The 57,671-nt window shown below is 45.5% G+C and carries 36 protein-coding genes (1 of these 36 running past the window's edge); 11 read left to right on the top strand and 25 right to left on the bottom strand.

The window, feature by feature from the left end:
- Positions 1–1,083, top strand: the 3' portion of a protein-coding gene (locus tag QUB37_RS09875) for a serine/threonine-protein kinase (RefSeq protein ID WP_333161399.1). The gene continues 213 nt to the left of window position 1, outside the view; only the last 1,083 of its 1,296 coding nucleotides appear in the window; its start codon lies off the left edge, out of view; the stop codon is at positions 1,081–1,083.
- Here the strand turns inward: QUB37_RS09875 and QUB37_RS09870 are convergent.
- The 3 genes from QUB37_RS09870 to cynS form a co-directional block, all read right to left on the bottom strand.
- Positions 1,075–1,746 carry a type IV pilin-like G/H family protein gene (locus QUB37_RS09870; protein ID WP_333161397.1) on the bottom strand — a complete coding sequence of 224 codons (672 nt, stop codon included), beginning with the start codon at positions 1,744–1,746 and terminating at the stop codon, positions 1,075–1,077. The two genes, QUB37_RS09875 and QUB37_RS09870, sit on opposite strands and share 9 nt — an antisense overlap.
- The gene (gene clpX / locus QUB37_RS09865; RefSeq protein WP_333105768.1) at positions 1,719–3,101 is read right to left on the bottom strand and encodes an ATP-dependent protease ATP-binding subunit ClpX; all 1,383 of its coding nucleotides are present in this window, start codon (positions 3,099–3,101) and stop codon (positions 1,719–1,721) included. Before clpX ends, QUB37_RS09870 begins: the two co-directional genes overlap by 28 nt.
- A 227-nt stretch (positions 3,102–3,328) precedes the next feature.
- Positions 3,329–3,772, bottom strand: coding sequence for a cyanase (gene cynS, locus QUB37_RS09860; RefSeq protein ID WP_333161395.1), 444 nt, complete (start codon positions 3,770–3,772; stop codon positions 3,329–3,331).
- A 446-nt stretch (positions 3,773–4,218) separates the two neighbouring features.
- Between cynS and QUB37_RS09855 the strand changes: the two genes are divergently transcribed.
- Together QUB37_RS09855 and QUB37_RS09850 are read left to right on the top strand one after the other, a co-directional pair.
- A complete protein-coding gene (locus QUB37_RS09855; RefSeq protein ID WP_333161394.1) occupies positions 4,219–4,563 on the top strand; it encodes a slr1659 superfamily regulator in 345 nt (114 codons plus the stop codon).
- Between the two features lie 147 nt (positions 4,564–4,710).
- The gene (locus QUB37_RS09850) at positions 4,711–6,849 is read left to right on the top strand and encodes an ATP-binding protein (protein ID WP_333161391.1); all 2,139 of its coding nucleotides are present in this window, start codon (positions 4,711–4,713) and stop codon (positions 6,847–6,849) included.
- Between the two features lie 591 nt (positions 6,850–7,440).
- Here QUB37_RS09850 and QUB37_RS09845 read toward each other — a convergent pair.
- Positions 7,441–7,698 carry a hypothetical protein gene (locus QUB37_RS09845; protein WP_333161390.1) on the bottom strand — a complete coding sequence of 86 codons (258 nt, stop codon included), beginning with the start codon at positions 7,696–7,698 and terminating at the stop codon, positions 7,441–7,443.
- A gap of 102 nt (positions 7,699–7,800) precedes the next feature.
- Between QUB37_RS09845 and QUB37_RS09840 the strand changes: the two genes are divergently transcribed.
- Positions 7,801–10,386, top strand: a complete 2,586-nt coding sequence (locus QUB37_RS09840) for a PAS domain S-box protein (RefSeq protein WP_333161388.1) — start codon at positions 7,801–7,803, stop codon at positions 10,384–10,386.
- 93 nt (positions 10,387–10,479) lie between these two features.
- Here the strand turns inward: QUB37_RS09840 and QUB37_RS09835 are convergent, their stop codons facing one another.
- The 12 genes from QUB37_RS09835 to QUB37_RS09780 form a co-directional block, all read right to left on the bottom strand.
- A complete protein-coding gene (locus tag QUB37_RS09835; RefSeq protein WP_333161385.1) occupies positions 10,480–10,941 on the bottom strand; it encodes a VOC family protein in 462 nt (153 codons plus the stop codon).
- A gap of 497 nt (positions 10,942–11,438) precedes the next feature.
- On the bottom strand, positions 11,439–11,924 hold the full coding sequence (locus QUB37_RS09830) for a glutathione peroxidase (protein ID WP_333161383.1): 486 nt from the start codon (positions 11,922–11,924) through the stop codon (positions 11,439–11,441).
- A 290-nt stretch (positions 11,925–12,214) separates the two neighbouring features.
- Positions 12,215–13,108, bottom strand: a complete 894-nt coding sequence (locus QUB37_RS09825) for a DUF2382 domain-containing protein (RefSeq protein WP_333161381.1) — start codon at positions 13,106–13,108, stop codon at positions 12,215–12,217.
- Between the two features lie 220 nt (positions 13,109–13,328).
- Complete coding sequence (locus QUB37_RS09820) at positions 13,329–14,192, bottom strand: DUF2382 domain-containing protein (protein ID WP_333161379.1); 864 nt, start codon at positions 14,190–14,192, stop codon at positions 13,329–13,331.
- A 396-nt stretch (positions 14,193–14,588) separates the two neighbouring features.
- Positions 14,589–15,104, bottom strand: a complete 516-nt coding sequence (locus QUB37_RS09815) for a DUF1499 domain-containing protein (protein ID WP_333161377.1) — start codon at positions 15,102–15,104, stop codon at positions 14,589–14,591.
- 68 nt (positions 15,105–15,172) lie between these two features.
- Entirely contained in the window at positions 15,173–16,831 is a 1,659-nt protein-coding gene (locus QUB37_RS09810; protein ID WP_333161375.1) for an adenylate/guanylate cyclase domain-containing protein, read from the bottom strand.
- The gene (locus QUB37_RS09805; RefSeq protein ID WP_333161373.1) at positions 16,806–19,376 is read right to left on the bottom strand and encodes a response regulator; all 2,571 of its coding nucleotides are present in this window, start codon (positions 19,374–19,376) and stop codon (positions 16,806–16,808) included. Before QUB37_RS09805 ends, QUB37_RS09810 begins: the two co-directional genes overlap by 26 nt.
- Entirely contained in the window at positions 19,373–19,765 is a 393-nt protein-coding gene (locus QUB37_RS09800; RefSeq protein ID WP_333161371.1) for a response regulator, read from the bottom strand. The genes QUB37_RS09805 and QUB37_RS09800 overlap by 4 nt, the downstream gene beginning before the upstream one ends.
- Before the next feature lie 209 nt (positions 19,766–19,974).
- Entirely contained in the window at positions 19,975–21,399 is a 1,425-nt protein-coding gene (locus QUB37_RS09795) for a response regulator (RefSeq protein ID WP_333161369.1), read from the bottom strand.
- Between the two features lie 7 nt (positions 21,400–21,406).
- Entirely contained in the window at positions 21,407–25,351 is a 3,945-nt protein-coding gene (locus tag QUB37_RS09790; RefSeq protein WP_333161367.1) for a PAS domain S-box protein, read from the bottom strand.
- 450 nt (positions 25,352–25,801) lie between these two features.
- Positions 25,802–28,570, bottom strand: coding sequence for a family 10 glycosylhydrolase (locus QUB37_RS09785; protein WP_333161365.1), 2,769 nt, complete (start codon positions 28,568–28,570; stop codon positions 25,802–25,804).
- Positions 28,571–28,965: 395 nt separating this feature from the next.
- Complete coding sequence (locus QUB37_RS09780) at positions 28,966–31,704, bottom strand: DEAD/DEAH box helicase (RefSeq protein ID WP_333161363.1); 2,739 nt, start codon at positions 31,702–31,704, stop codon at positions 28,966–28,968.
- A 229-nt stretch (positions 31,705–31,933) separates the two neighbouring features.
- On the opposite strand from QUB37_RS09780, the gene QUB37_RS09775 reads away from it, so the two are divergent.
- Positions 31,934–33,067, top strand: coding sequence for a succinylglutamate desuccinylase/aspartoacylase family protein (locus QUB37_RS09775; RefSeq protein WP_333161536.1), 1,134 nt, complete (start codon positions 31,934–31,936; stop codon positions 33,065–33,067).
- A 69-nt stretch (positions 33,068–33,136) separates the two neighbouring features.
- On the opposite strand, the gene QUB37_RS09770 is transcribed toward QUB37_RS09775, so the two are convergent.
- From QUB37_RS09770 to QUB37_RS09760, 3 genes are all read right to left on the bottom strand, one after another.
- Entirely contained in the window at positions 33,137–33,319 is a 183-nt protein-coding gene (locus QUB37_RS09770; protein WP_333161360.1) for a hypothetical protein, read from the bottom strand.
- Positions 33,320–33,474: 155 nt separating this feature from the next.
- Positions 33,475–35,574, bottom strand: a complete 2,100-nt coding sequence (locus QUB37_RS09765) for a phosphodiester glycosidase family protein (RefSeq protein WP_333161358.1) — start codon at positions 35,572–35,574, stop codon at positions 33,475–33,477.
- Between the two features lie 147 nt (positions 35,575–35,721).
- Positions 35,722–41,214 carry an AAA family ATPase gene (locus tag QUB37_RS09760; protein WP_333161356.1) on the bottom strand — a complete coding sequence of 1,831 codons (5,493 nt, stop codon included), beginning with the start codon at positions 41,212–41,214 and terminating at the stop codon, positions 35,722–35,724.
- A 1,164-nt stretch (positions 41,215–42,378) separates the two neighbouring features.
- Between QUB37_RS09760 and QUB37_RS09755 the strand changes: the two genes are divergently transcribed.
- Positions 42,379–47,193, top strand: coding sequence for a glutamate synthase-related protein (locus QUB37_RS09755; protein ID WP_333161354.1), 4,815 nt, complete (start codon positions 42,379–42,381; stop codon positions 47,191–47,193).
- Between the two features lie 82 nt (positions 47,194–47,275).
- Here QUB37_RS09755 and QUB37_RS09750 read toward each other — a convergent pair whose 3' ends face one another.
- Positions 47,276–48,013, bottom strand: a complete 738-nt coding sequence (locus QUB37_RS09750) for an IS1 family transposase (protein WP_333161534.1) — start codon at positions 48,011–48,013, stop codon at positions 47,276–47,278.
- A gap of 415 nt (positions 48,014–48,428) precedes the next feature.
- On the opposite strand from QUB37_RS09750, the gene QUB37_RS09745 reads away from it, so the two are divergent.
- Positions 48,429–49,733, top strand: coding sequence for an Nramp family divalent metal transporter (locus QUB37_RS09745; RefSeq protein WP_333161352.1), 1,305 nt, complete (start codon positions 48,429–48,431; stop codon positions 49,731–49,733).
- Between the two features lie 88 nt (positions 49,734–49,821).
- Here QUB37_RS09745 and ctpB read toward each other — a convergent pair whose 3' ends face one another.
- Positions 49,822–51,141 carry a carboxyl-terminal processing protease CtpB gene (ctpB, locus tag QUB37_RS09740; protein ID WP_333161350.1) on the bottom strand — a complete coding sequence of 440 codons (1,320 nt, stop codon included), beginning with the start codon at positions 51,139–51,141 and terminating at the stop codon, positions 49,822–49,824.
- A gap of 196 nt (positions 51,142–51,337) precedes the next feature.
- Here ctpB and QUB37_RS09735 point away from each other — a divergent pair, with 196 nt between their 5' ends.
- Entirely contained in the window at positions 51,338–52,183 is an 846-nt protein-coding gene (locus QUB37_RS09735) for a hypothetical protein (protein ID WP_333161348.1), read from the top strand.
- A gap of 196 nt (positions 52,184–52,379) precedes the next feature.
- Here QUB37_RS09735 and QUB37_RS09730 read toward each other — a convergent pair whose 3' ends face one another.
- A complete protein-coding gene (locus tag QUB37_RS09730) occupies positions 52,380–52,949 on the bottom strand; it encodes a pseudouridine synthase (protein ID WP_333161346.1) in 570 nt (189 codons plus the stop codon).
- Between the two features lie 212 nt (positions 52,950–53,161).
- On the opposite strand from QUB37_RS09730, the gene wecB reads away from it, so the two are divergent.
- A complete protein-coding gene (wecB, locus tag QUB37_RS09725) occupies positions 53,162–54,274 on the top strand; it encodes a non-hydrolyzing UDP-N-acetylglucosamine 2-epimerase (protein WP_333161344.1) in 1,113 nt (370 codons plus the stop codon).
- A 109-nt stretch (positions 54,275–54,383) separates the two neighbouring features.
- On the opposite strand, the gene QUB37_RS09720 is transcribed toward wecB, so the two are convergent.
- The 3 genes from QUB37_RS09720 to QUB37_RS09710 all read right to left on the bottom strand — a co-directional run bounded on the left by QUB37_RS09720 (position 54,384) and on the right by QUB37_RS09710 (position 57,024).
- On the bottom strand, positions 54,384–55,715 hold the full coding sequence (locus QUB37_RS09720) for a TPM domain-containing protein (RefSeq protein ID WP_333161342.1): 1,332 nt from the start codon (positions 55,713–55,715) through the stop codon (positions 54,384–54,386).
- Between the two features lie 281 nt (positions 55,716–55,996).
- Entirely contained in the window at positions 55,997–56,518 is a 522-nt protein-coding gene (locus QUB37_RS09715) for a hypothetical protein (protein ID WP_333161340.1), read from the bottom strand.
- 8 nt (positions 56,519–56,526) lie between these two features.
- The gene (locus tag QUB37_RS09710; protein ID WP_333161338.1) at positions 56,527–57,024 is read right to left on the bottom strand and encodes a TIGR00725 family protein; all 498 of its coding nucleotides are present in this window, start codon (positions 57,022–57,024) and stop codon (positions 56,527–56,529) included.
- Between the two features lie 143 nt (positions 57,025–57,167).
- On the opposite strand from QUB37_RS09710, the gene QUB37_RS09705 reads away from it, so the two are divergent.
- Positions 57,168–57,404 carry a hypothetical protein gene (locus QUB37_RS09705; protein ID WP_333161337.1) on the top strand — a complete coding sequence of 79 codons (237 nt, stop codon included), beginning with the start codon at positions 57,168–57,170 and terminating at the stop codon, positions 57,402–57,404.
- The gene (locus QUB37_RS09700) at positions 57,389–57,652 is read left to right on the top strand and encodes a type II toxin-antitoxin system PemK/MazF family toxin (protein WP_333161335.1); all 264 of its coding nucleotides are present in this window, start codon (positions 57,389–57,391) and stop codon (positions 57,650–57,652) included. Before QUB37_RS09705 ends, QUB37_RS09700 begins: the two co-directional genes overlap by 16 nt.
- The last annotated feature ends 19 nt before the right edge of the window (positions 57,653–57,671 follow it).

Here is a 57,671-nt window from a genome sequence, read left to right as displayed (position 1 = left end):
CATCCCAGCATTCCCCGCTATTTAGATTCTTTCCAAACCGCGTCGGGTTTCTGCATGGTGCAAGAATACAAAAATGCCCCTTCCTTGGCAAATCCGGCGCACTGGAATCCAGAACAAATCAAGCAAATTGCTATCTCTGTTTTAGAAATACTTAAATACCTGCAAAACCGCGTTCCACCAGTCATCCACAGAGATCTAAAACCAGAAAATATCTTAGTAAATGACCGGATGAATGTCAGTCTTGTCGATTTTGGATTTGCGAGAATCGGAGGTGGAGAAGTTGCCGCCAGCAGCGTTGTCAAAGGCACGCTAGGCTTTATGCCGCCAGAACAAATGTTCAACCGTCAGCTAACAGTTGCATCGGATTTATATAGTCTGGGTGCCACCCTGATTTGCTTGCTACTCAAGATAAATTCTACCGAAGTTGGCAGCTTGATGGATGATACCGGGCGCATTAATTTTAAAAGTCGTTTCCCGCAGCTAACTCCCGAATTTCTTGACTGGCTGCAAAAAATGGTAGAACCTAATTTTAAACACCGCTACGCCGACGCTGATGTCGCCCTCAATGCCTTAATTCCGCTGGATGTACTTCGCCAAAATAAAAAGTCAAGATTTGTACTTATCCGAGTCGGGTTCCTGACAGCAAGTGCGGCAATTATTTCCTCATTTTTCATGAAACCTGTTGAACCTCAGAAATTCGTTAAACCTGAGAGAGTAGCACGTCAACAGATATTAAATCCCCGTACTCACGTGGCGCTGACAACACAGATACAATCTAATCAATCGACGCCAGAATCTAGTCAATCGACAGATATTATTTCCCTGAAAAATCGAAAGCAAGTTTATTTTAGTGTAAATTTGGTTCGCTTGCCAAGAGGAGAATATGAAAGTGTTTGTAAGGTACTCGACTCTGAAGGAAAATTGGTGGCCCAGGGTCAATCTATTTTAAACACATCAGAGGATAGATTGAATACTTGGTGCTGGTACAAATTTAAGGATGGTGACGAACCGGGGGATTGGAAGTTTGAATTTTATTTAGAGGGTCAAAGAATCGTGCAGAAGAGTTTAAAGGTATTACCTTGAGATGAGAGTTGTACCTGCTGGACACATAATTTGATTGTTGTAAAAAGTTGGCAGAGTAGAAGGTAATGAAATACCGCGAACAGTTTCACAGATGCCAGCAATTGTAGTCGCATACTCCCTAGTATCTTCTTTGAATGCAAATACTACTCCTATGTAACTTTTGTCGTCAGTATTTTTAGGTTCGGCGATCGCAATTGTACTCTCAAATTTGGCTAGTTCGAGCTGGTTGAGGAAGCTTTGCACGGGGCCCATTGATGACACAAGTTTGTAATTATATTTATTTTCAGTTTTCCCAATGTTTTTAAATAGTTCAGGAGAATCGTTAAATTTCTCATTCTCTGCATAGTATGCTTGCTGATATTTATTGACAGCAGCAAGACCTGGTTCTGGTTTTGAAAATCTACTATAGCTTATATTTACGAATAAACCGCTTAAATCAAAATCGTAAGCAGCTAGTAGGCTAAACAAAACGCTGCTATAAATCAAAGTTCGCACCAGGAAACTGGATGCAGGAAGTCTGGAAATTTCGCTTCTATTAGCTAAATAGGGTGGCAATTTTTTAGCTGTCATGGCTACTTTAGTTATGATAATTGTTTGTAGGGTGGGCAGCGGGTGGGCAGTACCCACCCTACCAATTATGCAGTTTCGTGCTGTTTGTGCCATGCGGGATGCCACAGCAATTCAGCAGTCGATCGCTTCTCGACCATTTCAGGAGTAATCATACAATTAGCCACATCCTTACGAGAAGGCAACTCGTACATGACATCGAGCATTAACTCTTCTAAAATGCTGCGGAGAGCTCTGGCGCCAGTTTTGCGACGATAGGCCTCCTGGGCGATCGCCCGTAGCGCTTCCGGCTGGAATTCCAATTCCACGCTGTCCATCTTCAACAGCTTTTGATACTGCTTCACCAGCGCATTCCGGGGCTCAGTCAATATCTGCATCAAAGCTGCTTCATCCAGCGGCGAAATCACCGTCACCACCGGAATCCGCCCCACAAACTCAGGAATCAAACCAAACTTAACTAAATCGTCCGGCTGTACCTGCTGCAAAATATCAGCGGCCCGCTTATCCTTCGCCGGCAAAGTTGAATTGCTGTCGCTTTCTGTGGGCTGAATAAAGCCCAAGGATTTTTTACCCAAACGCTGTTCAACTATTTTTTCCAAACCGACAAAAGCACCGCCGCAAATAAATAGAATTTTGCTAGTGTCAACTTGAATAAAATCTTGGTAAGGATGTTTGCGGCCGCCTTGCGGGGGCACGTTAACCACTGTTCCTTCCAACATTTTTAGCAGCGCTTGCTGCACTCCTTCTCCCGATACATCCCTGGTGATCGAAGTGTTTTCGCTTTTGCGAGCAATCTTGTCAATTTCATCAATATAAATAATGCCCCGCTGCGCCGCTTCAACATCAAAATCGGACATTTGCAACAGCCGCAGTAAGATATTTTCTACATCGTCGCCGACATATCCAGCTTCTGTCAGTGTCGTCGCATCGGCTACCGCAAAAGGGACTTCGAGCATTTGCGCCAAACTTTGCGCTAACAAAGTTTTGCCACAACCTGTGGGCCCGACTAGCAGGATGTTGGATTTTTGCAGTTCTACATCGCTGTCAGGGGAAGACTTGTCGCTATCTTTAGCTTGGTCAACGCTCAAGCGCTTGTAGTGGTTATAAACTGCTACAGAAAGGACTTTTTTTGCTGAATGCTGGCCGATGACGTGGTTGTCTAAATGCTGCTTAATTTCTGTTGGTTTCGGAATTTGAGCTAAAACAATTTTCGATTTATTCGATCGACCCGGACGCCGCGTTCCTTGTCCCTGAGACTCTCGCACCTCTGATTGGGGAATCTGTTGACCAATTGTTTTACTGGAGTCAAAAAACTCCTCCTCTAAAATTTCATTGCACAGTTCCACGCATTCATCGCAAATGTATACGCCGGGCCCAGCTATTAACTTGCGGACGTACTCTTGCGACTTGCCGCAAAAGGAGCATCTGAGATGAGAGTCATATTTTGACATATTTGCCTCTTAATTTACGGTTGCGGTTGCTTGTTTCGACTGGGGAAGTTGCCGCAGGAGTGACCTTAGCTTTGCCCTAGAAGGGTTTCCCGATCGGACACCCAAGCCAGTCAAGCTTCGCGATCTCTATTTCTAAGTTAACACTTTTGAGGCTTTAGTCATTAGTCATGAGTCATTCGAGCAAATTTAAATTTTTCATTTTCACTTGAAAATAAAGTGACCCGGGCTTACCATTTTTTGTATTCCAAAAATTTTCCAGACATAATTATTTTCACTCGATCGCCTTTTGGGTCTGCTTCTTTCTCGACATCCAAAGTAAAGTCGATCGCGCTCATAATCCCGTCACCAAATTTTTCGTGAATCACCGCTTTGAGTGGCATCCCGTAAACCTGCATAATTTCATAGAAACGATAAATCAGCGGGTCAACCGGAACCGAGTCCTCCAAAGAACCTTTTAACGGAGGTTCACAGAGAACCGCACCCGTCTCGCTATCTAGTCCCAAAGCCGAGACAATTTTTTCGGCTTCATCTTCAGATGCGGTTGCTTGACGGTAAATAACCGCCGCAATCCAAACTTCGTCGCGTCCCAAAACTTTTTCCAAATCTGCAAAACTAATTCCCTTAGCTTTTTTAGCCGCCAAAAGTTTTTCTGTAATTCCTGAAATTGCCATTAAATATTCTCCCCTTCACTTCTGTGTCAGATGTGAAATATTTCTCACATTTTGGGGATTTTGTCAATACCAAATTGAGAAAGAAAATCGAATTGATAGCTCGGAACTTCAGCAAAAGTTGGTCTCCTTAACCCCCACAACTCATACAATTTGAGATTTGAGATTTGAGATGTTAGATAGGCAATGACTTATGGCTACCAGGGTTGAGAGCTAATCAACAGTTGCATTCTTTTTGCCAACTGGTATCACAACCGCTAAATCCTAAAATAACTCATAACTGCCCTGGGGCAATGGTACAGTTGGCAGTATATGTAATAAAAGTTACACACGCAAAGGCATTGGGCATTCGGCAAACGGCTGAATTTTGATCGTGCTAGCCTGAAGCTCAATCCTCGCTCACGCAGCAACAGCCCCTTTACCACTCAAAACCGGCAACTGACAAAAGTATGGAGATTCAGACCAAAGATTACACGATCCAGTACGATCGCACTACGCAAACAGTCACCTGTAGCGGATCATTCCGACTCAGCCAGGTGGAAGAATACGCACCGATCGTCGATCTGCTCAACGAAGTGGCTGACTCCTGCCCAAACACGGTGACTCTAGACTTGCGAAAGCTAGAATTTTTAAATAGTTCTGGAATTAATATTGTCTCAAAATTTGTGATCAAAGTGCGCCAGCAAAAAAATATTCAAATCGCCATCAAAGGTTCTAAACAGATCCCCTGGCAGATAAAATCCCTGAAAAACTTGCAGCGGCTGATGCCTTCCTTGCACTTAGAATTGGAATAGTATCGAAAAAGGTAAACAGGAATCCCCGGCTAAGTCCGAGAACCAGGATGAGGGTGGCTGAAGTTAATCGGAATAAGTCATAGTTAAACTAGCACAAAACCCTAAAAAACTTCAGAACCGACTAAAAATTACCAATTTTCTATTGCTATGCAGGAAGAACCATCGACAGAACAGCTACTTTTCGACGTTCAGCGGCTGAGTGCGGAACTTGAAAACTTGAAGCGCGAAAAGGTTGACCTAGAACTTTTGCTGGAGACTACCACCGAACATTCAGATACGATGGAAGCTCACTTACTGAGCAAAGCTCAGTTGGCGCTGCGTTCAAGCGAAGAGCAGTTTCGGGCGATCGCCGCGGCAACTCCCGTGCCGATATTAGTTTCTCGCCTCTGTGACGGCTTAATTCTGTATGCGAACGCTCAATTGGCTTCTCTCCTGAGCATACCCCTAGAAAAATTGATCGGCTGCAGCACTCCAGACTTTTACTTCAACCCCGCCGATCGCCCAAAGGTACTTGAGGCACTTGCTAAAGAGGGATACCTGCAAAACTACGAACTCCAATGCAAAAAATCAGACGGCACCGCTTTCTGGGCGATGATCTCGGTTCAGTCGCTGATGTTTAACGGCCAGCAGACGGCATTGTGCGCCTTGTACGACCTCACCCAGCGCAAGGAAGCAGAACAAACCCTCCAAGAGAGCGAAAAGCGGCTCCGCCGCCAGAGTTTGGCTTTGTTGCAGCTAGGTCGCCAGAGGACTCTCAACAGCGGTGCGCTGAATGTGGGAATTCGCGAAATTACCGAGGCTGCAGCCCGGACTTTGGATGTGGAAAAAGTCAGCGTCTGGCTTTACAACCATGGAAGATTTGGAACTCGCTACCCCAGCGAGCCCCAGCTAAACTTTACGGAGAGAGTGCTCGCCCACAACCAAACAGAGGCACTCGATACAGAGACCGCTGCCCCAGAGCAACACGAGGAGGTGAATCATTCTAAGTTTAAAATCCCCAACCTCAAATTAGTTTGTCTCGATGTGTACGATCGCACCCAGGAGAATCATTTGAGCCGGGAGTCCATATCGGCAAGCGATTTAAATTTGTCAATTTTAGATGTTGAAGGCGACGCACCGGGCGAAAATTTGCGATCGGACAATGGTTTAGAACCGACGACAAAGACTCAAAACTCTCTACAAACAAATTTGTCCCACTCATCTTCGCTAGCTGAACATTCCGCTGTGCTGCCAAATGTCAGCAAGCCGAATTCATCCATATTAAATGTAGCAATTAGGCTCGGTGGGCAGATCGTGGGCATCCTCTCTCTCGAACATATGGGCGTACCTCGCCAGTGGGCTCTGGAGGAGCGCACCTTCGCTGATTCTTTGGCAAATTTGGTAGCGCTGGCGATCGAAGGATTTGAGCGCCAGCGGGCTCAGGAAGCCCTTTCCAAAGCCAAAGCGCAGCTAGAAATGACCGTCGATCAGCGCACCGCTCAACTCACCGCCGCCAATAAACTGCTCCGCATCGAAATTGCCGAGCGCAAAAGAGCCGAAATAGCCTTGCAAGAAGCCTTACACAAAGCTGAAGCAGCTTCGAGAGCTAAAAGCACTTTTTTAGCCAATATGAGCCACGAGCTGCGGACGCCGCTCAACGCGATTATCGGTTACAGCGAAATGCTACAAGAAGAAGCACGGGAATCGGGACTCGAAGAGATCATTCCCGATACCCAAAAAATTTATAACGCCGGCAAACACTTGCTGACTTTAATAAACGATATTCTAGACCTTTCTAAGATAGAAGCCGGTCGGATGGAGCTTTATTTAGAAAAATTTGACCTCAGTAATTTAATAGAAGAAGTTGTTGCAACTTTGCACCCTTTGGTCGAAAAAAATCACAATCAATTGCAGGTTTCTTGCTCTGAAAATTTGGGAGTGATGTATGCAGATTTGACTAAAGTCCGGCAAATTCTGTTCAATTTGCTCTCGAATGCCCTGAAGTTTACCGAAAGTGGAACCGTTCTGTTAAGCGCGACTCGCGAACCAGCAGGCGACAGCGATTGGGTTTATTTGCAGGTATCTGATACGGGGATTGGAATGTCGGCCGAACAGCAGCAGGGTTTGTTTCAACCTTTTATTCAAGGGGACGCTTCGACTACTCGCAAGTACGGTGGCACCGGTTTAGGATTGGCCATTAGCCGCTTGTTTTGCCAGATGATGGGCGGCGATATCACTGTTGAGAGTGAGTTGGATGTTGGCTCTACTTTTACTGTTCATTTAAAGACAAAAGTTGAGATTAGTTAGAAGTAAGTTGAGCAACTAGCAATGTAGGGTTTTTAAGGGATTTAACGGGTGGGGGTTTTGCCAGGAATTGTGTACCGGATTTAACGGATTTAACGGATGGTAAAAGATGGAATAATTCCCAGATTACCCATTCCCCAATTACCAATTACCTATTACCAATTACCCATTCCCTTTTTTATTGTGACACCGATCGCGATCAACCTCTGTTGTCGATCACACAGTAACATTTTTTTTCAGCCTAGAATACCTATATTATTCCAAGATTGTCCTGCAGGCACGATCGGGCGCCTCGCTGCATTCACAAGTCCCACCTCAACCTAATTAAGGCGGTGGGGGGTTGCTTCCAGAAAGGCAATTTGGTAAAAGTAATGCTATGGTCGCGAAGCAGTAGAAGGGAAAATTTAACAGGAAATCAGGAAGTTTCAAAAGTCTCTGGACGCAGAAACACAATTCTGCTTTTTGCCTTCATACTGCTTCTACGGGCGAGATAGCACTGCTGCTGAAAGCAATGCACAATTTCTCAGAATCAAAGGAGTGCATCTACATGATTAAACCTTGCAGTCAACCGCTAAAAATAAACCCTTTTACTTGTTATCGCGATCCGGCTACAGGCAGGTGGACTACTGTAGTTACAAGTGTTCCAAACACTTGCGAAACAGACTCTAGTTTAAAAGCAGAAGCCGAAGGCGAAAACGAAGGTAAAGCAGAAAGGATCGTTTCTGCTTCGCCTGCTGTCTCGGTGTCGAAAAAAGTCCTTTCTTTCTCCGTGCCTCCGTTTAAACACCGTGCCCAAAAATCTGCTGTTAGTGTCAGCAGGTAGCTATCGCAGGGGTCTAATCTAGTTTCCACGGTTAGTCCCCGGCGCTCGTCAAACCAAACAAAACAAACTTATCCATAGCCTAAACTGCCAAAAAGCGATATACTGGCAGCAAACTTTCTCCTTCAATATCCGTGAAGTATTTGCTCGATCGCTGCCTCCACTTTGTATGGACAGACCGACCAATTCGCCAGCGGGGAACAATCATCGTTGCTATCCCCATTATTTTTCTGTTTGCTTCGCTGCTAGCAATTGCAGGCCTCCGCGATAGTACCCTACAGATAAGAAAGCGAGCAGATACTAATAAGGCAATACTTCAGGAAACTAACCGCTTGTTAACCCTCGTGGTGGATGCGGAAACGGGCCTTCGGGGTTACGGGTTGACAAAGCGCCGCGAATTTCTATCACCCTACTTAGAAGCCAAGAAGAGTTTGCCTGCGCTGCTGGCTAAACTCAAGGTTATGGTTCAAGAAAACAAACAGCAAGCTCAGCGATTTGCAGCTATAGAAAAAAGTACCGAACAGCATATAAATTTCTTGCAAAACACTTTGAATAAGCTCGATAGTTCGGCAACAAGCGTGCAGTCGCCGGAAATAATTGAGGTGTTCACTCAAGGCAAATTGAGGAGGGATAACCTTCGGGCAAAAATTAATGTGTTTGCTAATGCCGGCGAAGCCTACCAGAAAGCTGTTGATCGGAAAATACAGGAGTTGATAGATTTCATTAATTTCGTGCAATTTGCTGGTTTGCTTTTCGGGTGTTTGGGCGCAGGGGTTTCCTGGTATTTATTTGATAGTTTAGAGAAGGAATTGAGCAAGCGGGAAGCTGGCTTGGAAGAAAGTAAAAGTCGCATTCAAGCTGTGGTAGACAATGCGGCTGACGGTATTATTACTTTGGACGCACAGGGAAATATTGAGTCTTTTAATAGGGCAGCAGAAAAGATTTTTGGCGAGAAAGCCGATCGAATAATTGGCTCGAACCTGCGACGGCTGATAGCTCTACCGCAGCCGTACAGCAGCGCGGGGGATTATTCGATCGAATATTTTGTGTTAAATCCCAATGCTAAGCTGAAGGCTTACCAGCAAGAAACAGTTGGAGTTCGCAACGACGGAACTAAGTTTCCGATGGAGTTGGCTATCAGCGAAATGCGTCTGGCAAATCAACACTTGTTTATTGCGATTTGCCGCGATGCCAGAGGACGGAAACAAGCCGAGGAAACTCTGCGAAAGCAAGCGCAAATGCTGGATTTGGCGAACGATACGATCGCCGTACTAGACTTGAACGGGGCGATTTCTTATTGGAATTTGGGGGCGAAGTGGCTCTACGGGTGGCGGAAGTCGCAAGCAATCGGAAAAAATATTCACGAGCTTTTACAAACAGAATGGGCCCAACCTTTGGAGGCAATTCAAAAAGTGTTTTTCGAGAAAGGTTATTGGCAAGGGGAACTGGTACGCACCAAGGCAGATGGCACAAAAATAACGGTGGCAAGCCGATGGACTTTGCAGTACGACGATCAAGATCAACCGGTGGCTATTTTGGAAATTAGCAATGATATTAGCGATCGCAAGCGATCAGAAATTGCTTTAGCCCAAAGCGCGCAGCGGTTTCGCGCTACTTTTGAGCAGGCGGCCGTCGGCATGGCCCAAGTGACTGTGGAAGGCAAGTTTCTGTTAGTTAATCAAAAACTTTGCGAAATTTTGGGCTACAGCCGCCAAGAATTGGTGGAAAAAAGATTTCAGGAGATTACTTTGCCCGAGGATTTGGAAAGCGAACTGAAATATTTGCGCCAATTGTTAGCAGGAGAAGTTGAAAATTACTGTATGGAAAAGCGCTACATCCGCAAAGACGGAGAGTTGGTGTGGGCAAACTTGACGGTTTCGCTGCTGCGAGAACAAGATGGCAGTCAATTTCTGATGGGTGTGGTAGAAGATATTAGGGAACGCAAACAAGCTGAGGAATCGCTGCGGTTGCACACTCAAGAATTGACTTGGACGGCGCAGATGTTGGCTCAAACGACGAATGTTTTGAGAAAGCGGAATCAAGAATTAGACCAGTTTGCTTATGTAGTTTCTCACGATTTGAAAGCGCCACTCAGGGCGATCGCAAATCTCAGCAGTTGGATAGAAGAAGACCTCAGCGAGTCGATGACAGAGGATACTCTGCACCAAATGAACCTGCTGCGCGGCAGAGTTCACAGGATGGAAGGTTTGATTGAGGGACTGCTGCAATATTCCCGCGTCGGACGGATTCAAGTGCCTTCGGAAATGGTAAAAGTTGAGAATTTATTAGCAGAAATTATTGATTCGTTGGCGCCCCCGTCTGGATTTGAGGTGAAAGTTGAACCGGGAATGCCAACTTTTGTGACAGAAAAATTGCCGCTACAGCAGGTTTTTTCTAATTTAATTAGTAACGCAATTAAGCACAACCGAGCTGAATCGGGTCATGTAACAATATCGGTTAAAGAGTTAGATGATTTTTACGAGTTTTCTGTAGAGGATGACGGGCCGGGGATTGCTCCTCAATATCACGATAAAGTTTTTGTAATTTTTCAGACCTTGGAAGCTCGCGATAAAGTTGAAAATACTGGGATTGGTTTGTCGCTGGTGAAAAAAATTGTTGAAGGTCAAGAGGGCACTATTTCCCTAGAATCTGCTGAAGGTGAGGGAGCAACTTTTCGGTTTACTTGGCCGAAGCAACCTATTAGCCAAGACGGAAAATAAAACAACTTTAAAGGTAGGATGTTTACGGCTCACCGCGCTCCAAAGAGTAAATGTAGGGTACACCCAAACTACCAAGAACCCGATAGCGACTGTTTAAACTGCATCACAACGGATTTCGATGATAAATCCATCAGGATCGTAAAAGTAAATGCCGCGTCCTGTAGCGCGAGTGACGGGGCCGCTATCGATCGCAATTTGATTTGACTGTAGCACTTCCAGAGCGCGATCGAATAAATCCGGCTCGATGTCAAAGGCTAAGTGATTGGCGCGAGTAAAAGCTTTCTCCGGGTCTGGGTTTGGCGGTTCCAACTCGGGCTGCCAAAATAAGTCAATCACAGTGCCGTCAGGGGTAACGAAATTAGCGACTTTACCAGCGGCTACCATTTCTGTTAAAGTTGCGGGAATTTCTGCACCTGTTAGTTCGTGCAGACCGAGAATTGTACCGTAGAAGTGGCGGGAAGCTTTCATGTCACGCACGTTTAAAGCGATATGGTGAACGCGGCGCAAATTCCCCGGCGCGAGGGCAATTTTGACGTTGTTTTCCGTAGTTTGCATGATAGTCAATTGCGAATGTTAAAATTGAAAGCCCTTTAATTTATTCAGATCGTCTGCTGTAAAATAAACATTTTAACTTGGTAGTCAAGACTGGAACCCTCCGATTTCTATTAGGTTAGGACTGAAGTCCTCACTACAAAGACTTTAATTCTGGTTGTGCGATCGCACATCATATCGATTAGTATTATTTTTCTTTAGGAAACGATGCCATGCCTACAAATAGCATAGCCAGACCACCTGCCAAAATTGCGAAGGCAAGTAAACCTACCACTAAATCTAATCCCGATGTATTTTCCATTAAATTAAACTGTTCTCCAATTAAATACAATCATCGGTATGTGTTCATGGTTGAGTGCTTGCACACAATGGGGAAGATTAGAAGAAAAAAATTAGCTTTCAACTTATTAGAAAAAAAGCCTATTAATTTCTTCCCTCTTCCCTAAACATCCATCCGTTAAATCGGTTGAATTCTGTAAACTGCTTAGTTGCCGAACTGCTTATTTTGCCAATTCTCGATCGATAGCAGCGATCAGTTCGGGCGAATCGGGGCCAACACTGCTGCGGAATCGGGCAACCACTTCACCCTGTTTGCTAACTAAGAATTTCTCAAAATTCCAGGAAACCTCACCCTTGGGCTCGACTGCACTCGTAAGCTTAGCGTACAGCGGGTGCTGCTGAGTGCCTTTAGCGCGTACTTTGTCAAATAATTCAAAGGTGACGCCGTATTTGGTAGTACAGAAATTGACGATTTCTGGATTACTTCCGGGTTCTTGACCTCCGAAGTCGTTGCAGGGAAATCCTAAAACACGGAGTCCAGCCGCGCTGTACTTCTGGCTCAATTCTTCGAGCCCTTTGTATTGAGGTGTATAGCCACATTTGGAAGCTACATTAACTATCAAGAGTACCTGGCCAGCGTACTCTCCTAGCTGCTTGTCTTCGCCTGCGATCGTTTTTACTTTAATGTCGGAGATTGTGCTGGGCATTTTCAAATACTTTTAAATTTGACCACCACAATTTTACTGCAAGTCGCTACAATTTTGTCGAGAGGTCGATCGCTAAAAATTTAAATATCCCGGCCGGGGCGGGTTTACGGATCTCAGGCTTATATTATAGATATTGGTGAACCCGCCCCTACCAACATTACGGTTAATTTACCGAACACGATCTTAGTAGAGGGCGGTAAACTTTCCCCACAGAAGTGCTCGCCACAGTCCGCTCTTAGATTTAAGTTTCTCGCTAATAGCTAAAATCTACACCGAAAAGGACGAATATTTTAACTCTCTGAGTGGTGTTCCGTCATCCATTTTTGGTAAGTATCCTCAAGTTGTTTGTCTTCGAGAACGAGTTCTAGGCGGACTTTGACGCAACCGTGACGGGGTTGAGAGGCGATCGAATTTAAGATCTTGCTAGCTTTCTGGACAGAGGTAAATTCAGCCTTAACTGTCGGTTCTTGGCGATCGGTCTTAATCTCCGTCAAATCTATACCGGTGATGTTTCCCTCGCCTAAATCTATTTCTGCCAACACCTTCGGATCGTCGCCGACTTGTTCAACAATCAGCTTTTCCCACTGGATAGGTACTTGTACCATCCGAGTTTCAATTTCTTTACGCACTATGACTTCGCCGACTTTGCGCTTGCTGCGATTGATCACCAATCGTTCTTCTAGCAGGCGAATTACTTCTTGATCGACAATATCCAAGTTTTCCTCATCCTGATCTGTCTCCCAATTTGCATCTGTGCGATCGGTATCTGTTAGATTTGACATAACTGTTGAGGGATTTGTTGACTCACTGTTGCTAAATTCACTATGCGCTTCGGAGGCATTTTCTAAATACGGATGACCCCCATTTGCCGAAACTATCGGCAGCATATCGACTTGATCCGAATTAATAGTTACAAACAGCGCTTTTTGGTGATAATCGACTTTTTTTAGCAGCTTAACACTTAATAAAAAAATGCGGGGATTTTCGCTGCCTAGCCCAGCCACCACAAAGTTTAACTGACCGTTAGCATCAAAATAGACATCTTTAACTTTGCCGACCAAGTGACCTTGGTTGTCTTTGACGGTAAAACTTTTTAGCTTAGTTCTGACTTTTTCAGGTACCCGGTTGAGACGGGTTATTGATTTGGCAGTTGCTATTTTTTCTGCTGATGCTTGACCGTTCATTTTTTAAACTTTCCTGCTTAGGGATTTTTATTATGAATTGGTAAGGGGAAATTGGTAAAGGCGGGGAAAGTGCATCAACGTTGCCAAAACTAGACAAGTTTTGTACCCCCCCGCCACTCACATAGGAATTGCGCGATCGCTACCAATTCAATCAAACCTGCGCGGTGACAGAATTATGTCATTAAGGCGCAATTCCTATGCAATAGCTGTTGCGGTTGGTTTAGATCTTTTTATTTTTTTTATTATCTACAACCGCAGTTCCATCAGTCTTAACGTCTAATTCTTCACGACGCAAGGTTTCTTCGCCCTCAACCGTGCTGCGAACAACTTCTTTTGTGACGTTGACTTCTTCCCGGACGAAAGCTTCCTTGTGAATGTCGGCAGTTTCTTCGTAGACTTCCATGCGTGCAACTTCCCCAGATTGGAAGTCAGCGTCACCGACTGAAACTACTTGACCCGCTTCTACCGGGGTTACTCGATCAATTACGACTCGTTCTTTTTCAATGGGTACTGAAGCTCGCGCTGTTTCAGTTTCCACGCGCTTGCCAACTGCTACTTCGCCTGTTTTTGCGCGGTGTTTGTTGGCAATCAAGCGTTCTTCATAAAGCTTGAGATTTTGGTGCTGCTGTTCGTTCGTTTCGTAGAGGGGGCGGTCCATATCGTAGCTGTAGCTGCTGCGATCGTAGCTAGCAGGAGTTGCAGTGCGGGCAGCGGCAGTTCCTTGATTGCGGTAGACGCCTCTTACCTGTTCTTCGCGATCGTAATCTATTGCTTCTAATTCATTGTAAGCCGGCAATTGTTCTGCTTGAGCTTTGTTGCGAAGGCCTGTTGCGTAGACCCGATGGGCTCCGTAGTCGAAGCGAGCCGAGCCGATTGGCAACAATACTTTTTTGCCAAAAATCCAAATTCCGGTGTCAATTACCAGATAGCGGAAACGACCAGTGTCATCAACCAAAGCGTCATAAACCGTGCCTACTTTTTCATCAGAGTCGCCAGCATAAACATCAAATCCCTTGATGTCGTCTCCAGCAAAGATTTCTTCCTGATAATTCGGATAAAAGTCTGCTAATTTTTGAAGTGCCATGTGTTTTTTCCTCTTTGCTCTACTTAAATTAATAGTAGAAATTAATTCGTTCAGTTCCCTCTCCCTAAAGTCAGAAGTGTATAATTTAGGGTGTTTAATACTATAGGAATACTACGGCATCTCTTCTTCTGTGCTAGCGCGCTCAGCTATTTTAAAGATTGTAAAACTCTACAATCGTCAATCTTATAACAAGTATTAAAACTCAAAGCCAACCGTAGGGACACAGCAATGCCGTGTCCTACTCCCCTTGCAGGACACTCCTTTTCCTTTGCGCTGTACCTACTGTTAATAATTGTTAACTAGGTGGTGAAAAATCAACATTACATAGTAATAAACAAATATTAAAGCCCCTCATCTTGTAGGAGAGGGGCTTCAGGAAAGCTAGAAATTTTAAGTTCAGAGTTGATTGAATTGAGTTCTGATAGCTTCTATCCGACTGCGGTTAACTCCCAAATCCGACTGTCCCAGACGCGAAGCCGATCGCACATGGATGACTTTTGCTTCATCATCTACCAAAAATTCAACGTCATCAACAAACCCCATCAAAGCACTGGTAAACTCCGCATAGAGGTAATTATCAGTTGCAGTGATAATTTTAGTTTTTTTCAAGGACTCGATCGCCCCTTTGAGCTTTGCCATCGCTTCACTCTGGGACGAAGTGTATACCAAAGTCTCAATTTTGTGTTCGGCATCTTGACTGAAGCTGCTGACGCAGTTGGGGGAACTCGGGCACGCTGCGAGTTTTCCTGACTGAATTCCGATATTGGCAGGTCTGGTTCCAGCAAACATTGTTTTTTCTCCGGGTATAGCGATAAAACTAGCGATCGACAGTACCGCTACTGCTAGCAGTGATATTAAAATAACCAGGACTTTTTTCCATACTGTCGGCGATTTTGTTTCAACTGTTTGCAAAGGATTAGCCCTCCTGAAAGTATAAATGCGGTCTACGTTTCATATTAATTGAAATTTACATAAAAATATTAAAAAGATTTCTTTTGTTCTTCAATTAACCAGTAAGTCAGCATTTTTCCTTTACCTTTAATCGGGATATGACCCCGTTCTTCCAAAACAAACTGCTCTTTCAAAAGCTCGTAAGTCGCCGCCGTTACTTGAATTTTACCAGGCAATCCGTTAGACTCCATGCGTGAAGCAACATTAACAGTATCCCCCCACAAATCATAGCTAAATTTACTAATCCCAATAATTCCAGCCACTACCGAACCGCTGTGAATTCCGAGTCGCAATTGAAAATTTTCTCCCATTTTGGCATTAAACCTCCTCAAAGCTGCCTGCATCTCCAAAGCTAAAAGTGCGATCGCCGAGGAGTGATCTTCCCGCGCTGTCGGCAAACCCCCAACCACCATGTAAGCATCCCCAATCGTCTTAATCTTTTCCAACCCGTGCAATTCAGACAACCTATCGAACTCCGAGAAAATTCCGTTCAAAATTTCTACCAACTGCGTCGGACTTTTGTGAGCCGAAAACTCTGTAAAACCCACCAAATCAGCAAACAAGACGCTCACCTCATCAAAATGATCCGCTATCAACTTTTGCTCTTTTTGCAAGCGATCCGCAATAGGTTTCGGTAAAATATTCAGCAGCAATTTCTCAGTTTGTCCTTGCTGCACTTTCAGCGCTGCTTCAGCTTGTTTCCGCTGAATCAACGAACCTAGCTGCGTAGCAACTGCGCTCACTAATTCCAACAAGCGAGGCTGACATTTCAGAACTTTTTCGCGATAAAAAATCAAAATAGCTAACACTTGATTATCCGCCAAAATTGGCACTCCAAAAGCAGCTTTTAAGCCCACACTTACCGCAATTTCCGCTCGTAAGAAAACTTGTTCCGGTGCAGTAGAAACATCATCGATCCATTCAGACTGCTGCGACTGCCAAATCCTACCTGGGAGTCCGACACCGGGAGCAAAAATCAACTGCCAACTTGTTTGTCGGAATTGGGCAAAACTAGAGTCACTGACGTACCTGCCGGTAGCGCATTTTAAAAAGCCCTCACTGCAAGGAATCCAAGCTTCGCCCAGATTCCATTCAATAGTTTTGCAAATTAAACCTAAAATCACATCTATAGCCGACTCAAAATCCTCAGATTTGCTAATAGCTTGAGTTGCCTGCAGCAGCAATCTGGTTTCCATTTCCACCTGATGGCGTTCAGCTATCTCCTGGTGCAACTGGAGATTTTGAACGGTCAATTTTTGATTTTTCTCTTGCAATTGCATTTGCAATGAACGCACAGTAAGTTGATTGCTCACTCGCGCCAATACTTCTTTTACCTGAAAAGGTTTGGTTATATAATCCGCTCCGCCCACTTCAAAAGCTTTGGCTTTATTTATTCCTTCTTCTAGCGCACTAAGAAAAATGATGGGAATTTCCCTAAATTGTGACTGTGCTTTTAATCTTTTACATAGTTCGTACCCGTCAATATCCGGCATCATAATATCGAGTAAAATCAAATCTGGTGCGCTAGATTGAATTGCCTCTAACGCGGAAAAACCATTAGTAACTGGTCGAACTTTATAGCCATTCTTTTGCAAAATTCTAATCAACAAACGCAGATTGTCTGGCGTATCGTCAACTACTAAAATATCTGCTTGATAGTTTTCAGTTTGTTCCGCCTTCATCTGCATTATCTGATTCCTCTGCCTCGGCAATTACATTGAGAATTTTCTGGTAATCAAAATTATCGAGATGACCCTGGAGGATTTCCGCCAATTCAGGATGAGGCTCCCTTATTTCGTCGATTGTCCTGACAATTAAGTCAAAATCAGCACTGCGGATTACCTGCTTCATGTTGTCTATCCATTCTGCGGGAAGTGTAGATAAATAAGCTAGGGCAGCATTAGGGAGGGAGCCAGATAAATTATTTCGATCGCCTATTGAGATAACGTCCGTTGAGTTAGAGTAGAGATACTTCACGCCCAAATGTTTGGTGATGGTATCAAATATATCTGTTTTGCGGAAAGGTTTGCTAATAAAATCGTCGCAGCCGACCAATAAAGCAAACGCTTGCCTCCCTTCAATTGTACTAGCTGTCAAAGCAATAATCTTTGGAATCGGGGAGTCGGGATGGGACATATTCATTTCCCCCTTTCCTTGCTGCTCTTGCTCTCTCTGCTTGATTCTAGCCTTAATTTGTTTAGTAGCTTCGTAGCCGTCCATTACTGGCATTCGCACATCCATCAAAATTAAGTGCGGATGCCAGTTTTCCCACATTTCTATTGCTTCCTGGCCGTTGGTGGCTTGTTCCACCCCGAAACCCAAAGGAGAAAGCATTTTGACTAAAAGTTGGCGGTTGTCTTCGCGATCGTCCACAATTAAAATCCGATAGCACGGTTGATTGGGTTCCAACCCACTAACTTCGCGGTTAATTTCCGGATCTGGAAGCTCAGCAGGATAAACCGCACCGACTGGAATTTCAAATTTAAAAGTGGTACCGAGTTCCAGTTGACTTTCTACGACAATTTCTCCTCCCATCAGGCGGACAAATTGACGGCTGATCTTCAATCCTAAACCCGTGCCTTTCTGATGTTTTTGACCGGAAGCTGTTTGGACAAACGCCTTAAAAATATTGCCCAATTCTTCGGGAGCAATGCCAACTCCTGTATCTTCAATTTCAAATACAAGGAACAAACCCGGCACAGTTAAATCCTCAACATCATGGCTGCATTCAACCTTGGCAAAATCACTGCTAGTTCTCGAAAAATCCCGAATACTTCTTGTGGTATCAAAGCAAGCTTTCGGACTATCCAATAAATCCAAAAATCCCGATTTTTCTAACTTTATAGCTCTTAAGATAATTTCGCCTGTTTGGGTAAACTTAATCGCATTACTCAGAAGATTAATCAGCACTTGCCGCAGTTTAATATCATCGGTTCGCACGTACTGAGGAACGTCAGCATCGCGCTGGAAATGCAACTGCAATTCTTGATTATGTACTCGCAGTTGAAACATATCTTGCAAATCGTCAAGCAAGCGGTAGAGATCGAAGTTTTTTGGGTTGAGTGTCATCCGCCCCGCTTCGATTTTTGACAAGTCTAAGACTTCATTGATCAACGCCAGCAAGTGTTCGCCACTACGGCGAATAATTCTCATATTTTCTCGGTTTTCGACCGTCAGATCCGGGCTGGGTTCCATGATTTGTGCAAAGCCGAGTATAGAATTGAGAGGGGTGCGTAACTCGTGGCTCATATTGGCAATAAACGTGCTTTTAGCTTTGTTTGCTGCTTCAGCAGCTAAGGCGGCTTGTTGCAGTTGTTCTGTGCGTTCGTCAATTTGGGCTTCTAAGGTGTGGTGGTATTCTGCTAGTATTTTTTCGGCTTGTTTGCGATCGCTAATATCTTGAAAAGCTGCGATCGCATAAACAATATTTCCGCTAGCGTCAAAAATCGGCGTGGTATTGATCTCGATCGCAATTTTTTTGCCATCTTGACGGATTTCTACATCGTCAACCTTAACAGATTCTCCTTTCAGTGCCCGCAAAATTGGCAGATTATCCGGCGGGTACAACTCATCAGTATTGGCAACATAAAGTTGATAAGTGGCAGCTAATTGTTCCGCAGTGCTTTCCGGGATCGTGTCTGCACCCAGCAAATCCCGCGCTGCCTGGTTGAAATAGGCGATCGAGCCATCGGGATGATAAACAGATACCCCCACTGGCAAAGCTTCTAAAAATTGACTCAGGCGGCTTTCACTCGCAGACAGCGCCTCATTTACTAGCTTTAACTCCTCGTTTACTTCTTGGCGCTTCTGAATTTCATCAGTTAACTTTTGATCTTGCAAATAACTGTGAACTGCTTCTACTACCGTTAATTTTAAATCTTCATTTTGCCAAGGTTTAGGAATATAACGGTACAATTTAGCATACTTGATAGCATTACTCAGGGCTTCCAAATCGGCTTGCCCCGTTAGCATAATGGTCAGCGTCTCCGGCGAGCTTTCGTGAATTCTTCTGAGCAGTTCATCCCCTTTAATATCCGGCATGATATAATCGGAAAGCACCAAAGCAATCTCATATTCATCTGCCTGCAAATCGGCCAGCAAATCTAAAGCATCAGCCCCCCCTTCAGCGGTTTCAATTATACACCGATCGCCGATTGCCTTTTTCAGTTCAATCTTTAAACTATTCAAAACGTCAGGTTCATCATCAATACAAACAATCACAGGTTTTTTCATAACTTAGCCAGCCCAGATTTTATAGTCTCTATTAAGTCTTTGCTTTGCCAGGGTTTGTACAAGCAACAGTATAAATCTGCTTCTTCTACTGCCCGCTGAACAGCCGCTGCATCGGCTTGTCCAGTCAACATCACTTTAATAATTTTAGGATATTTTTGGTGAACTTTAATTAAAAGTTCGTCACCTTTAATTCCCGGCATCAGCCAATCAGAAACAACCACAATCACCTGAGCTTTTTCTTGAAAGTCCTCCAATAAATCTAAAGCTTCCTCACCACTTTCAGCTAATTCATAAAAGTAATCATTTTTAAATTCCTTTTTGAGCTGAATCTTGAGAGTATTCAAGATATCAGGCTCATCATCAACGCAAAGAATTACAGGCTTATTCATCTTTTCCTCTCTGCTTAAATTTTAGTAGGTTTACCGACATGAGTTGCTTTTACGTTATTGATTTCGGGCAAGGATGCAGGATATCTGTTCCTATCTTATTTTAATAGGACTTCCGAAGATAAACCCAGTTTCTTGTAATAAATCTTGTATTTGTCAGAGAGACAGCGACGAGTGTCACCGGGAATCAGCCCCCTGCAGGTAAGTTGTGTTTAATAAATTGGCAGCGAGACGGTAAAAGTTGTCTGCCCCGGTACAGAATCTACAGCAATTGTGCCTTCGTGCTTTTCCACAATTTTTCTCACAATATCCAATCCCAAACCGCTACCTTCGCCCGCAGATTTAGTCGTAAAAAAGGGCTGAAAAATTTTAGGAATAATTTCTGAGGGAATACCTTTACCGTTATCAGTAAACTTGAGAAAAATCTTTGCCTCTTGCTGCCGAGTTTCAATCGTCAAACTACCTTTATAATCCATTGCTTGCAGGGCATTATGAAGGAGATTCGTCCAAACTTGATTTAAGTCATCGGGATAGCACATAATTTGGGGTAAATCTCCATAATTTTTTACTATTTCTATACCGTGTTTCAGTTGATTTTGATAAAGAGTTAACACCGTTTCAATGCCATCGTGTAAGTTCGCCTGAACTTTTTCTGGTTGGCTATCAAAATGAGCGTAGGTTTTTAAGGCAAATACTACTTTCCCAGACTTCGCTGTTGCTCGTTGGATCAGGCTAATACTTTTTTTAAAGCTCGCAAACTGGTAAGCACTATTTAAAACTACTTCCCAATCTGGCGATTTAAAAAGCGGCCATAGCTCTTCTATTTGTTCGTAAATTTCCATGTCAACTAAAGTATCCGCAATTTCCTCAGACTTTTCAACAGATTGTGCCATCAAATCCGCCGTCAACTGGTGCTTAAACTTGCGTTTCTCTCTGCTTGTGAATAAAACTTTTTGATGGGTGGCTCTGTACAATAAAGCTAAAAAATAAGCTTTGCTTTCCTCAGAAAGTTGTTGATAAATTTCAGGAAACTTTTCTAAAAACTCGTTGGAAAAATTAGCTATATTATTAATAGAAGAACCTATAATGCCCAGTGGGGTATTGATTTCGTGAGCAATACCGGCGATCAGTTGTCCCAGAGCTGCCATTTTTTCAGATTGAATCAAATGCTCTTGAGTGGTTTGCAGTTGGTAGAGCGCCGTTGCTAAATCTTGATTTTTTTCTTGCAAAGTTTGTTGCAGTGAACAAATTTTCAAATGAGTTTCTATCCGGGCCAAAACTTCTTCAACCTGAAACGGTTTAGTAATAAAGTCAACTCCGCCCACTGCAAAAGCTTTAACTTTATCCAGCACGTCATTGATCGCACTAATAAAAATAACAGGAATGTCTTTGGTAAATTCAGAAGCTTTGAGTTGCTGGCAAACTTGATAGCCGTCCATTTCCGGCATCATAATATCCAGCAGCACTAGATCCGGGGGTATTTTTTGAGCTGCAGACAATGCTAGCTTGCCATTGGGTACGGGGCGAACTTGATAGCCTTTTTCGCTCAAAATTCCGACCAGCAGCCGCAGGTTTTCTGGCGTATCGTCTACTACTAAAATATTAGCTCGATTGGTTTTAGGTGAAGTTGAAGTCATCGGGTATTTACTGTTTCTCGCTGAGTTCGATTATGTTCAAAATTCTGTCATATTCAAAATTATTAATACAATCTTGAAGCTTGCCCGCAAGAGAGGGATTGACAGTGTAGATTTGTGCAATCGAAGTTGCGATCGCCTCCATGTCTACACTCAAAATACTTTGCTTGAATTGGGCCATCCAGTCTGGAGAAAGAGAGGCGAAAGCCTCCGGTGTCAGCACCTCCTGACTTGACTCCTCTAAACCTGCGGCACTTACTGCAGTTGGATCTTCATAAATATAGCGTACTCCTAAATGTTTTCCCATTGCCACAAAGATATCCTCCTCTCGAAACGGTTTCCGCATAAAATCATCACAACCCGCCGAAAGAATCACCGCCCGTTCTTCCTCCAAAACGCTAGCAGTTAGGGCCACAATCGCCGTTGCTTGCCCGCCAGTTGTAGTTTTAATCTGTTTCGTTGCCTCATAGCCGTCCATGACAGGCATTCTCATGTCCATCCAAATCAAATGCGGTTCCCACTCCATAAAAATATCAACCGCTTCTTTACCGTTATTCGCTTCTCTCAACTCAAATCCGAGTGGGCTGAGAAGTTTTACTAACAGTTGGCGGTTCAAAGGTTTGTCGTCCACAATTAGCAAGCGATAACTCGGCTGATTCGGTTCGAGGGCAACAACTCGGCGTTGACTTTTTTTGCTTTCAATATCACTAGCTTCAACCAGATGAACTTGGATGTCAAACTGAAATACTGCCCCCTTTCCGATCTCGCTGCTAACAGTAATTTCACCTCCCATTAATTGCACAAACTGGCGACTAATAGCTAAACCTAAACCAGTTCCTTCCTGAGAATCTTTACCTGTCTTCGTCTGCACGAATGCTTCAAATAACTGATGGAGTTCCTCAGCAGCAATGCCTGCACCAGTATCTTGAACTTCAAAATGCAGCCAGTAGCGGCCGGGCAATTGGTCAGTGCTGTTTTTATGTATATTCCGCCTTCCTCCTTTGACTTGCACCGACACTCCCCCTTCTGAAGTAAATTTAATTGCATTATTGAGCAAATTAATTAAAACTTGTCGCAATTTAACTTCATCAGTACAAATGTAATGGGGAACTTCTGCGTCTCTGTCGAAGATTAATTGCAAATCTTTCTGCTCAGCTTTGAGAGCAAACATATCTTCTAAATCGTCGATTAGTTGGTACAAATCGAAGCTTTTTGAATTAATAGTCGTGCGTCCGGCTTCGATTTTTGACAAGTCTAAAACTTGGTTAATTAAAGCCAGTAAATGTTCGCCACTCCGCAGGATAATTCCGACATCTTCTTGATTTTCCTGAGACAACGTTTTACTGCGAATCATGACTTGAGCAAAACCGATGACCGCGTTCAGGGGCGATCGCAATTCGTGGCTCATATTGGCGAGAAAGGTACTCTTAGCTTTGTTTGCTGCTTCGGCGGCTTCTTTCGCCTGCTGCATTTTGATTTCCGCTTGTTTGTTATCAGTAATATCTTTAATAAAACCTTCGTAGTAAAGTAGATTTCCTGCTTCATCGCAGACAGCGCGACAATTTTCCGAAATCCAGATTATGCTGCCATCTTTGCGGTAAATTTCCGATTCAAAGTTTGATAGTATCCCGCACTCGTTCATCAGCGCTGCAAATTCGTCGTGGCGGTTGGATTTCACGTAAAGCTGATTATTGAAATTCGGCTGTGCTGCCATTAATTCTGCAGGCGAGTCGTAACCGTAGATGTTAGCTAAAGCGGGGTTAGCGCTGATGTATTTCCCGTCAATAGCAGTTTGAAAAATTCCATTCAAAGCATTTTCATAAATGTTGCGGTACTTTTCTTCTGCTTCCCGGAGGGCAGTTTCTGCTTTTTGCCGCTCAGTAATATCGCTAGAAATCGACAAAAAACAAGCTTCTCCGTCAATATCGATGGTTTCTATCGACAGCAGTGCCGTTCTTTCTGTACCCTTTTTATTGCGAAACCTCAGCTCATAATTGTGAAGAGCCGTCTTATTTTTTAACATTTTAATCATGCGATCGCGCTCTCCCAAACTAGCCCAAAAATTGAGTTCTACTGCTGTTTTTCCAATAATTTCTTCGTGACTGTACCCCATCATCCGACAAAAGCTCTCATTGGCTTCTATGTGGCGGCCATCGCTAATTCTAGTCAGGGTAATCGCATTAGGGCTTAAACGGAAAGCTTTAGAAAACTTTTCTTGTACCTTAGCAAGATCGGCGGTACGTTCTGCAACTTGCGCTGCTAAATTGTCGTTGTATTCCTTTAATACTTTCTCGGCTAGTTTGCGTTCTGTAATATCTTGAAAAGCGCACATCCCATAGATAATATTTTTTTGAGCGTCATAAATAGGAGTTCCCCAAACTTGTAAGGGAACAGTTTTGTCAGTCGAGGAGATTTCAATGTCATCAACAGTTACACTTTTACCCTGCAAAGCATTTAAAATTGGGTCGCGATCCGCCGGGTAAATTTCCTGAGTGCCCGCTAAATAAACTCGGTAGGATTGACGTAAACTTTCGGAATCGGCTGGTACAATTCCTTGAGATAAAAGTTGCTCTCCGGTAGGGTTAATGTAGTAAGGTTGACCGTTGGTTTCTGCAATAAAAATCCCTAGTGGTACTGCATTGAAAAATTGTTTTACTCTGTTTTCACTTTCCGAGAGAGAAGTAAATGAATGCTGCAATTGCTCGGCCATGCTGTTAAAAGCAGTGGCAAGTTCTCCGAGTTCATCTTCGCGATTCAGAGTGAGCTTTGTATCCCATTCATTCCGCGCCAAAGCTTTAGCCGCAGCATTCAATTTTAAAATAGGCTGAACTACCCATTTAGCAGTAAGAATCCCCAGAATTGTCGCCCCCATCAAGGCTGCAATCGACAGTAAAAAAGTCGTGCGCGTGTTGAGGTTAATTTGCTCCATAAAGTCAGACTCGGGTACAACTACTACAATCAGCCAATCCAACCCTCGATCGTCTTTAAAAGGAGCTACCTGAACAAAATTTCGCTTGCCATCAACATCAAAAGTAAGTTGTTGAGAATTAGTGATTTTAGCTAAGCTATCGTAGGATTTATCTAGATGCTGTGCAGTTTGGCGAATTACCGGATTCTCGCTTTGTGAAGCTTTAATGCGCCTTGTTTCTTTACCTTCCACCAGGAATTCTGGACTCGCCGTTGAAGTGGCAATTAACATCCCCGATCGCTCCATGACAAAAGTTTGTCCTGATTTGCCAATTTTGAGGCTAACCAGAAATTCTTTGATGCGGGAAAACAGCAAATCGCTGCCAGCTACTCCTAACAATTTGCCAGCATCGTCGTAGATAGGCAAAGCAGCAGTAATTGCCAGTTCCCTCGTCAAAAAATCTGTATAGATTGGAGTCCAAATTGGTTTTTTAGCCGCAGCGGCAGCTATGTACCAAGGGCGAGTTTGCGGGTCGTAAATATTGGGTGATATTTGCACTAATTGAAGGCGGTTTCCCTGAGAGTCAGCAGTATAGCGAGCTAATTTATTGCCAGTAGAGCTGTCAGCAGCCGATATCAAAATCCTATCTTTAGTGCGGATTGCTCCCGAATGTTCTCCATTTTCTTTCCCTGTGTAAATGATGCTGATAGAATCAAAATATTGAATTTGTTCGAGGAAATGATGTTCTAGTTTTTGGTTGTCTTCTAGGTTCAACTGCCCCAATTTTATGCCTTGAACGTTCAGGTGATTGACAATGTGGGGAATTGACATATAATTTTCCATGCGGTCTTTGATGCGATCGCTAATTTCTCCCCGCAACTGAGCGGCAACATCGTTGACCGCCCGCTGACCGTTTTGGAACGACAGCCAACCTACAACTCCTACGATGCCGACAATTTGCACTAAAAAAGGAACCACTAGCACCGTTTGTAATGGAGCTTTGCCGATAATTTTTGTAGCCAAACGATTGAGTGGTTTAGGAAACATATTCATCCTCAGAGGAATTGGGCATTGGGAATTGGGCATTGGTAATTGTTGGGAGTTTTAAGTGTAAATTATGTTCCCTTTTCCCTTCCTTTTCTCCTTATGCTGTAGTTTACTGACGACAGTACCGTCGATCAATTCATATCAAAATAGCGTATTTCTACTCAGAGTTTTTTCGTAACTATTGATACAGATCATTGGGCGCGATCGACCTAAGTCGAAATCATCTGATCTATTGCACCATTCTCAATTACTTATTTAGGAACAGGCTTTTCGGCCTGTTCCACAAGAGATGAATTTTATTGTGGAACAGGCAAGATCCCTGTTCCACAACAAGTACATTTTATTGTGGCGTGGGCATCCTGCCCGCCCAGGGAAGGGTTATTGAGAATGGTGCAACATCTCAGTTTGAACAAACAGTAGCTAACAAGCACACACCCAAAAAATCTGTATTTACCTGCGATTCAACTCCATCCTTTCGCCGTAACGTAAAAGCATATCCAAACTCTCCAAACGATTTTGCCAAGTTTGCACCTGATAGCTATTTTCGGCAGAATGCAAGCGCATCGAAGATTGAAATTGAGATTGAAAACTCCCCAACAATCTTTTAGCAGTTGCTAAACTTTCTCTAGAAGGATTTGCCGCCAACTTGCTCAAAGCTTGCGCCAATTCATCCGATCGACTTTGCAAAACTTTCAGTTCAGATTCCGACATCCGCAACTGATTGTTAGCCAACAAAAAACTCCATTCCTGCTTGAGAGCAGTATACCGCGAAGCCGCCGCCGCAAACGGCTGTCGGTAAGGAATCGGCTCCGCAGCAGAAGTGGAACGCACTGGCGAGCCTTGAGTGCGGTTAAAAAACCCCTGCATCCCGCTGCTGATACTTTCCACGGCAAAAATAGCATAGCCCCCTGTCGGCAAATCGCGCAAAGCTTGAATTTGGTCGATCGCCACAACTTCCGGGAGAGTCAACAACTTAACCGCCGGAGAAATCAAAGCCGAACCCAGAATTTGTTCATTTACCAGCGGTTCGGTGATGCGCTGAAGTCGGTTCGTATCCAAAGCATAAGTCATCGGCACAATCAAATCTACAATGCCTTGACGAGCCCAAACTTCCCAATTTTGCTGGATTTTGTAAATCCGCTGACTTTCCGGGTGCGGAAACACTGCCACCGACAGAATTGTGCGCGGATAATTCTGTCGCAAAAGCTGAGAAACTTCAGCTACAAAACTATTAATTTGATTAGTTTTAAACTCAACCCACTGCCGCCACAAACTGCCGTTCCTAGGGGAAATATTCACCGGGTCTGCACCAGTCAACTGCTTAAATTGCTGCCTCCCCGCAATACCGTAACCGTAAGTAAAATTCGCATTATCATCTTGAAAAGGATAGCGAATATAGTCTAACTGTACCCCATCTACTTTGTAGTTATTGGCAATTTCGCTGACGATTCGCAGCAAATAATTCCGCGCTTCCGGGTTCGCTGGATCTAGATAAAATTTACCATCGTTAGGATTTTGCGTGCGTCCTTTATTGTCAATATTTGCCCACTGTGGATGAGCGGAAAGCACTGGGCCGGGATAAGAACTAGGCTGGCCAATTAAAGTATTGTGGCGCTTATTTCCTGTGGCAAAAACCCAGACCCAAGCGTGCAGTTCTATGCCTCGCTCGTGGGCTAATTTAACCGCAGATGCTAGCGGGTCCCAGCCAACAGTCAGGGGATTTTGTTGCGGTGCAACTTGACTGGGATAAATCGTATATCCGGCATTCAATGTTTCAAAGAAAACAGTATTGATACCGGCGGCGGCGAGTCGATCGAACACTGCGGCCAAACCCTGTTCTGAACGCGCTGCGACGATCGTCCCGCGATCGAGCCAAACCGCCCGAATTTCCGCCCCAACCCGCTGTCCTTCCTTCGGGTAATTTTGCCACAGCAACTGTCGCGCTTCCACCCACTGCGATCTCGCCTCGGCGTAGTTTTGTTCTTGCAGGAGTTGGTCGAAAGTTTGCAAAACCTGTCGCGCTTGGGCGATCGCCCGTCCCCTGATCGCTTGCAGAACAGGGGGGCGGCTGGCTGCCGGGCCGCCTCCGCCCTGTTCTGCCGCCACCAGTTGAGGGGAGCTAGCAACATTGAGATTGATGGCGGTATTGGCTGAATTAGATGCTGTTAGGGCGCTTTCAAACCTGCCGAGGAGGTTAGTGAGTTCTTGGCGCATCAAGTACGCTTCAATGCTGACGATCGGCTTATTGGAATTTGGCTGCACGTCCAAACCCGGTGGCGCCGACTGATCCGAAGGGTCCGTAAAAGTTGCAGGAACTGAATCGGGAAGCGATCCCGATGGAGAAACTCGGCTCAGTGGGGTACTGCGCGGTGAACTAGGGGTGTTTCTAGTGACTCTGGAGGGGGGATTTGGTAGCGGGGTCGCGGCAGCAGTGGGCGGCGCTACAGGCCCAGAAGCAATTGTGCCTCCCCAGCGGGCGATCGAGGCTTGCAGCCAAGCCTTATCTAAATTTGCCGAACCGTCGCTACCCCAGCGCCAGCCGAGATAGGTAGCGCGATCGGTGGCGATGGCTGCGGAGGAACCGGAACTATCTTTCCAAGTAGCAATAGTTTGACTGTTCGCATCAGCCGGAATCAAGACACCGCCTTGGACTGAGGCATTTTTTTGTTCTGGGGGCATCCAACTGCTAGAAGTAGTGCAAGCCAGATCCCGACAGCGGCTGCGCGGTTGCGGGGTTGCCAGTTGGGTTAACGGAAAAGCCCAATAGGCCCCAAGGAGTGATCGCAAAGATTGGCGCACCAAAGCCGGGGAACTGCGGCCGACGGGGCCCGAAGCAATCAAGCGGCCACCCTGGGAGGCCCAAGCTTCTAAAACTTTAATTTGTGCCGGAGTCAAAGTTTCAATGTTGGGCAAAAACAGCACGTTAACGCCTGTTAAATCCGCCGTACTTTTGATTTCTTCGAGATTGATTGGTTTGTAAGCAATGCCGCTTTCCCAGAGGCGCGTGGTAATCTTTACCCAGTCGGGAGAATTCTCGGAACTGCGAACAACGCCCAGAACTACTTCTGCGAAACTCGGAGAGGGAAATAGGATGAAGAGATTGAGTAATGTACTCGCTATAGTTCCAATTAAGACTCTTTGCAAGAAAGTGAAAAAGCGCAATTTTTTAGCCTGGGAGCAGGCATCCGGCAGTTGATCAGGCTTATTGATTTGTTGCATAAATATGAGAATTACTCACCACACCGCTAAAGAAAAATTTAATAACAATTAAGAGCGATCGATCCGCACCATACAATTGTCTATCCTGCCCTGCAACCTGAATCAGGAAAAAGTGCGATCGATCGATTTTAGATTTTGGATTTTAGATTTTGGATTTTGGATTTTAGATTTTGGATTTTAGATTTTGGATTTAAATCTGGATCTATTCCTCATGACTGTTGACTGTTGACTGTTTGGGCATTTGAACAATACCGATGCAACCGGAAACGATTTTAGATTAAAACCTGGGTGCATTTGGGTTGAAAAACCCCAAATACAATTTAGATGCCACACAGCTTACAGCCAACTGTCAACAGCCAACAGTCAACAGTCAACAGTCAACAGTCAACACTTTTCTAAGTTGCAGCTTCATTCACCGGGAATCTATCGATTAACTGCATCGCCCGACAAGCATTCCTCCGCAAAGAATCGGAAACATGAGGAACATGAGGAATCTGAGACAAGAAATCCAAAGTCCGGCGCAAAATCCGCACCACATCCCCTTCATCCAAACTCGTATGGCTAATCAGTTCCAGCCATTCAACGCCTAGAGCCCACTGCTCGACTAAAGTCACTAAATCCCGTTCCAGCCAAATCGGGATTGCAGAATCGTGCTTGCGCTGCACTTGAAACAATCGGCGGCGCAAGCCTTTTTGCAGATTGTCCAAAGGTGCCAAAACTTCTGGCGACAGCGAGTAGTGAGTCCAACTGTCGGGCCGAGAAACTTCTGTAACTAAGGCCGCGCAAGCAGCAGCGAGGTGGTGGGGGTCGAGTTCGTCAAACTCGGCAGACATCAGGGACAAACCCAGCCACAGTTCGTTATCGCCGCGAATGGCGGCGCAAGCTTGGCCCAAGATTGTGGGTACCAACCTGCCGGAGGAGTCATCTCGCTTTACATTTGCCGAAACTACTCTTTCCAAGCAGCCGAAATTCAGCAGGATGTCGATTAAGTTGAGAAATTCCTCCCAGTAGCGAGCTCTCTGCTTTTCTAAGTCTTCTTCGCTTTTGCGGATTTCTTTTTTCAATTCTTCCCGGCGGCGCTGGCGTTTGAGCAAAGTACCGGGATTGCCCCATTCTAAAACCGGGTGAGTTTCTAGCTTAGCTTCTACGGCTGCGATTTTCCGCTGTTGCTCGATCGCCTCTGGGCTCGGTTCCGGTGTCGGCAATTGTGGAATCGATGCAGCAATTGAAGCAGTTTCTTCAGTTCCCAAGCGGCACTGGCCCAGTCTCAGGGGCATTTCCGACGGCGGGTTCAAGGTATCTGCAACGCTCAAGCGGGGTAATTCGGCGTGCAGGCTAGCGACATCGCTAATGGCGACGACATACCAACGGTTATCTTTGCCCAAGCACACCAAATTTGGTGCTTGGCCGGAACCTGCGATTTTGGCAACCAGTACGGCGGGTACAGGATTTGTGTGCGATCGTTTAGCTGTCGGAACGTGCTTACCTTTGAGACTCAGAACCGTGCCGAGCACTGCAAAAGCCACAGCTACGGACATTTCCTTAAATCTGGCTTCTTCAGCTTGCTGCAATAAAGTTTTCAGCAAACGTTTGTCTTCTTTGAGTCTTCCCTGCAATTTTTCGTAATGGGCAAGCTCTTTTTCCAGGGTGGAGACATTTCCTCCTGCCGCCAGGGACTTTTCCAGCACCGCCAATTCTGTTTGCAATCGGTCTAATTCTTCTTGCTGCGGCTGCAAGTACAAGGTAGACAGGTATTGACCGAAACTCCGCTCTACCAACTCTTGAGCTTCATCGAGAGTGTGTGTTTGCAGCAAATTCAGCACCATGCCGTAGCTCGGAGTAAACTGACTCGCGAGGGGGTCGGCTTTGGCTGTTGCCAAATACGAGGCTTCTTTTGCGCCTTCAAAGCGCGTCTGAACTGCGACCACGTGCCCCAGCTTGTCCATGCCCCGCCGACCCGCCCGACCGGCCATTTGCAGGAATTCTGAAGCGTTTAGCAGTCGGTGTCCCTTGTCCGTGCGCTTGGACAGGGTGGAAATAACTGTGGTGCGAGCGGGCATATTAATCCCGGCTGCTAGGGTTTCGGTGGCAAATACGACTTTAATCAAACCTCTGCCAAAGAGTTCTTCTACTAAACCTTTCCAAGCGGGCAAAATGCCTGCGTGGTGGGCCGCGATGCCTTTTAAAAGTGCTTCTTTTTGACCGAAGCGTTCTGCTTCTGGGTTTCGCTGTAAAAAATCGTCAATGATGCGTTTGAGTTCGGCTGTTTCGGCTTCGTTAACCAGGGAGAAATTGCCGACTTCTGCGACTGCTTGGTCGCACCCGCGACGGCTGAAGATGAAGTAAATTGCTGGTAGCATATCTCGATCGTCCAACCGCGCCAAAACATCGGTCAAACTCGGAGTGGGGATGCTGCCTCTTTCTACTTTTTGCCCCTTCTTTTTGGGGACTAACCGGACATTCGCTCTTTTGCCGGTCTCGTCTAGCAGGGGAAATATCCCTTTTTGGTTGGCGAAGTGGAATTGCAGGGGTACTGGCCGAAAGTCTGAGTAGACGAGCTCTGTGGGCCCGTGGACTTTGTTAATCCAGTCTGTGAGTTGGTCGCTATTGGCAACGGTTGCTGAGAGGGCGAGAAGTTGAATTTCGCTCGAACAGTAGATGATCGATTCTTCCCAAACGGTACCGCGCTGGCGATCGTTCATGTAGTGACACTCGTCGAGCACCACGGTTTCGACTCCGGTGAGGGAAGTACCGACTGCTCCGATCGGCGTACCGTAGAGCATATTCCGAAATATTTCGGTAGTCATCACCAAAATCGGCGCATCTCGATTGACGGAGATGTCGCCCGTCAGCAAACCTACGTTGTCGTCTCCAAATTGACTGCGGAAGTCGCGCAGCTTTTGGTTAGACAGAGCTTTGAGGGGAGTTGTGTAGAAGACGCGCCGCTTCCTGGAGAGTGCTTGATGGATGGCGTATTCGCCGATTAACGTTTTCCCAGAGCCTGTGGGAGCGCACACAACAACGGATTTACCTGCATCGAGGGCGGCGATCGCCTCTCTCTGAAAGTTATCTAGCTCGAATGGAAATATGGTCTTCAGATCCAGCTCTGGGCGGTTCTGGGCAGTGTCTGGCACAAGAATTATTATAAGGTTGCAGGGTAAGTATGCTTAAATCTTGCTGAAAGCAAGTCAGCAGAGGACTGTATTGATTTTAGACCTTCGTCAGCAAATCGGCTATGAAGGAATAAGTCTGTTGGCAGTTGGCAGTTGGCAGTTGACAGTTGACAGAAAAAATTTTTGCCTTCTTCCCTCTTCCCTCTTCCCTCTTCCTTCTTCCTTCTTCCCTCTTCCTTCTTCCTTCTCTATGATTCCAGTTATTTCGACTATTCCTGTGGTGCAGCTTGCTTCGGGCGATCGGCTTTCACTGCAAGTCTATCAGTTCCAAGGTGCGATTCCCGGCAAAAAAGCTTATCTCCAATCTAACCTCCACGGCGCTGAGATTAGCGGTAATGCTGTGATTTACCAATTAATTGAGTTTTTAATGTCTTTGGACAGCAGCCAGTTAATCGGGGAAATTTTGCTAGTTCCTGTTTGTAATCCTGTGGGTGTCAGTCAGCGATCGCACCATTTTTCCCCTGGTCGCTACAATCTTTATGATGGGGTAAATTGGAACCGGATTTTCTGGGATTTTGAAAAACAAGGGGAAGATATTCTGGGTTTTGCTAAGTCTCACCTCCATCTCGACGCTGATACTGTCAAAGTTAATTACAGAAAAGCGATTGCTTTGAGTTTTGCGAAAGAGTTGGCAAAAATTAACGCTCCTAGTTGCCGCCCTTACAGCGAACTTTACCGATATCAGCTACAATCTTTGTGTTTGGATGCTGACTATGTGCTGGATTTGCACAGTTCTACGAATCAAAGTTTAGATTACCTTTACTGTTTTAATTCTCGCGAGGAGAGTGCGAAAGCTTTTTTGCTCGATCGGGCAATCTTGATGAACGAGTACGACGGCGATGCTTTTGACGAGGCGTTTCTCAAGCCTTGGCTAGCTTTGGAGAAGATTTTGGCCGAGTTGGGAAGTACACTCAAATTTGATGTGGAAGCTTGGACTTTAGAATTAGGTTCGGGGATGGAAATGAATCCCGAGTCGGTGGCGAATGGCTTGCGGGGCATCAAAAATTACTTAGCAAGTAAGGGTTTATTGAAAATAGATGGATTTCCTCTCCCGGAAACAGCGAATCATCAAGTTATTTTCACCCCCAAGAATTTGGTGTTCAAATACTACGCGCCGGCGGGCGGGATGATTCAAAATCGAGTGCAATTGGGGAGTTATGTCAAAAAGGGCGATCGGCTTTATCAAATTCTCAGCTTTAATAAGAATGGGGAATTTCCCAGTTTGGTTGATGTTTGTGCTGAGTCGGATCTTTTCATTTTTGATGTTTCGACCAATCAGTCAGTAAATCAAGGAGAGTATGTGTTGTGTGTGATGGCAGATTGAGAATACCAAGAAACGCGGTTTATTGAAAAAACCGCGTTTCTGAAAACCTATCGGTAGTCGAACCATAATTTACAATATACTATTGAATAGGGCTTGTTTAAATTCCGCTGCACTTTTATAATAAATATCAGGATTGTCAATTAAAGCGCGATCGATAACTGTGGCTAGCGGTTGAGGAATAGCAGAAGTGCGATCGGGCACAGGAACCCCATCATTTTGCAAAACCGCCAAAAACTGGTCTTGATCCTGCAAATTTCGCGGGGAATATCCCGTTATCATCACATACAAAGAAGCCGCCCTGCCTTAATAAGGAGGGTACAAGAGTTTGTAAGGTGCCCCGGTGCGGAAATTCTCAATTTTTGAGAAGATAACGGACGCTGACGCACCCTACAATTTAAGGTGACGGTTTATGGTTGAATGAAAATACCGATCGCATTATGAACTCTCGCAGCAGTTGACGGAGGTCGATCGAGCAAACTCCCTCCCAAATACAAACTCGTCGAACTTCCCCCATCCAAATTTAAAGCATCCACAGCACCCATTTGCTGCAATATCTGCGCCAGTTCTACGAAATTTGGCCCCGCCCCGCCCGCACGATTGTGCACGGCTACAATCAGCAAATTCCCCGCAGCAGTTCGCCCGATCGCACTTCTAATTGCTGTCTGTCGAACATACGCATCGCTAAACCCTTCCGCCTTAGCATCCAGCACAACTTGACTGTTTTGTACCAACACCGGCCCGCCGCCGAGAATGTACGGAAAACGGTTGAAATCAGCAGGAAAAGTGTTATTTTCTAGACGCAATAATGTACCGGTAGTGAATTGAGAGGCAGGGGAAAAATCGGAACGCAAAGCCAAAATATAACCGTTAGCTGGAATGGGAAAACTTGTTGTTCCCACCGCACCTCCGGGGGATTGACTGACAACTCGCTCGCCCGCAACTGTCACAACTATTTCATTGCCAGACAACGGAGTATAAGTTGTTCCCCAATCAGAATTGTAGCGACCGATTCCCGGTTGTACGTAGGCACTATTGAGATGAGAAACGGGCAAAGGTTGATTTGCCGGAGTTATCACAGTTTCTTGCAAAGTTAAACGATCGATCGCAAATTCTCCACCATCGTTCCAGGCGATCGCCCCCCGGTTCAAAATCGGCCCCGAAAGCCATTTATTGTCGCGCCGAATTGCCCCTAAAGCTAACCGATTTATCCGATTGAAAAACCCTGCATTAATCGCCGCACCTGCACCAGAAACTTCTGCTGTTTGCAATAAAGGTGCAGTGCCTTGCTCGGCAGGCGGATTGCTGAGAATTGGTCGAATTTTTACACCAGCTTGACGCGGATTAACTTCTAACCAAACTACTGGAAAACGAGCCGTTCCTAAATTCTGATACTGCTGCCGCCACTGCACACCAGGAGCCCAAACAATGTTTTTTTCTACTAACGAATCTGGTCGAATGTCGATCACTAATCGATTGGGATTTCCCAGGCTGAAAACTTGCGGCCTCCAACCTAAAGGAATCGTCACTTTGACTTTAGTTTGAGCGCCGTCAGGTTCGACTTTTACTGATAGCAATTGTTTGCTGGTTGAGAAAATCTGCTGAATTATGGCGGGTGCGATTTTGGCATCGATCGCGATCGACCATTCTTGACCGGCGATCGGCGCTGCGGGCGTTATTGGCAACGGCAGGGCGGGTTTGGTCGGGTCGTCTGGTGTTTCGAGGTTTGGCGCTGTGCGGAGGCTTTGGATTGGGATAGCGGGCTTTGTGGGGTCGTCCGGGGGGTTAGGTGTGGGTGTCGGCGACGGGCTTGGTTTATCGACAAAGTTGACTTGCCAGGGAGTTGGTCGATCGAGATCTACAACAATGCGATCGCCCGCTTCTATTTGTGCTTGCCGAATTCCGGTAACACTTGCAGTTTGAGAAGTAATTTTTAGAATATTCCCATCAGCAGATATCTCCCAGCCCGCAAGTCTAGCAAAATCTGTAACATCTAAGTAACGATACGGGCCTGTTGCCCGTGCTGCTAAGCTTTGAGCGCCGGTTAAAGAGACCGAAAACCACTGCACCGGTTGTTTGATACTGTCGGCGCTGCTAAGCAAATCCACTCCCGCACCTTGCATCAATCCAACGTCAGCAATCCAAGTTCGGAAATTCCCAGAAGTGCTGTTTGCCGGCTGCTGAGTCCAAGCTAGGGGCAGAATGCTGCCGTTTAGGGACACTTGGCGGCCTTGTCTAATTATCGAAGAGGGCGGTACAGATTGAGCCAAAAACTTATAGTCCGACAGTGGTTTCAACCCCTGTCTCATAGCTGAAGTTCTCTCAAGAGAACTATTTGTCAATATTTCAGTCGGTTTTAACCGACTTTCGCTATCAGCCAGGGAATTCATTCCCTGGCGAGCTCTCGAAGCATGAATCAGCCCAGCCCTCTCCCCCTGTTGTGCTCTTGCGGGTTGATTCCAGACTAAAGACGGGGCGATCGCCAGTACGGGTAAAATCGAGACTGACAATATTAGACGCCAATAGAAAAAATTACGTTTCACAGCTTACAACTCACTATTTCACTTCTAAACGCATGGGTGTCTAGAAACCCGGAATATCCGTATGTTTCTTCTTACTAAACTGAGCTAATTGCGCTAAACCCTACTACGAAATGCTCACCCCGGAATAGAAATCACAAACTCCGAACCATGACCCAGGGAAGAATTCACGAGTAACGTACCTCCATGTTTTTCCAGAACAATTTGGTGAGCGATCGACAATCCTAACCCGGTTCCTTGACCCACAGGCTTGGTTGTGAATAAGTGGTTAAAGATGTTTTCTTGGACTTCCGGCGACATCCCCACTCCATTATCCTTAATCCGAATCAAAACCTGATTTTTGGATTCGCTCAGAGCAGTTTGAACCGTAATTTGATTAGGTAGGGCTTTAATTTCACTAAAACTGCGATCCTTATTTGACTCTTCCAGAGCGTCAATGGCATTAGCCAGCACATTCATAAATACCTGGTTCAACTGTCCGGGAAAGCATTTCACTAGGGGCAAGTTACCATACTCTTTCACAACTTCAATCGCAGGGCGGAACTCGCTCGCTTTTAAACGGTGCTTGAGAATCAGCAGAGTGCTGTCGAGTCCATCATGAATATTGAAAGAAACGGGTCGATCGCTATCTGCCCTGGAAAACGTTCTCAAACTCGTACTGATATTGCGAATGCGCTCGACTCCCTCCTTCATTGAACCAATCAATTTGGGCAAATCTTCTCGCAAATACTCCAAGTCCATATCCTCAATTTCTGCTTCAATTTCCACTCCCGGATTGGGAAATTTTTCTTGATACAAATCAATCAAATTGAATAAATCCCCCACGTATTCTTGAGCAGGTTGCAAATTGCCGGCGATAAAGCCTACGGGATTATTAATTTCGTGGGCTACCCCTGCGACTAAATTTCCCAGAGCAGACATCTTCTCTCCCTGCACTAATTGCAACTGCATCTGTTTGAGATCCTTGATAGAGTGCTCTAGTTTTTGACCGTAATCCTGAGATTGTTGATAAAGCTGTTGAGATTGCTGATACAAGCGGGCGTTTTCCAGCGAGATGGCAGCTTGGGAGCACAGAATGTTGAGGAGGGCGACGCGATCGCCAGTGAATGCCCCTGTCGTCAGATTATTTTCCAAATACAGAATTGCCATCATTTTGCCTTGATGGATAATCGGAGTACATAGGATGCTCTTAGGTTGGTGCTGCTTGATATAGGGATCAGAAGCAAATATTAATTCAGTCTTGACATCATCGAAAACTAGCGTTTTCTGGGTGCGTTTGACGTAATTAATCACAGTCGGGGGAATAGATTCGCTCTCCTCAATCCCAATATTTTCTTGCAGAAGACAGCCTTGGCGATCGCTACAGTGGACGGCGATTGTCCAGTTGTCCTCTTCTTTCAAAATTAATACTCCTGTTTGAGCGCCTGCATTCTGAAGCGCCACTTCCATCAGGGTAGTGAGCAATTGTTCAAGCTTAATTTCGCTAGACAAAGCTTGATAAGCTTTGATAACTGTTGGTAAATCTATTACTGTGGTACTCGTACTGCCAGCAATTGTTTGGCGATGACTAGAAATCAATGAAGTCTCATGGGATGTAGTACCTTTCTCGAACGAACGAGCATTTTCCTGTTTCAAGATAGAAGCCAGAAGTTCGGGATAGCGTTGTTCTAGATCGTCGATTTTTGCTTTCGCTCCCCAACGAGCATAAGCATAGTAAGCATCTCTTAGATATACCTGGGCAACTTTTTCTTTCCCCCATACCAGGTAGAATTTAGCAGCCAATTCATTCGCCAGAGCTTCTTCGTTGAGATAATCGTTTTCTTTAGCAAGAAAAATGGCGCGATCGTAACTCTCCATCGCCTGCACATTTTCACCCAGCACTCGGAACAGTTCGGCTTCCACTAGGTAACATTTGTGCGAGAAATTCATGGGGGCGTTATTTGCCCATTTATGAAGGGTTTCCTGGTTGCTTTTCACTTTTTGCAGATGTTCTTGTTTCTCTTCCGATGAATCCACCTCGCTACACACTCCCAGCCGTGCTAGAGAGTCATAAAAGTAGAACATCGGCACATTGAGCATACCCGTTACCGCGTCTAAATACTGTGCGGCTTGCCGAGCATTTTCTAAAGCTTGCTCGGTTTCTCCAAACAGGTAACACACCAGCAGTTTATGGAAGTAAAAATAGTGGAGGCCGTTGCGATCGTTTGCTTGGATGTGAAAGGGGAGCATTATTTCTTCATTGTAGGCATCTCCCACAAATTGACATGGATTTTCCGATCGCCCCAGCAGATTTAATAAAGCCTGATGAACGATTTGAGTATAATTTAACGCTGCTTCTTGTTTAAATTGAACCAACGCATTGCAGTAAGTCGCTACCTCCTCTTCTAGTCCCGCAATTTCGCGACCGATTAAATATGAATATTGAGAGATTTCTTTGGCTGAATATCCTAATTCGAGTTCTCCTGTTTCCAGTCCTCTGGCGTAACCCTCTTTTAAAAGAGGGATGGTTTCTTTAACATGATGTTTACCATGTATGATGTGAACGCCGACTGTATAATATACTTTGGTTTTGAGGTAATTAGCATTAAATAAATCAACAATATTTAACGCCAATTGCCCAAATTCAAACCCAGTTTCAATGTCTTGAACTACACCGCTTAATACCAATCCATACAAACCGTAAGCAAAAGCAGATAAGGGAGCATTCCCATAACTAACCGACAACTGAACCATTTCGACAATAACCAGTGGCAGGAGAAGTGGAGCAGTGATGTAGGCTGGAGAAACTATAGCTGATAAAATTCGCAAGGCTGCTTGCTTTTGGAGATTTTCCATTTCTGGCAAATCAATAAAGTCCGCAATTTTTTTCCCAGCAAAAAGTGACGCGGTTTGCTCTAGTCCCTGCTGAATATCTGCCGGTGTTGGATTTTCTGGAAAGCAGATTCCCAAGAGTTTGAGAACTGCTAACCCCATTTCAACGGCTTGTTGAGGTTTGACTTGCGCCGTACAAGCAGAAAGCTCGATTTCATAAACTTTGACCTTATCCAGTAGCGTTCTGGCATTGTGTAGGACTAAAGCTGCTAATTCCTCCATGTCCTGAAAATCATAGCTCAGGTATGCGGTTTCTGCCCCTAATACGTGCAGTTCTAGGGCTGTTTCATAGCGCGTTTGCCAGCTATCGGCAGCTAGGATTTGCCTGCCAAAACTTAAATATTTGCGTGCTGCAGCATAAGCAGTAGCAGTCTTCGCCTTGCGTCCCGCGATCAAATTCAACTCAGCCAGTTGGTAACGCTCGGTTGGCTCCGTAATTAAATCAACACCATAATTCAACTGGTTGACTATATTAAAAATTTTCTCTTCCCTTTCGGTTGTTGGAGTATTAGTCAACAAAAGTTGACCAATATTGAGGTGAGTGGATTGTTTATGAGATTCTGGGATCAAAACGTAAGCTGCTTGCTGTACGCGATCGTGCAGAAATTTGTAATAACAGGATTCAGGATTCTGGAACCACGAGTCAGAAGTATTGCTTTCTCCTTCTGAATCCTGATTTGTGAATTCAAACTCGTCTGAAGTAAAAAACTTATAAACTTCAGTCAGTGGGAGAATCAACCCTGCTTGCAAAGCAGGCCACAAGTTGGCTGCCGTCTCGGACGAAGATTTTTCACAAACTACCGCCAGCGTTGCTAAATCGAATTCGTTGCCAATGCAGGCAGCTAACTTTAAAACTTCTTGCGTATCGAGTGGCAACTTTTGCAATTGAAGCGCCATGAACTCTACAACATCATCTGTCAGGGCTAAGGTTCGCACTGTGGCGAGATCGCACTGCCAATACCGCTCCTCAAAATTAAAGGTAATTAGCCCATCTTCATGCAAAGATTTGAGGAATTGCGTGCTAAAAAACGGATTACCTTGGGTTTTTTGATCGATCAGTTCTGTTAAGGGCATAGCCAACGCTCTAGAACAAACTAAAGTATCGGCAATCAAACAATTCAAATTGAAGCAATCGAGCGGTGCAAGGGTAATGGTGTTTACCGTAGCTCCCGTTTGTTGAATGTCGGATAATGTCAGTACCAAAGGGTGTACGGGGCTGACTTCGTTATCTCGATACGCTCCAATTAATAAGAGATAGTGGCGATCGCGATCGCTCATCAGAAGTTGAATCAAGTTCAATGAGGCTGAGTCGGCCCATTGCAAGTCGTCTAAGAAGATGACGAGGGGATGTTCTTGGGTGGTGAAGAGTTGAATGAACTTCTCTAATAAGCGATTGAAGCGATTTTGGGCAGCACTGCCCGAAAGTTCTGGTGCGGGTGGTTGCTCTCCGATAATCCGTTCTAGTTCAGGAATTACCTCAATGATTACCTGAGCATTCTCGCCCAATGCTGTCATAATTTGAGTTTTCCACTGCTCAACTTTAGCGTCGGTTTCACTCAACAATTGACCCATTAGATCGCGAAAAGCTTGTACAAAAGCTGAGAAGGGTTGGCTGCGCCCAAATTGGTCGAATTTGCCTTTGATGAAGTAGCCTCTAGCTGCGACAATCGGTTTGTGAACTTCGTTGACTACGGCGGTTTTGCCAATGCCTGAGAAGCCAGCCACCAGCATCATTTCCGCGCTTCCTGCACTCACGCGATCGAAGGCTGCTAGTAGGGAGAATACTTCGTTCTCTCTACCATACAATTTTTCGGGAATGATGAAGCGATCGCACAAATCTCGCTGCCCTAGTTTAAAAGAGGCTATTTCTCCAGTTTTTTGCCATTGGTACAAACAAGTTTCCAAATCAAACTTGAGTCCGATCGCACTTTGATACCTATCTTCAGCATTCTTTGCCATCAGTTTGCTAACAATTTCAGATAGGACCAATGGAACGTTATTGTTGAGGTGATGAACTGGAATAGGCTGCTTGGCAAGGTGACAGTGTACTAACTCTATCGGATCTTCGCTTTGGAAAGGCAACTGTCTCGTCAGCAGTTCGTAGAATGTGACTCCCAGAGAGTAGAAATCTGTGCGGTAATCAATGCCTCGGTTCATTCGCCCAGTTTGTTCGGGAGATATGTAAGGTAAAGTGCCTTCGAGGAGGTTGGGATTTTGAATTTCTTGGGTTTGGCGCGGCAACAGAGAAGCGATGCTGAAGTCAATCAGCTTAACTTGTTTGCTAACGGGGTTAATTAAAATGTTCGCCGGTTTGAGGTCTTTATGGATGATGTGGTGGCGATAAAGTCCATCAAGCGAGTTGGCAATTTGAATTGCAATGGGAAGAAACTCGTTAATGGGCAAGCCTTCCAGAGGTTCATTGCTGGCGAACACTAAACTAGCGAGGTAGCTATTTAAGGAAATTCCGCCAAAGTCTTCCATCACCAGAGCATAGTGGTTATGGTAAGTTTCCAGGCTGTATGCCTTGACAGTGCCGGGTATCTCTAAGTTTTTAGTAATGACAAACTGATTGCGGAAGTGAACCAATTCGTGGAAGCGGGGAAAGTCATTTCGCAGCAGTTTTATCACTACGGGCTGCTGATCGGAAGACCGACGGGCACGATAAACTAGAGTTCGATTGCCTGCGTATATTTGCTCGTTAATCTGATATCCTCGAAAAATATTTGTTATGCTAGCCATATCTACGTATTCCTACTGCTTCTGTCAAGCCTGAAGCTTTTTAGAGTTACTATCTACTATTTTCGCTCTATCGGCCGTGCTATTGATTAACTATACTTAGTTTAATCTACTTTGTACCTCAAATTATGAAAACGCCATTTAAAAAACAAGACTTAATATTTTAGGTAAGAGATATTGATACAGGAGTTGAGGCTAAGTAGAAAATGAAGGAGTATAACGCTGATTGAATGACAGCCGTTCATTGAAGAGGAAGTTAAGAATCTAATTAATAGGATAAAAAATAGGGGGAAAAATTCTTGCCTAGCTAAGTTAATTAACGATGCGTCTTGGTATTAGTTCAATGTCTGAATTGAATACTTAGACCAAGTATTTAATTCAGACAGGGTTAAGGTTAGAAATCCTGCATCAGCAAATCGCCTCAACGAATCAAGAATCAAGCGCGTCTGTAGACCTGAGAGTGTCAAAAACGTTTGTAGCTAAAAAAATACAAATTAGGGTTAGGGACAACTGTCAACCTTTTTCGACCAGACATCTTAGCCTCGGCTCTGGACGATCGCTTATAAGACTTGCACCCCAACTCTGACTGTAATGGGTGAAATTTTATCAATTTTTTGATAAACTTGATGTTCGCGGCTTGAGAGTTGACTTCACAATAAGACAGGTTTCACCAGTTGTGAACCGCGCTGCTACATTGCACCTACCGACTGAGCGGGCAGGTGGTTTTTGTGTCTGCGGGCGCTGACGAAAGCAACTCAACAGCGCAGCAAGCAAAATAACGCTAAAGTTACTATCTACCTGAGTCCGCAAGGCTACCCTTCCGAACTCAGGAAAAACCCACACAAAAAACTCGCGAAGCGAAGCTATCCCGTAGGGAATCCCCTGCAATGTATCTAGTTGCAGGGCGGCGATTTCCCAAAGAATCACAGCTTTTTAACAGCAGGGTATTCTAGGAGACATCTCCGAGAGGATGCGAGCGAGATAATTTAAAATCTGCAAACAGGGTTTCAGTGCTAAGTACAGGCCGCATAGACGTAAATTTTTAATCAAATCAGCTTCCAATGTGCTGTCTTAAAGTTTACTAGGCTCCCACCGCTCGGCAGCCTTCTGTCTCCGAGCTATAAAAACGTATCAACTACACAATCACGGAAATAACATTCAATCAACATGGGTAACACGATCGATCCAAACAGAAACGTGCATCAGAGTGAGCGAGGAACTCCCTATGCCGGCCAAAGCTGGTTAGTGGAAGAAAGAGATGCCTGCGGTGTGGGCTTTATTGCCAACCAAAGCGGCGAAGCTACGCACTCGATTATTCAAAAAGCACTCCCAGCTTTAACTTGTTTAGAACACCGTGGCGGTTGCAGCGCCGACCAAGATTCCGGCGACGGTGCGGGTTTAATGACCGCGATTCCTTGGGAATTGCTGGATGCTTGGTTTGCCGAACAAGGAATTGTGCCTCCGGCGCGGGAAAACTGCGGCGTGGGAATGCTGTTTCTGTCTCAAGATAAATTTCAAGCAACTATAGCGCGGCAGGTGGTTGAGCAAGTTCTGACCGATCGCGGGCTAACAGTTGTGGGATGGCGCAAAGTTCCCATTGTACCGTCGGTTTTGGGCGAGCAAGCGCTAGAAAATCAACCTCAAATCGAACAAGTAATTGTCAGTTCACCGCACTTAGCCGGAGACGAACTCGACAGACACCTATTTCTGGCGCGCCGCACGATCGGACACGCGCTGTCAAATCGCCCCAACTTCACCCGCGAAGACTTTTATACTTGCTCTTTCTCCTGCCGCACGATCGTCTATAAAGGCATGGTGCGATCGGCCGTACTAGCAGAATTTTACCCAGACCTGAAAAATCCCGCTTATAAAAGCTCCTTTGCCGTCTATCACCGGCGCTTCAGCACCAACACCCTGCCCCGCTGGCGCTTAGCCCAGCCGATGCGCTTGCTGGGACACAACGGGGAAATTAACACGCTGTTGGGCAATATTACCTGGATGAAGGCGCGGCAAGCCAATTTAGCTCACCCGAATTGGAGTCAAGCTGATATCGACACGTTCAACCCAATTGTCAATCCTGAAAGCAGCGATTCGGCAAACTTGGACAACGTGATGGAGTTGTTGGTGCACTCCGGTCGCACTCCCCTGGAATCCCTGACAATTCTGGTGCCCGAAGCTTACAAAAATCAGCCGGATTTGGCGACCTATCCCGAAATTGTCGATTTTTACGAATATTACAGCGGCATTCAAGAACCTTGGGACGGCCCAGCACTGCTGGTGTTCAGCGACGGCAAACAAGTAGGTGCTACGCTCGATCGCAACGGTTTGCGGCCGGCCCGCTACTGCATTACTAAAGACGGTTTGGTAATTGTGGCTTCCGAAGCGGGAGTTGTGGATATTCCCGAAGCAGATATTGTCGAAAAAGGCCGTTTGGGGCCCGGACAAATGATTGCAGTTGACCTGCAAACTCAAGAAATTCTCAAAAATTGGCAACTCAAACAGCGAATTGCCAAGCGGCATCCCTACGGCGAATGGCTGAAACAAAACCGCGAAACCTTGGAACCGCAGCCTTTTGCCGAAACAGCAACTCTCGACTCGCAAACGCTGTTAGCAACCCAAACTGCTTTCGGTTACACCGCCGAAGATTTGGACATGGTGATCGTCGAGATGGCGAGTTCTGGGAAAGAACCGACTTTCTGCATGGGCGATGACGTTCCCTTGGCTGTGTTGTCAGAAAAGCCTCAGTTGCTGTACAACTATTTCAAACAGCGGTTCGCTCAAGTGACAAATCCGCCGATCGACCCCCTGCGCGAGGGGATGGTGATGTCGCTGACGATGAATGTGGGCCTGCGGGGCAATTTACTGCAAGCAGTGCCGGAAAATGCCAAGCGGATGAAAATTGATTCCCCCGTACTCAACGACGCTGAACTGTCTGTCTTGAAAGACCAAAAGTCTTTCCTAGCTACGGAATTGTCAACGCTTTACAAAATTTCTGCCGGGCCTGGAGGTTTGAAGAGCGCAGTCGAGCAACTTTGTCAAGAGGCGGCTGCTTCGGTGCGCGAGGGTTCGAGAATTCTGATTTTGAGCGATCGAATCTCGAAGGCAGAAGGCGAATCTTCTGTTGGATTGAGTGCAGAATGCACTTATATTCCGCCCTTCCTGGCAGTTGGTGCGGTTCACCACCACTTAATTAGCGTCGGCCTGCGGATGCAAACTTCGCTGGTTGTGGATACCGCCCAATGTTGGAGCACTCACCACTTCGCTTGTTTGCTCGGTTACGGTGCGGTGGCTGTTTGCCCTTACCTGGCCTTGGAAAGCGTGCGCGCTTGGTGGTCTGACGCCAAGACTCAAAACTTGATGCAGCACGGCAAAGTTCCCAATATTACCGTCACACAGGCTCAAGCTAGATACCGCACAGCGGTGGAAAACGGCTTGCTGAAGATTATGTCGAAAATGGGGATTTCGCTATTGTCTAGCTATCAAGGGGCGCAAATCTTTGAGGCGATCGGTATTGGCGGCGATTTGCTCGATTTGGGTTTCAAAGGCACTGTTTCTCGGATCGGCGGTTTGAGTGTGGCGGAATTGGCTAACGAGGTAATGTCTTTCCACAGTCAGGCTTTCCCAGAATTGCACCTCAAAAAGCTGGAAAATTACGGCTTTGTGCAGTACCGCCGGGGCGGTGAATATCACATGAACAGCCCGGAAATGGCGAAGGCTTTGCACAAGGCTGTGACTACTTTTAACGAAGGAAGAAGGAAGAAGGAAGAAGGAAGTTCGGCAACGGATTCTGTAACGGATGTAACGGATGTAACGGATGTTAGGAAGAAGGAAGAAGGAAGCAACGGTAACGGCAATGGGGCCGAACCAAAAATGACACCCATGGGTGTCAAAAATTCTGACACGGCTTACGATCACTACGAGGTTTACAAGAAACTGCTCGAAAACCGCCCGGTAACGGCTTTGCGGGATTTGCTGGATTTTGTGAGCGATCGCCCTTCCATTCCCATTGAAGACGTAGAATCTGTAGCAGATGTGGTCAAGCGCTTCGCCACCGGCGGAATGTCTCTCGGCGCTTTGTCCCCGGAAGCCCACGAAACGCTAGCGATTGCGATGAACCGCATCGGCGGCAAATCCAACTCCGGCGAGGGTGGCGAAGACCCGGTGCGCTACAAAGTGCTAAACGATGTGAGCGAGGCGGGTTTCTCACAAACGCTACCTCACTTAAAAGGTTTGCAGAACGGCGATACAGCTTCTTCATCCATCAAACAGGTAGCTTCGGGACGCTTCGGGGTGACTCCTGAGTATCTGATGAACGCCCAACAAATCGAAATTAAAATCGCACAAGGTGCGAAACCGGGTGAAGGCGGTCAATTGCCAGGGGCGAAAGTGAGCGAGTACATTGCTTATTTGCGCCGATCAAAACCGGGTGTGACGCTGATTTCGCCTCCTCCTCACCACGATATTTATTCGATCGAGGATTTGGCGCAGTTGATTTTTGACTTGCACCAAATCAATCCGAAAGCAGGAGTTTCGGTGAAGTTGGTGTCGGAAGTCGGCATCGGGACTGTAGCCGCTGGTGTCGCCAAGGCAAATGCTGATGTGATTCAAATTTCCGGTCACGATGGCGGCACTGGTGCTTCTCCATTGAGTTCGATTAAGCACGCAGGTTCTCCGTGGGAACTCGGTTTGACAGAAGTTCACCGGGTGCTGATGGAAAATAAATTGCGCGATCGAGTTTTGCTCCGCGTTGACGGTGGTTTTAAAAGCGGCTGGGACGTGATTGTAGGCGCTTTGATGGGCGGCGAAGAGTACGGTTTCGGCACGGTGGCAATGATTGCAGAAGGCTGCATTATGGCTCGCGTTTGCCACATGAATAGTTGTCCCGTGGGCGTGACAACTCAACAAGAACACTTGCGGAAACGGTTCCCCGGAACGCCGGAACACGTTGTTAATTTCTTCTATTTCGTAGCACAAGAAGTGCGGAGTTTGCTGGCGAAATTGGGTTATAAGTCGATCGCAGATATCATCGGCCGTGCGGATTTGCTGAAAATGCGCGATGGGGTGAAACTAACTAAAACTCAAGCGATTAATTTGGATTGTTTGACGAAGTTACCGGATACTAAGAGCGATCGATCTTTCTTGATCCACGGCGACGTAAACACCAACGGGCCTGTGTTAGACGACGATTTGCTGGCGGATGCTGAGATTCAAAGTGCGATCGCCAATCACGGCACTGTTAGCAAGAGTGTAAAATTGGTGAATACCGATCGCACTGTAGGCGCAAGAATCAGTGGTGCGATCGCACAGCAACACGGTAACACTGGCTTTAGCGGTCAAATCACCCTCAATTTCACTGGTAGCGCGGGCCAAAGCTTCGGCGCATTCAATTTGCCGGGGATGACGCTGGTACTGTCAGGCCAAGCCAACGACTACGTTGGTAAAGGGATGCACGGCGGCGAAATCGCGATCGCACCGCCGGCTGGTGCGACTTATGATGCTTCTGAAAATGCGATCGTCGGTAACACTTGTTTGTATGGTGCGACGGGGGGAACTCTGTTGGCTGCGGGTAAAGCTGGCGAACGGTTTGCGGTGCGTAACTCGATGGCGAAAGCAGTCATTGAAGGTGCGGGCGATCACTGCTGCGAGTACATGACTGGTGGCGTGATTGTGGTGTTAGGAAAAGTCGGCCGCAACGTCGGCGCTGGAATGACTGGCGGCTTGGCTTATTTCCTCGATGAAGATGGGAGTTTCCCGGCTCATGTCAACGGGGAGATTGTGAAGATGCAGCGGGTTTGTACGGCGGCTGGGGAGGCGCAATTGAAGGAGTTGATTGAGGCTCAGTGCGATCGAACTGGCAGCAAGAAAGCTGAGAAAATTTTGGCAAATTGGTCGGAATATTTGCCTAAGTTCTGGCAAGTTGTGCCGCCAAGTGAAGCGAATTCGCCGGAGGCTTCGGAACAAAAGATTGCTGTGGAAGTTTAATTTTACAGTTGCTTAAATAGATGAGGGGCGACGCGAGTTGCCCCTTTTTTAATCAACTTTGCTGAATCAAGGTATGATAAACTTATAGTGCGATCGCAGACAAGCGAAAATGATTTATTTGATTTTGATACGGAACTGGAACATCTGCAAATTTTAGATAGTGAATTAGTAACTGAATTGAATATCTTAGCAACTTGCTGTTTAATTTAGAATAACAAAGACTTTTTCGTTTTAGGCGAGCCAAATAATGCCTTAATCTTGTCTTCTCACCCTCAACTCTTATCATATATGTTTTGCTAATAATCTGATCTCCATCGGGAATAAACTTTGGGTAAACTTTCCATCCATCTGTCACATAAAAATGGCATTTCCATTTATTAACAATCTCCCATAGTGGTTCAAAGGTTTTGGCACTATGGCCGCCTAAAACCCATCCTATAATACCTGGTTTAAAATGGTCTACTGCGGTCCATAACCTGGTGCAAGTTTTTTTTGAGCCAACAAATGTCTCTAATTCATCTAATTCTCCCACTTGTGGAGTTATTTCTGCCTCATAAAAATCTGACAAGAGTTTTCCTACTTGTTTGACCCAATTAATGATTGTCGTATGATGCACATTTTTGACTCTCCGAATTGCTCGAAAACCCAGGCCATTGACATACATTTTGAGACGTTCACGTTTCACATCTTCAGAATAACCTTTATGAGGTTGATAGCCCTCTATAAATTGTCTGCCACAACCGACACAAATATAATTCTGTTTACCTTTTTTATGACCATTTTTATTAACATGAGTTGACTGACATTCAGGACATTCTATAAGCTCTGCGTTTTGTGAAGTGTTATTTTTTGGCGCTCGTACTCTCAAATCATCATACCCTAATTCACCAACGCCGGCATTCTTTATCTGACGGGGGTAGTGTTCCTCACTATTAACCGTGATATCCCGGTCAAGCGGGTTTTTGAGATTGTTAATTATTGGCAAATATTGGCAGGTTTACCCGCCCCTTGTATCTTAAAAGAGTCTGTCAGGCGATCGTACCGATACTCAGGCGATCAAGCTGTCACTGAGGCGATCGACCTCATCATAGTCGATCGCGCACCTCGGTTCAGGCTCAAAATATACACAACTTAATATATACGGTGACTCTGCCGGATTTCGATGCGACTGATGAAATTCCGCTACCTTTGTGAGATTATGAAAAGAATATGAAAATTATTTAACGGTAAAACCAATGACTCACCCCGAAAACAGACCCAGCCTTCCTGAAGTCCACCGCAGCATCCCGGTTCCCAACAGCAAAGGCTTCTGGCGTACAATGCTGGCTTACGCAGGGCCTGGATATTTAGTTTCAGTGGGTTACATGGACCCCGGAAACTGGGCGACTGATTTAGCGGGGGGAGCAAAGTTTGGCTATGCGCTATTAACTGTGATTTTGCTATCTAATTTGATGGCAATTTTGCTGCAATCACTCTGCGTGCGTTTGGGAGTGGCAACGGGACGAGATTTGGCACAAGCTTGTCGAGATTATTTCAGTCCGCGAGTTAGTTTTTTGCTGTGGATACTTTGTGAAATTGCTATTTCAGCTTGCGATTTAGCGGAACTTGTTGGAAGTGCGATCGGACTGCAATTGCTATTTGGCATTCCCTTAGTTTGGGGTGTGTGCATCACTGCGCTAGATGTGATAATGGTGTTATTTTTACAAGGGAAAGGATTTCGTTATATCGAAGCTTTGGTAATTACGATTATTGCAATTATTGGCGGTTGTTTTATTGCCGAAATATTTTTTGCCAAACCAGATACCGGAGGAGTTTTACTCGGTTATGTTCCGAAGCTAGAGATTTTGCAAAATCAGGGAATGCTTTATATTGCGGTTGGTATTTTAGGGGCAACTGTGATGCCGCACAATCTTTACTTGCATTCGTCGATCGTGCAAACTCGTGCTTGGCAAGAAACCTCCGAGAAAAAATGGGAAGCAATTAAATTTGGCACAATTGATTCTACCGTAGCGCTGTCAATAGCTTTGTTTATTAATTCAGCAATTCTGATATTGTCTGCTGCAACATTTCACTTTTCGGGCTATCAAGAAGTAGCTGAAATTCAAGATGCTTACAAACTCCTTTCTCCGGTACTGGGGGTGAGTTATGCTAGTGCAATTTTTGCCTTTGCTTTATTAGCTTCGGGGCAGAATTCAACCTTGACTGCAACTCTAGCAGGACAGATTGTGATGGAAGGGTTTCTAAATTTTCGACTGCGACCTTGGTTGCGACGCTTGCTGACTCGACTGATTGCAATTGTGCCGGCTTTGATCGTAATTATCTTGTTTGGGGAAGGTAGTACAACTAATTTACTGGTTTTCAGTCAAGTGATTCTCAGTTTGCAATTACCGTTTGCAGTAATTCCCTTGGTAATGTTTACCTCAAACCGCAACTTAATGGGAGAGTTTGTGAATCCATTTTGGCTGAAAGCCTTAGCTTGGTTAGTGGCTAGTATTATAGTAGGATTAAATAGTTGGCTGTTATTACAAACCATTTTCTAGCAATCTGAGGCTAAATAAAACTACAAAAATAAAACCCGCCGGCGCGGGTTTCATCTTAAAGCTAATTGTTAATAAGTGCTAATTTCAACTACTTCTTAGGAACAAGAACCTCATTAGCGGCCACGGGACGCGCCGAGGAAGCAGTAGTTTTCAAAAGTGCGATCGCCTGCGCGTAGCAAGGATCGTCCTTAGTCGCAACCAACATCGGTTTGTTAGCTAATTTCAGCTTTTGTTCGTCTGTGATGTCCACCTTAACATCGGGAGTAACCCCCTTGTGGCTGATATCCGTACCGTTGGGAGTATAGTAGTGAGCGATCGTCACCGCCAATCCCGAACCGTCAGCCAAAGAATGCACCGACTGCACCAAAGCTTTGCCAAAAGTTTGGCCGCCCATCACAGTTGCGCGCTTATTATCCTTCAGAGCACCGGCCAAAATCTCGCTGGCGCTGGCAGAGTTATCGTCCACGAGCACCACCAAAGGCTTGTCAGTTATTGCAGTGCGGTTTGCGCGCATTTCCTGAGAATCGCCCGCGCGATCGACTGTGCGGACGATCGCCCCTGTATCCATCCACATCCGAGCGATATCAATACTCACTCGCAGTAACCCGCCGGGATTGCCCCGCAAATCCAAAACAAAAGCGTCAGCTTTCTGATCCGAGAGCTTTTTAATCGCCGCCTGCATTTGTTCGCCCGCGTGGGAGCTAAACTCTTGCAAACGGATGTAACCCACATTCTGACCGCCTTCATTCTTGAGGCTGTAGCGAACCGCTGCTACCTCAATTCTCGCCCTAGTCAGAGTGATATCAAATTCGCTTTTGCCCTCACGAGCAATCCGCAGCGTGACTTTCGTGCCTTCGTCGCCCCGAATTATCTGAGCCGCATCCGAGACAGTCATGCCTTTGGTAGTTTTGCCGTCAATCACCAAAATCCTATCGCCCGCTAGAATCCCTCCCTTCAGGGCCGGGGAATTTTCCATCGGCTCGACTACGGTAATCACTTTCGTTTTCTCGTCTTCTTCCAGCCTCATCCCCACCCCTGTCAGTTCCCCGGATGTCTGATTCGTCAGCGCTTCATACTGCTTCGGGTCCATGAAGCGGGTGTAGGGGTCGTTTAATTTCTCTAGGGCTTTGCGGAGGGCGGTGTAGGCAGCTTCGCGAGAGGTATAATTTTTGCTCAGCAGTTCTTGGCGGGTCACTTGCCAGTCAGTCTTGTTAAAGCTGCCATCAACATAGTCTCGGTTCACAATTTGCCAAGCTTCGTCTAAGACAGCTTTGGGGCTATCTTGAAGCTCGGCGCGGACTGATTGACTCAGCCCAGGAACGAGTAAAGATATCGAAGCGGTTGTTGCCATCGCCCCACTGAACAGGGCTGCCTGTAATTTAGAAAAGCGTCTGCGGGCTTGATTCATTGAATTTGGCTCAATTCGATTTTAGATTTTAGATTTGAGATTTTATATTGCTAAAAAATCTCACACTACTACTTCAACTATTGTGTGGAGGCTCCACCATCCCTTTGGACAGTTTAACGAGATTCATAGTCGATCGCCAACCAATTATTACTCTCTTTCAATAAACTTAATTTAAAACTTGGATTTATAAAGTGCCGTGGAAGCTAAAATCGAACAATTTTCGCGTAAGTGGTTGAGCCTGCTCCTTAATGGAGTTATCGGTCTAGCAGCGCTGGCGGGGGTCGTCGCCATGCAGTCTAGCGGGGAGTTGGGCGGAATGTCCCCAGTTGGCGTTCAGGGGCAGAAGCAGCCTTCTGGAATATCTGCTGCCCAGTTCAAGCAAGCTGCACAGCAAGAAGCGCAGCAAGAAGCCCTGCGGCTAAAAATGCTCAAAACTATTCCTAGTTTTGGATTTGACAATTTAATTGCAGATTGGACATTTCTCAAATTTTTGCAGTATTTTGGCGACGACGAAGCCCGAGATGTGACGGGCTACGATCTGAGCCAAGATTATTTTGACATAGTTACGCAGCGCGACCCGCGGTGGGCTGACATCTACCTGTTTCTTTCCACAGCTATTTCTTTTTATCAGGGAAAGCCTGAAACTGCTGTTAACTTTATAGAGCGTGGTACTAGGGCCCTTGCCGTTTCGCCGCAACTTCATTCCCAATCCTGGATAGTGTGGCGAACTAAAGGTATTGATGAGTTGCTGCTGTTGGGGGATATTCCCGACTCAATTCGCTCTCACGAAATGGCCGCTGATTGGGTGGAAGGAAGCCCGCAAGGGTCGAAATTGGCGCCGATGTTTCGAGCAACTGCTGAGTATTTGCGCCGAGATCCCGATAGCGTGCCGGTGCGGTTTAATGCTTGGAGCACAGTTTATGCTCAAACAACTGATAAGTTGGTGCGTCAAAGGGCGAAACAAGCTCTTGTGAAGTTGGGAGCTCAGGTGCAAAAAGATAAGGAGGGAAACGAGAGTTTTATTTTGCCGCCTCGAAAGTAAGCAGAAGGAAGTTCGGCAACGGATTCTGTAACGGATGTAACGGATGTAACGGATTTAACGGATTTAACGGATTTCAGTCCGATGGAAGTCGGAAGAAGGAAGAAGGGAAATGCAGTCGCAGTAATACTTTCAGATATCAAGAATGTCCTAAATGTCAAGGCGGTTGACTGTAATTCCCCTATCTAAAATCTCAAATCTAAAATCTCAAATCGGCTTGAGTTAGTTCGCGCCATTCACCGGGTTTGAGACCTTCGAGACGCAAATGCCCGATCGCACATCTGACTAGCCGTAGCGTCGGAAACCCTACTGCTGCGGTCATCCGGCGCACTTGGCGGTTGCGGCCTTCTGTGAGAGTCATTTCCAGCCAAGCTGTCGGCACGTTTTTGCGAAATCTAATCGGCGGTTCGCGGGGCGGCAAAGGTGGTTCTGCTGACAATAATTGCACTTTTGCCGATCGAGTCCGATAATCTTGAATTGTGACACCTCTCTCCAAAGCTGCGATCGCACTTGCATCAGGAATTCGTTCCACTTGCACCCAGTAAGTGCGGGGATGAGCAAATTTCGGGTCACTGAGGCGGTGCTGCATTTGTCCATCATCGGTTAGCAGCAACAAACCTTCACTATCGCGATCGAGCCTTCCTACTGCATAAATGTTAGGAATAGGAATATAGTCTTTGAGAGTGCTGCGTTTAGTTTCGCTGGAGTTGTCAGTGAATTGAGTTAAAACATCGTAGGGTTTATAAAATAGAATGTAGCGATAAGGCATGACAATTAAACAATAAAAATGTACCAACAGTGCGAGATAAAACTATATAACACCCTCAATAAACCCCTTCCTCTCTATCTTTTCTCCCTCCTCTGCGCCCTCTGCGCCCTCTGCGGTTCCCAAAAAAATAAATCTTATTAACCAACGATTCAAACCTGCTATAAATATTGAGCCTTTAAAACCCTCACCAATCTCAACTACCCAATTTTACCATGCCCGAAGCCACACACCGCGTTTGCATCGTCTTAGGAACTCGCCCGGAAGCGATTAAACTAGCCCCAGTAATTCAACTCTTCAAAAGTTCGCCAACCTTTGACACCCAAGTAATTTTAACCGGTCAGCACCGAGAAATGGTCGAACAAGTAATGCGAATGTTCGATCTAAAAGCCGATCGGGATTTAGCAATTATGCAGCACCAGCAAACCTTGACGGATATTACATCCCGGAGTTTGCAGGGTTTAGAAGCCTTGTTTAAAGAATTGCAGCCCCACATCGTCTTAGTACAGGGCGATACAACGACAGCGTTTGCCGCTACTTTGGCTGCATTTTACCAGAAAATACCCGTAGGTCACGTAGAAGCCGGATTGCGCACAGACGACGTGTTCAATCCTTACCCCGAAGAGGCTAACCGACGGTTGATATCTCAGCTCACAAGGCTGCATTTTGCCCCGACAGCGCTGGCCCAAGAGAATTTAGGGCGATCGGGCGTTTTGGGAGAAATTCACCGTACAGGCAACACAGTAATCGATGCTTTGCTTTCTGTCGCCAAACGCGAACCAGAATGCAACATTCCTAACTTAGATTGGAGCCAATATCGCACTATCTTAGCAACTGTTCACCGTCGCGAAAATTGGGGAGAACCCTTACAAGGAATTGCTCACGCATTTCTCCAAATCTTAGATAAATTTCCCGATACAGCCTTGCTCTTACCTCTACATCGAAATCCCACAGTCCGAGAACCTTTAAAAGCTCTTTTGGGCGACCATCCCAGAATCTTTTTAACAGAACCATTGGATTATGCAGAATTAGTAGGAGCCATTCAGAGATGTCATTTAATCCTCACAGATTCCGGCGGCTTGCAAGAGGAAGCACCTAGTTTGGGCAAGCCCGTTTTAGTATTACGAGAAACCACAGAAAGACCAGAAGCAATTTCTGCAGGTACTGCTAAACTTGTAGGTACAAATTCTGATACAATTTTCTCGGCAGCGGCAGAATTGCTCAGCAATTCCGAAGCATACAACGCAATGGCAATGGCAATTAATCCCTTTGGTGACGGTTTGGCGGCTTCGCGGATTTTGAAAATTGTTGAAGAGTATTTTAGTTAACTACTCCATCGCGAGTTGGGCAGTTGAAGCCGTAATTAAACAAATAAAGTCCCCGCAGAGGGGGACTAATTCCTGTTAAAAAAAGTCGGTTTCTGCCTCCCTTCCCGAATTACCAATCCCCACCGCCACCCCCACTACTAGAATCGCTGCTACTACTGCTACTGCTGTAGTCGCTACTGCTACTGCTGTAGTCGCTGCTACTGCTGTAGTCGATACTGCTACTGCTGTTGTAGTCGCCGCCACCGCAATAATCGCTACTGCTACTGCTGTAATCGCTACCCCCACCGCCACCGCTGGAGTCGCCACCGCCAAAGCTACCCCCGCAGTCGCTACTGCTACTGCTGTAATCGCCACCGGCACCGCCACCGTTGGAGTCGCCACCGCCAAAGCTACCCCCGCAGTCGCTGTTGCTAATACTGTAGTCGCCACCGGCACCACCACCGCTGGAGTCGCCACCGCCAAAGCTACCCCCGCAGTCGCTACTGCTACTGCTGTAGTCGCTACTGGTACAGTAATCGATGCTGTTACTGCTGTAGTCGCCAGCCCCACCACAATAGTTGTGATTGTTACTGCTGTAATTGTGATTGTTACTGCTGTAATTGGGACTGTTAGTGCTGTAATTGCAATTGTTACTGCTGTAATTGCGCGGATAACAGCGGTGGCGGTAACGAGATATCCGAGAAAATAAGCTGCGAAATATCCTGAAAATAATGAAGCAAGGTATAAACGCTATGAATGCTATGAATGCTATGAATAACAACCCAAGTAAGCCATAGACTAAATTCGATGAATCTTCATCTGTGGATGTACTATTGCTAATAACTGGCGATTGACTAGGTATTGGTGACGGTTTCAGCCCTTGAGATGGTACGATTGGAGCCAAAGGCAGCGTGGTTTGAGATTGAGCATTTACCGTCGTAGTTTGTAAAACATTTACTAACGCCTTTGTCCCGGCTAATGTGCCCCCGTCAAAGTCCTGCTGTTTAAATCTGGGCGTAATTTCGGTTTTAATAATACCCACTACCTTCGCATCCGGCAAAATGCTTTGAATGCCAGAACCTGTTTCAATTTGAACACGGCGTTCCCCCGACGAAATCAACAATAAAATTCCGTTATTTTTACCTTTTTTGCCAATACCCCAAAAGTTAAATAATTCTGTAGCAAATGCTTTTGGTGTCGCCGATGGCTTAGTTTCAGGAACTGTCACAACACCGATTTCTGAGCCGTTTTTTGCCTCTAAATCCGAAATCATTTGATTGAGCTGAATTTCGGTGCTGTCGCTGAGAATGTTTGCCTTGTCCGTTACCCAAGTGTTATTTACTTGACGGGGATTCGGTACTTCTTGTACTGTTATAGCTTGGCTCGTTACGGGAAATGCAATTGCCGAAAAGCACAGCAAAATGCTGCCGATTAATTGTTTATTGCTAAATTGTAACTGCATCGCTTCAGTCTCCTGAATAACTGCTAGTCTGAAATTGACATATATCTGTCCGCCTAATTACAATTAAATAACCAGCTCACTGTCGTGTCAATTCATATTATTCAGAAGTTGGGTTCATAAAACTCATAATTTTAGGTACGCCATAAGCGCTTTACATTTATAGTCTAGGACGCAGGGGTGGCGAGAAACCGGGTTTTTAACCAAAATAATTGCTGAAACCCGTCAATTTCGGTTCAAAAACCCGGTTTCTTAGTTGGCGAGTGCGAACTAATTTAGATATTTTAAGGAGAGGGAAGTTGTGGCTGAAAATTTCTGCTGCCTCTATAACCGGATAAAATAGCCAGTTTTTCCAAAGATTGCCGACCCGTGTAATATTTACCCCGAATTTCCCAAGTGGGATAAGCTTTAATATTGGCAGCTTTGCACAAATCCGGTTGAGCATCTTTGCCTCTGGGATCGCACTCAATGTAAGTAATCGCGGTAAATGCTTCTTTGCCGAAAAGTTCTTGTTGCGTGTGACAGTTAGGACACCAGTAAGCACCGTAGAGTCTAGCTTTGATTGTCTGCAAATGGGTTGCTAAAGCTATTTGATCCGGCACCGATTCGCTGCGAATAGGTGGCGCTTCTTGTTCGGTAAGAGGCTGTGTGAAAGGGGGAGGAGGAGGGAGGGTTTGTGCTAATTTTTGAGTGGGTTTATTGCTGAAACTGAACTGTGCAATTCTTCCGTCTGCTTTGGTAGTGACGAAAATCCCCAAAGTCAGGAAAATGCCGATCACACAAAAGTTGAATTTGCTTACTCTCATCTTGGATTTCATCTTGGATTTACTAGGATTTCGCGAGCTTGATTCATAGCCTCTACAGCATTGTTTACCACAAATATCTTAAATTGTGCTAAACCTTTAAAAAAAAGTTGACTTTCGGCGCTGTGATTTAACAATATAACTTGTTTGTTAGCTTTCAGAGCGAGGGCGATTTCCGAAGCAGTGCCCGTGCCCATACCGCAGGCAATTATTACGTCAGAAGAAAGAACGTTAATGTTATTTCTGGCGTTTCCCATATCGGTGACAATGGCAATATCTACAGATTCAGAAAAGCCGCGAGTGTCATTTCCCGGAAGGATGCCGACTGTTAAACCGTTAGCTGATTTTGCTCCTTTGTTGGCGGCATCCATGACGCCGACATTTCTGCCACCAGTTAGCAATATCCATCCTGCTTCGGCGATGAGTTGTCCGAGTTGATAGGCGTTTTCTAAGTCTGTTGATGTGGCACTCTCGCCGGGGCCCATGATGCCAATGATGATTTTTTTCATAGTTTTCGGGTGAATATGGTGTTATTAATACTTGCTAGTTTTTTTGCACTTTATCTACGAATGTATGTTATCATAAAAATAGTGGCTTTCTAAAAACCGCTTTTGACACAACTAACTTTCTAAAGCTTCCTAGTATTTTTACTATGAAAGAGCAAACATTTAAACTAGATGAATCTCAGATAAAATTTTTAGAACTCTGTCAAAACTATGGATTTAAAGATCCTAGTGAATTGGTTAGAATAGCGATTCAACGGTTGGAATTAGCGTTAGAAACCGAGCAGTTGAAAGAATCGGCGATGCTCTATGCGGAAGTCTATGCAGAAGAGACAGAGTTACAGGAATTGGCGGCATTAGGTTTAGAAGAATGGCCGAAAGAATAAAACTGAAACGGGGGCTAATTATTGAAGTCAATCTTGAGCCTACTAGGGGTTCTGAAACTGGAAAAATTCGACCTTGCATTATTGTGACTAACAATACTTATAATGAGAGAGTTCCTATAATTCAGGTGGTTCCAATTACTGCTTGGAGTGAAAAGAAAGCCAAGATTAGAACAATACTCCGGACAGTTTTTAAAGAGGGATGCGATGCCTTCGGCAACCAATGCTTACGCAATAAGGCAGAGAAGTGAAAAAAGTGAGTGCAATCGG

The organism is Microcoleus sp. AT3-A2, from assembly GCF_036705685.1.
Classification (GTDB): Bacteria; Cyanobacteriota; Cyanobacteriia; order Cyanobacteriales; family Microcoleaceae; genus Microcoleus.
The sequence above is the reverse complement of the archived record's forward strand: the minus strand, read 5'-3'. Positions and strand labels throughout refer to the sequence as shown.

Excerpts from the sequence above, each read along its gene's own strand:
- QUB37_RS09755 (WP_333161354.1), top strand. The coding sequence starts at position 42,379 with ATGGGTAACACGATCGATCCAAACAGAAACGTGCATCAGAGTGAGCGA.
- QUB37_RS09835 (WP_333161385.1), bottom strand. The coding sequence starts at position 10,941 with ATGCAAACTACGGAAAACAACGTCAAAATTGCCCTCGCGCCGGGGAAT.
- QUB37_RS09810 (WP_333161375.1), bottom strand. The coding sequence starts at position 16,831 with ATGCAGATGAAGGCGGAACAAACTGAAAACTATCAAGCAGATATTTTA.
- QUB37_RS09700 (WP_333161335.1), top strand. The coding sequence starts at position 57,389 with ATGGCCGAAAGAATAAAACTGAAACGGGGGCTAATTATTGAAGTCAAT.
- QUB37_RS09710 (WP_333161338.1), bottom strand. The coding sequence starts at position 57,024 with ATGAAAAAAATCATCATTGGCATCATGGGCCCCGGCGAGAGTGCCACA.
- QUB37_RS09705 (WP_333161337.1), top strand. The coding sequence starts at position 57,168 with ATGAAAGAGCAAACATTTAAACTAGATGAATCTCAGATAAAATTTTTA.
- QUB37_RS09855 (WP_333161394.1), top strand. The coding sequence starts at position 4,219 with ATGGAGATTCAGACCAAAGATTACACGATCCAGTACGATCGCACTACG.
- QUB37_RS09805 (WP_333161373.1), bottom strand. The coding sequence starts at position 19,376 with ATGAAAAAACCTGTGATTGTTTGTATTGATGATGAACCTGACGTTTTG.
- QUB37_RS09830 (WP_333161383.1), bottom strand. The coding sequence starts at position 11,924 with ATGCCCAGCACAATCTCCGACATTAAAGTAAAAACGATCGCAGGCGAA.
- cynS (WP_333161395.1), bottom strand. The coding sequence starts at position 3,772 with ATGGCAATTTCAGGAATTACAGAAAAACTTTTGGCGGCTAAAAAAGCT.
- QUB37_RS09715 (WP_333161340.1), bottom strand. The coding sequence starts at position 56,518 with ATGAGAGTAAGCAAATTCAACTTTTGTGTGATCGGCATTTTCCTGACT.
- QUB37_RS09795 (WP_333161369.1), bottom strand. The coding sequence starts at position 21,399 with ATGACTTCAACTTCACCTAAAACCAATCGAGCTAATATTTTAGTAGTA.
- QUB37_RS09760 (WP_333161356.1), bottom strand. The coding sequence starts at position 41,214 with ATGGCTAGCATAACAAATATTTTTCGAGGATATCAGATTAACGAGCAA.
- QUB37_RS09825 (WP_333161381.1), bottom strand. The coding sequence starts at position 13,108 with ATGAACGGTCAAGCATCAGCAGAAAAAATAGCAACTGCCAAATCAATA.
- wecB (WP_333161344.1), top strand. The coding sequence starts at position 53,162 with ATGCCCGAAGCCACACACCGCGTTTGCATCGTCTTAGGAACTCGCCCG.
- QUB37_RS09730 (WP_333161346.1), bottom strand. The coding sequence starts at position 52,949 with ATGCCTTATCGCTACATTCTATTTTATAAACCCTACGATGTTTTAACT.
- QUB37_RS09850 (WP_333161391.1), top strand. The coding sequence starts at position 4,711 with ATGCAGGAAGAACCATCGACAGAACAGCTACTTTTCGACGTTCAGCGG.
- QUB37_RS09820 (WP_333161379.1), bottom strand. The coding sequence starts at position 14,192 with ATGGCACTTCAAAAATTAGCAGACTTTTATCCGAATTATCAGGAAGAA.
- QUB37_RS09785 (WP_333161365.1), bottom strand. The coding sequence starts at position 28,570 with ATGCAACAAATCAATAAGCCTGATCAACTGCCGGATGCCTGCTCCCAG.
- QUB37_RS09870 (WP_333161397.1), bottom strand. The coding sequence starts at position 1,746 with ATGGCACAAACAGCACGAAACTGCATAATTGGTAGGGTGGGTACTGCC.
- QUB37_RS09745 (WP_333161352.1), top strand. The coding sequence starts at position 48,429 with ATGACTCACCCCGAAAACAGACCCAGCCTTCCTGAAGTCCACCGCAGC.
- QUB37_RS09775 (WP_333161536.1), top strand. The coding sequence starts at position 31,934 with ATGATTCCAGTTATTTCGACTATTCCTGTGGTGCAGCTTGCTTCGGGC.
- ctpB (WP_333161350.1), bottom strand. The coding sequence starts at position 51,141 with ATGAATCAAGCCCGCAGACGCTTTTCTAAATTACAGGCAGCCCTGTTC.
- QUB37_RS09790 (WP_333161367.1), bottom strand. The coding sequence starts at position 25,351 with ATGTTTCCTAAACCACTCAATCGTTTGGCTACAAAAATTATCGGCAAA.
- clpX (WP_333105768.1), bottom strand. The coding sequence starts at position 3,101 with ATGTCAAAATATGACTCTCATCTCAGATGCTCCTTTTGCGGCAAGTCG.
- QUB37_RS09800 (WP_333161371.1), bottom strand. The coding sequence starts at position 19,765 with ATGAATAAGCCTGTAATTCTTTGCGTTGATGATGAGCCTGATATCTTG.
- QUB37_RS09720 (WP_333161342.1), bottom strand. The coding sequence starts at position 55,715 with ATGCAGTTACAATTTAGCAATAAACAATTAATCGGCAGCATTTTGCTG.